At 68.9% G+C, this 53,842-nt stretch carries 63 protein-coding genes and 3 pseudogenes (2 of these 66 cut by a window edge); 27 read left to right on the top strand and 39 right to left on the bottom strand.

The window, feature by feature from the left end; genetic code table 11:
• On the top strand, positions 1 to 771 hold the 3' portion of the coding sequence (locus ACFQE0_RS14880) for a YdcF family protein (RefSeq protein WP_378970954.1). It extends 27 nt beyond the left edge of the window; the window shows 771 of its 798 coding nt (coding positions 28–798); its start codon lies beyond the left edge, outside the window; it ends in the stop codon at positions 769 to 771.
• A gap of 7 nt (positions 772 to 778) precedes the next feature.
• On the opposite strand, the gene ACFQE0_RS14875 is transcribed toward ACFQE0_RS14880, so the two are convergent.
• The 4 genes from ACFQE0_RS14875 to ACFQE0_RS14860 form a co-directional block, all read right to left on the bottom strand.
• Positions 779 to 1,105 (bottom strand): hypothetical protein, encoded by a 327-nt coding sequence (locus tag ACFQE0_RS14875; RefSeq protein WP_378970952.1) that lies wholly within the window; start codon positions 1,103 to 1,105, stop codon positions 779 to 781.
• Positions 1,106 to 1,110: 5 nt separating this feature from the next.
• Entirely contained in the window at positions 1,111 to 1,578 is a 468-nt protein-coding gene (gene ptsN / locus ACFQE0_RS14870) for a PTS IIA-like nitrogen regulatory protein PtsN (RefSeq protein ID WP_378970950.1), read from the bottom strand.
• 146 nt (positions 1,579 to 1,724) lie between these two features.
• The gene (gene hpf, locus ACFQE0_RS14865) at positions 1,725 to 2,321 is read right to left on the bottom strand and encodes a ribosome hibernation-promoting factor, HPF/YfiA family (protein WP_378970947.1); all 597 of its coding nucleotides are present in this window, start codon (positions 2,319 to 2,321) and stop codon (positions 1,725 to 1,727) included.
• A 144-nt stretch (positions 2,322 to 2,465) separates the two neighbouring features.
• Positions 2,466 to 3,149: a hypothetical protein gene (locus tag ACFQE0_RS14860; RefSeq protein WP_378970944.1), complete on the bottom strand. Its 684-nt coding sequence runs from the start codon at positions 3,147 to 3,149 to the stop codon at positions 2,466 to 2,468.
• 528 nt (positions 3,150 to 3,677) lie between these two features.
• Here ACFQE0_RS14860 and ACFQE0_RS14855 point away from each other — a divergent pair.
• Positions 3,678 to 4,409: a hypothetical protein gene (locus tag ACFQE0_RS14855; protein WP_378970941.1), complete on the top strand. Its 732-nt coding sequence runs from the start codon at positions 3,678 to 3,680 to the stop codon at positions 4,407 to 4,409.
• A gap of 101 nt (positions 4,410 to 4,510) precedes the next feature.
• Here ACFQE0_RS14855 and ACFQE0_RS14850 read toward each other — a convergent pair whose 3' ends face one another.
• Positions 4,511 to 4,840, bottom strand: coding sequence for a hypothetical protein (locus tag ACFQE0_RS14850; RefSeq protein ID WP_378970939.1), 330 nt, complete (start codon positions 4,838 to 4,840; stop codon positions 4,511 to 4,513).
• 2 nt (positions 4,841 to 4,842) lie between these two features.
• Positions 4,843 to 5,103 (bottom strand): hypothetical protein, encoded by a 261-nt coding sequence (locus ACFQE0_RS14845; protein ID WP_378970936.1) that lies wholly within the window; start codon positions 5,101 to 5,103, stop codon positions 4,843 to 4,845.
• A gap of 102 nt (positions 5,104 to 5,205) precedes the next feature.
• On the opposite strand from ACFQE0_RS14845, the gene ACFQE0_RS14840 reads away from it, so the two are divergent.
• Complete coding sequence (locus ACFQE0_RS14840; RefSeq protein WP_378970934.1) at positions 5,206 to 5,658, top strand: hypothetical protein; 453 nt, start codon at positions 5,206 to 5,208, stop codon at positions 5,656 to 5,658.
• Positions 5,659 to 5,794: 136 nt separating this feature from the next.
• On the opposite strand, the gene ACFQE0_RS14835 is transcribed toward ACFQE0_RS14840, so the two are convergent.
• Together ACFQE0_RS14835 and ACFQE0_RS14830 are read right to left on the bottom strand one after the other, a co-directional pair.
• Positions 5,795 to 6,187 carry a hypothetical protein gene (locus tag ACFQE0_RS14835; protein ID WP_378970932.1) on the bottom strand — a complete coding sequence of 131 codons (393 nt, stop codon included), beginning with the start codon at positions 6,185 to 6,187 and terminating at the stop codon, positions 5,795 to 5,797.
• A gap of 493 nt (positions 6,188 to 6,680) precedes the next feature.
• Positions 6,681 to 6,863, bottom strand: a complete 183-nt coding sequence (locus ACFQE0_RS14830; protein ID WP_378970930.1) for a hypothetical protein — start codon at positions 6,861 to 6,863, stop codon at positions 6,681 to 6,683.
• Between ACFQE0_RS14830 and ACFQE0_RS14825 the strand changes: the two genes are divergently transcribed.
• The 6 genes from ACFQE0_RS14825 to ACFQE0_RS14800 all read left to right on the top strand — a co-directional run bounded on the left by ACFQE0_RS14825 (position 6,846) and on the right by ACFQE0_RS14800 (position 9,896).
• Entirely contained in the window at positions 6,846 to 7,130 is a 285-nt protein-coding gene (locus ACFQE0_RS14825; protein WP_378970928.1) for a hypothetical protein, read from the top strand. The genes ACFQE0_RS14830 and ACFQE0_RS14825 overlap by 18 nt on opposite strands.
• Before the next feature lie 82 nt (positions 7,131 to 7,212).
• Positions 7,213 to 8,043 carry an AAA family ATPase gene (locus ACFQE0_RS14820; protein WP_378970925.1) on the top strand — a complete coding sequence of 277 codons (831 nt, stop codon included), beginning with the start codon at positions 7,213 to 7,215 and terminating at the stop codon, positions 8,041 to 8,043.
• Between the two features lie 10 nt (positions 8,044 to 8,053).
• A complete protein-coding gene (locus ACFQE0_RS14815; RefSeq protein WP_378970923.1) occupies positions 8,054 to 8,755 on the top strand; it encodes a hypothetical protein in 702 nt (233 codons plus the stop codon).
• On the top strand, positions 8,748 to 9,107 hold the full coding sequence (locus tag ACFQE0_RS14810) for a hypothetical protein (RefSeq protein WP_378970921.1): 360 nt from the start codon (positions 8,748 to 8,750) through the stop codon (positions 9,105 to 9,107). The genes ACFQE0_RS14815 and ACFQE0_RS14810 overlap by 8 nt, the downstream gene beginning before the upstream one ends.
• Positions 9,095 to 9,436, top strand: coding sequence for a hypothetical protein (locus ACFQE0_RS14805; RefSeq protein ID WP_378970919.1), 342 nt, complete (start codon positions 9,095 to 9,097; stop codon positions 9,434 to 9,436). The genes ACFQE0_RS14810 and ACFQE0_RS14805 overlap by 13 nt, the downstream gene beginning before the upstream one ends.
• A 52-nt stretch (positions 9,437 to 9,488) precedes the next feature.
• Positions 9,489 to 9,896 (top strand): hypothetical protein, encoded by a 408-nt coding sequence (locus ACFQE0_RS14800; protein ID WP_378970917.1) that lies wholly within the window; start codon positions 9,489 to 9,491, stop codon positions 9,894 to 9,896.
• A gap of 136 nt (positions 9,897 to 10,032) precedes the next feature.
• On the opposite strand, the gene ACFQE0_RS14795 is transcribed toward ACFQE0_RS14800, so the two are convergent.
• Together ACFQE0_RS14795 and ACFQE0_RS14790 are read right to left on the bottom strand one after the other, a co-directional pair.
• Entirely contained in the window at positions 10,033 to 10,932 is a 900-nt protein-coding gene (locus tag ACFQE0_RS14795) for a BRO family protein (RefSeq protein ID WP_378970915.1), read from the bottom strand.
• A 2-nt stretch (positions 10,933 to 10,934) separates the two neighbouring features.
• Complete coding sequence (locus ACFQE0_RS14790) at positions 10,935 to 11,600, bottom strand: hypothetical protein (protein WP_378970913.1); 666 nt, start codon at positions 11,598 to 11,600, stop codon at positions 10,935 to 10,937.
• A 15-nt stretch (positions 11,601 to 11,615) separates the two neighbouring features.
• Between ACFQE0_RS14790 and ACFQE0_RS14785 the strand changes: the two are divergent.
• Positions 11,616 to 11,897, top strand: a pseudogene (locus tag ACFQE0_RS14785) (helix-turn-helix transcriptional regulator); the annotation flags it as partial.
• 138 nt (positions 11,898 to 12,035) lie between these two features.
• Here the strand turns inward: ACFQE0_RS14785 and ACFQE0_RS14780 are convergent.
• From ACFQE0_RS14780 to ACFQE0_RS14710, 15 genes are all read right to left on the bottom strand, one after another.
• Positions 12,036 to 12,266 (bottom strand): hypothetical protein, encoded by a 231-nt coding sequence (locus tag ACFQE0_RS14780; RefSeq protein ID WP_378975749.1) that lies wholly within the window; start codon positions 12,264 to 12,266, stop codon positions 12,036 to 12,038.
• The gene (locus ACFQE0_RS14775) at positions 12,263 to 12,451 is read right to left on the bottom strand and encodes a hypothetical protein (protein WP_378970911.1); all 189 of its coding nucleotides are present in this window, start codon (positions 12,449 to 12,451) and stop codon (positions 12,263 to 12,265) included. The genes ACFQE0_RS14780 and ACFQE0_RS14775 overlap by 4 nt, the downstream gene beginning before the upstream one ends.
• Positions 12,452 to 12,626: 175 nt before the next feature.
• On the bottom strand, positions 12,627 to 12,773 hold the full coding sequence (locus tag ACFQE0_RS14770; protein ID WP_378970908.1) for a hypothetical protein: 147 nt from the start codon (positions 12,771 to 12,773) through the stop codon (positions 12,627 to 12,629).
• Between the two features lie 270 nt (positions 12,774 to 13,043).
• Positions 13,044 to 13,595 carry a hypothetical protein gene (locus ACFQE0_RS14765; RefSeq protein ID WP_378970906.1) on the bottom strand — a complete coding sequence of 184 codons (552 nt, stop codon included), beginning with the start codon at positions 13,593 to 13,595 and terminating at the stop codon, positions 13,044 to 13,046.
• Between the two features lie 2 nt (positions 13,596 to 13,597).
• Entirely contained in the window at positions 13,598 to 13,918 is a 321-nt protein-coding gene (locus ACFQE0_RS14760; protein ID WP_378970904.1) for a hypothetical protein, read from the bottom strand.
• A 5-nt stretch (positions 13,919 to 13,923) separates the two neighbouring features.
• A complete protein-coding gene (locus tag ACFQE0_RS14755) occupies positions 13,924 to 14,211 on the bottom strand; it encodes a hypothetical protein (protein ID WP_378970902.1) in 288 nt (95 codons plus the stop codon).
• Positions 14,212 to 14,213: 2 nt separating this feature from the next.
• Positions 14,214 to 14,423, bottom strand: coding sequence for a hypothetical protein (locus tag ACFQE0_RS14750; protein ID WP_378970900.1), 210 nt, complete (start codon positions 14,421 to 14,423; stop codon positions 14,214 to 14,216).
• A complete protein-coding gene (locus ACFQE0_RS14745) occupies positions 14,420 to 14,641 on the bottom strand; it encodes a hypothetical protein (RefSeq protein WP_378970897.1) in 222 nt (73 codons plus the stop codon). Before ACFQE0_RS14745 ends, ACFQE0_RS14750 begins: the two co-directional genes overlap by 4 nt.
• A gap of 1 nt (position 14,642) precedes the next feature.
• Positions 14,643 to 14,822, bottom strand: a complete 180-nt coding sequence (locus tag ACFQE0_RS14740; RefSeq protein ID WP_378970895.1) for a hypothetical protein — start codon at positions 14,820 to 14,822, stop codon at positions 14,643 to 14,645.
• Positions 14,822 to 15,931, bottom strand: coding sequence for a glycoside hydrolase family 108 protein (locus tag ACFQE0_RS14735; protein WP_378970893.1), 1,110 nt, complete (start codon positions 15,929 to 15,931; stop codon positions 14,822 to 14,824). The genes ACFQE0_RS14740 and ACFQE0_RS14735 overlap by 1 nt, the downstream gene beginning before the upstream one ends.
• The gene (locus tag ACFQE0_RS14730) at positions 15,891 to 16,238 is read right to left on the bottom strand and encodes a hypothetical protein (protein ID WP_378970890.1); all 348 of its coding nucleotides are present in this window, start codon (positions 16,236 to 16,238) and stop codon (positions 15,891 to 15,893) included. The genes ACFQE0_RS14735 and ACFQE0_RS14730 overlap by 41 nt, the downstream gene beginning before the upstream one ends.
• Positions 16,231 to 16,686 (bottom strand): hypothetical protein, encoded by a 456-nt coding sequence (locus ACFQE0_RS14725; RefSeq protein WP_378970888.1) that lies wholly within the window; start codon positions 16,684 to 16,686, stop codon positions 16,231 to 16,233. The genes ACFQE0_RS14730 and ACFQE0_RS14725 overlap by 8 nt, the downstream gene beginning before the upstream one ends.
• On the bottom strand, positions 16,683 to 16,934 hold the full coding sequence (locus ACFQE0_RS14720) for a hypothetical protein (RefSeq protein ID WP_378970886.1): 252 nt from the start codon (positions 16,932 to 16,934) through the stop codon (positions 16,683 to 16,685). The genes ACFQE0_RS14725 and ACFQE0_RS14720 overlap by 4 nt, the downstream gene beginning before the upstream one ends.
• Positions 16,931 to 18,376: a hypothetical protein gene (locus tag ACFQE0_RS14715; protein WP_378970884.1), complete on the bottom strand. Its 1,446-nt coding sequence runs from the start codon at positions 18,374 to 18,376 to the stop codon at positions 16,931 to 16,933. Before ACFQE0_RS14715 ends, ACFQE0_RS14720 begins: the two co-directional genes overlap by 4 nt.
• 148 nt (positions 18,377 to 18,524) lie before the next feature.
• Complete coding sequence (locus tag ACFQE0_RS14710; RefSeq protein ID WP_378970881.1) at positions 18,525 to 20,582, bottom strand: hypothetical protein; 2,058 nt, start codon at positions 20,580 to 20,582, stop codon at positions 18,525 to 18,527.
• Between the two features lie 591 nt (positions 20,583 to 21,173).
• Between ACFQE0_RS14710 and ACFQE0_RS14705 the strand changes: the two genes are divergently transcribed.
• The gene (locus ACFQE0_RS14705) at positions 21,174 to 21,512 is read left to right on the top strand and encodes a hypothetical protein (RefSeq protein WP_378970879.1); all 339 of its coding nucleotides are present in this window, start codon (positions 21,174 to 21,176) and stop codon (positions 21,510 to 21,512) included.
• A 111-nt stretch (positions 21,513 to 21,623) separates the two neighbouring features.
• Entirely contained in the window at positions 21,624 to 21,926 is a 303-nt protein-coding gene (locus ACFQE0_RS14700; protein ID WP_378970877.1) for a hypothetical protein, read from the top strand.
• Between the two features lie 132 nt (positions 21,927 to 22,058).
• Here the strand turns inward: ACFQE0_RS14700 and istB are convergent, their stop codons facing one another.
• The 12 genes and pseudogenes from istB to ACFQE0_RS27660 form a co-directional block, all read right to left on the bottom strand.
• A complete protein-coding gene (istB, locus tag ACFQE0_RS14695) occupies positions 22,059 to 22,790 on the bottom strand; it encodes an IS21-like element helper ATPase IstB (protein WP_465264089.1) in 732 nt (243 codons plus the stop codon).
• Between the two features lie 5 nt (positions 22,791 to 22,795).
• Positions 22,796 to 24,289 (bottom strand): annotated as a pseudogene (gene istA / locus ACFQE0_RS14690) (IS21 family transposase); the annotation flags it as partial.
• 92 nt (positions 24,290 to 24,381) lie between these two features.
• The gene (locus ACFQE0_RS14685; RefSeq protein ID WP_378970873.1) at positions 24,382 to 24,843 is read right to left on the bottom strand and encodes a hypothetical protein; all 462 of its coding nucleotides are present in this window, start codon (positions 24,841 to 24,843) and stop codon (positions 24,382 to 24,384) included.
• Between the two features lie 307 nt (positions 24,844 to 25,150).
• Positions 25,151 to 25,669, bottom strand: a complete 519-nt coding sequence (locus tag ACFQE0_RS14680; RefSeq protein ID WP_378970871.1) for a very short patch repair endonuclease — start codon at positions 25,667 to 25,669, stop codon at positions 25,151 to 25,153.
• A gap of 27 nt (positions 25,670 to 25,696) precedes the next feature.
• On the bottom strand, positions 25,697 to 27,649 hold the full coding sequence (locus tag ACFQE0_RS14675; protein ID WP_378970869.1) for a hypothetical protein: 1,953 nt from the start codon (positions 27,647 to 27,649) through the stop codon (positions 25,697 to 25,699).
• On the bottom strand, positions 27,628 to 31,566 hold the full coding sequence (locus tag ACFQE0_RS14670; protein WP_378970867.1) for a DEAD/DEAH box helicase: 3,939 nt from the start codon (positions 31,564 to 31,566) through the stop codon (positions 27,628 to 27,630). The genes ACFQE0_RS14675 and ACFQE0_RS14670 overlap by 22 nt, the downstream gene beginning before the upstream one ends.
• Positions 31,563 to 33,230 (bottom strand): hypothetical protein, encoded by a 1,668-nt coding sequence (locus ACFQE0_RS14665; protein WP_378970864.1) that lies wholly within the window; start codon positions 33,228 to 33,230, stop codon positions 31,563 to 31,565. Before ACFQE0_RS14665 ends, ACFQE0_RS14670 begins: the two co-directional genes overlap by 4 nt.
• A gap of 386 nt (positions 33,231 to 33,616) precedes the next feature.
• Complete coding sequence (locus ACFQE0_RS14660) at positions 33,617 to 34,990, bottom strand: hypothetical protein (protein WP_378970861.1); 1,374 nt, start codon at positions 34,988 to 34,990, stop codon at positions 33,617 to 33,619.
• A gap of 328 nt (positions 34,991 to 35,318) precedes the next feature.
• The gene (locus ACFQE0_RS14655) at positions 35,319 to 36,194 is read right to left on the bottom strand and encodes a hypothetical protein (protein ID WP_378970859.1); all 876 of its coding nucleotides are present in this window, start codon (positions 36,192 to 36,194) and stop codon (positions 35,319 to 35,321) included.
• Between the two features lie 32 nt (positions 36,195 to 36,226).
• Positions 36,227 to 36,499 (bottom strand): DNA cytosine methyltransferase, encoded by a 273-nt coding sequence (locus tag ACFQE0_RS14650; protein ID WP_378970857.1) that lies wholly within the window; start codon positions 36,497 to 36,499, stop codon positions 36,227 to 36,229.
• Entirely contained in the window at positions 36,496 to 37,407 is a 912-nt protein-coding gene (locus tag ACFQE0_RS14645; protein ID WP_378970855.1) for a DNA cytosine methyltransferase, read from the bottom strand. Before ACFQE0_RS14645 ends, ACFQE0_RS14650 begins: the two co-directional genes overlap by 4 nt.
• A 283-nt stretch (positions 37,408 to 37,690) precedes the next feature.
• Positions 37,691 to 38,305: a recombinase family protein gene (locus ACFQE0_RS27660; RefSeq protein WP_465264075.1), complete on the bottom strand. Its 615-nt coding sequence runs from the start codon at positions 38,303 to 38,305 to the stop codon at positions 37,691 to 37,693.
• Positions 38,306 to 38,832: 527 nt separating this feature from the next.
• Between ACFQE0_RS27660 and ACFQE0_RS14630 the strand changes: the two genes are divergently transcribed.
• The 5 genes from ACFQE0_RS14630 to ACFQE0_RS14610 all read left to right on the top strand — a co-directional run bounded on the left by ACFQE0_RS14630 (position 38,833) and on the right by ACFQE0_RS14610 (position 42,962).
• Positions 38,833 to 39,681 (top strand): metal-dependent phosphohydrolase, encoded by an 849-nt coding sequence (locus tag ACFQE0_RS14630; protein ID WP_378970853.1) that lies wholly within the window; start codon positions 38,833 to 38,835, stop codon positions 39,679 to 39,681.
• 451 nt (positions 39,682 to 40,132) lie between these two features.
• Entirely contained in the window at positions 40,133 to 41,134 is a 1,002-nt protein-coding gene (locus tag ACFQE0_RS14625; RefSeq protein ID WP_378970850.1) for an HWE histidine kinase domain-containing protein, read from the top strand.
• Positions 41,135 to 41,384: 250 nt separating this feature from the next.
• Positions 41,385 to 42,197 (top strand): HWE histidine kinase domain-containing protein, encoded by an 813-nt coding sequence (locus ACFQE0_RS14620; protein WP_378970848.1) that lies wholly within the window; start codon positions 41,385 to 41,387, stop codon positions 42,195 to 42,197.
• Entirely contained in the window at positions 42,194 to 42,541 is a 348-nt protein-coding gene (locus ACFQE0_RS14615) for a hypothetical protein (protein WP_378970845.1), read from the top strand. The genes ACFQE0_RS14620 and ACFQE0_RS14615 overlap by 4 nt, the downstream gene beginning before the upstream one ends.
• On the top strand, positions 42,528 to 42,962 hold the full coding sequence (locus ACFQE0_RS14610) for a response regulator (protein WP_378970843.1): 435 nt from the start codon (positions 42,528 to 42,530) through the stop codon (positions 42,960 to 42,962). Before ACFQE0_RS14615 ends, ACFQE0_RS14610 begins: the two co-directional genes overlap by 14 nt.
• Positions 42,963 to 43,071: 109 nt before the next feature.
• Here the strand turns inward: ACFQE0_RS14610 and ACFQE0_RS14605 are convergent, their stop codons facing one another.
• Complete coding sequence (locus ACFQE0_RS14605) at positions 43,072 to 43,281, bottom strand: hypothetical protein (protein WP_378970840.1); 210 nt, start codon at positions 43,279 to 43,281, stop codon at positions 43,072 to 43,074.
• Between the two features lie 456 nt (positions 43,282 to 43,737).
• Between ACFQE0_RS14605 and dps the strand changes: the two are divergent.
• The 10 genes and pseudogenes from dps to ACFQE0_RS14555 all read left to right on the top strand — a co-directional run bounded on the left by dps (position 43,738) and on the right by ACFQE0_RS14555 (position 51,042).
• Positions 43,738 to 44,275: pseudogene (gene dps / locus ACFQE0_RS14600) on the top strand (DNA starvation/stationary phase protection protein Dps).
• A gap of 136 nt (positions 44,276 to 44,411) precedes the next feature.
• Positions 44,412 to 44,684 carry a hypothetical protein gene (locus tag ACFQE0_RS14595; protein WP_378970838.1) on the top strand — a complete coding sequence of 91 codons (273 nt, stop codon included), beginning with the start codon at positions 44,412 to 44,414 and terminating at the stop codon, positions 44,682 to 44,684.
• 186 nt (positions 44,685 to 44,870) lie between these two features.
• Complete coding sequence (locus tag ACFQE0_RS14590; RefSeq protein WP_378970836.1) at positions 44,871 to 45,995, top strand: sensor histidine kinase; 1,125 nt, start codon at positions 44,871 to 44,873, stop codon at positions 45,993 to 45,995.
• Positions 45,979 to 46,404, top strand: a complete 426-nt coding sequence (locus ACFQE0_RS14585; protein ID WP_378970834.1) for a response regulator — start codon at positions 45,979 to 45,981, stop codon at positions 46,402 to 46,404. Before ACFQE0_RS14590 ends, ACFQE0_RS14585 begins: the two co-directional genes overlap by 17 nt.
• Positions 46,405 to 46,412: 8 nt before the next feature.
• Positions 46,413 to 47,588: a hybrid sensor histidine kinase/response regulator gene (locus tag ACFQE0_RS14580; protein WP_378970831.1), complete on the top strand. Its 1,176-nt coding sequence runs from the start codon at positions 46,413 to 46,415 to the stop codon at positions 47,586 to 47,588.
• A 42-nt stretch (positions 47,589 to 47,630) separates the two neighbouring features.
• Positions 47,631 to 49,124, top strand: coding sequence for a PAS domain-containing protein (locus ACFQE0_RS14575; protein WP_378970828.1), 1,494 nt, complete (start codon positions 47,631 to 47,633; stop codon positions 49,122 to 49,124).
• Positions 49,115 to 49,435 (top strand): hypothetical protein, encoded by a 321-nt coding sequence (locus tag ACFQE0_RS14570; protein WP_378970826.1) that lies wholly within the window; start codon positions 49,115 to 49,117, stop codon positions 49,433 to 49,435. Before ACFQE0_RS14575 ends, ACFQE0_RS14570 begins: the two co-directional genes overlap by 10 nt.
• 2 nt (positions 49,436 to 49,437) lie before the next feature.
• Positions 49,438 to 49,818 (top strand): response regulator, encoded by a 381-nt coding sequence (locus ACFQE0_RS14565; protein ID WP_378970824.1) that lies wholly within the window; start codon positions 49,438 to 49,440, stop codon positions 49,816 to 49,818.
• A 96-nt stretch (positions 49,819 to 49,914) separates the two neighbouring features.
• On the top strand, positions 49,915 to 50,319 hold the full coding sequence (locus ACFQE0_RS14560; protein WP_378970821.1) for a response regulator: 405 nt from the start codon (positions 49,915 to 49,917) through the stop codon (positions 50,317 to 50,319).
• Positions 50,320 to 50,730: 411 nt separating this feature from the next.
• Positions 50,731 to 51,042, top strand: coding sequence for a hypothetical protein (locus ACFQE0_RS14555; protein ID WP_378970818.1), 312 nt, complete (start codon positions 50,731 to 50,733; stop codon positions 51,040 to 51,042).
• Between the two features lie 114 nt (positions 51,043 to 51,156).
• Here ACFQE0_RS14555 and ACFQE0_RS14550 read toward each other — a convergent pair whose 3' ends face one another.
• Positions 51,157 to 53,842 carry the 3' portion of an ATP-binding protein gene (locus ACFQE0_RS14550; protein WP_378970816.1) on the bottom strand. 1,244 nt of this gene lie beyond the right edge of the window, so only the last 2,686 of its 3,930 coding nucleotides appear in the window; its start codon lies beyond the right edge, outside the window; it ends in the stop codon at positions 51,157 to 51,159.

The following is a 53,842-nucleotide window of genomic DNA, read 5'->3' as shown; positions in this document are numbered from 1 at the left end:
ACCGACGCCATTGGCTGGGTCTGGAACGAGCAGGTGCCCGCCTCCCCGGCCAAGGGGACGGGCCATGGGTCTGGTGGAAAGCCGGGCCGGACGAGCCGGGGGTTGGTCTACTACTGCGGCGCTGCCGTCGCAGGCTTGTCCATCTTCGCCTTCATCGCCGGGTTTCTGGCTTTCGCCGGTCATCTCGCCCGGCAGGAGCGCACACCCGAAGGCCGCACGGACGGCATTGTGGCTCTCACCGGCGGAGCTCAGCGCATCGGCGACGCCATCGACCTTCTGGCTGCAGGCTATGGCCGCCGCCTGCTCATTACCGGAGTGAACGAGCGGACGAGCCGGGAGGAAATCGCTCGCCTGAACCCGACCCAGCGCCAGCTCATCGATTGCTGTGTCGATCTCGACTACCGGGCCCGAAACACGATCGGCAACGCCATCGAAACGCGTCGCTGGATGCGGGCGCACCATTTTAGCACCGTCGCGGTGGTCACTTCGAACTACCACATGCCGCGCACGCTGATCGAACTCGATCACGCGTTGCAGGATAGCGAGCGCATCGTCCCGCATCCGGTGGTGACCGGGGGTTTCAATGTCGATACGTGGTGGCACAACCCCTGCGCGGCGAAGCTCATCGCCTCGGAATATGTGAAATTCCTGGTGAGCTGGGTTCGCACCCGTTTTGAGGATGATCCCGAACGTTCGCGGGCCGCGATCCTGATCGGTCGCCGCAAGCCCATCAAGATGGTCGCAGAGCCGATGCTGCGCCGGCTCGATTGAGCGGGGGCTATAGCCCCTTGCAGCGCGTGCGGATCGCCTCGGCGAATTCCTTCTCGGAGCCCTGTACCTGGGCGAGGCCCGCATTCCGCTCGCCGCCGGAGAGGCAGCGGCCGTAGACGGCTGCAACCCGGCGCATGGTGTCGACATGACGGCGCCAAACGCGACAGCTCTTGGCGATGTCGCTCAGCTCGGCCTGCTCCAACTGGTCGAGGGCCTGCCTCTGCATCGATTGCGCCACCACCACATCGCGGGGGCAGGTCGCATCGCCACCCTGCGCAAAGGCGGGCGCCGTCGCGAGGCTAAAGGCCAACACGGTGAAGGTCGAACGTCTCATCGGCATCAGGCCGCCCGGGGCGCAGCGTTGCGGGTCAGCAGCGCGTAAAGGGCCGCCTCGTCGCGGGCCGCGCGGATGCTGCCGAGCATGCCCGGCTCGCGCAGAACGCGTGCCACCTGCGCCAAGGCCTTGAGATGGTCCGCCCCCGCCCCTTCCGGCGCGAGCAGCAGGAACGCGATATCGACGGGCTCACCATCGAGCGCCTCGAAATCCACGGGACGGTCGAACCGGGCGAACAGGCCGAACAACCGGTCCAGTCCCGCGAGCTTGCCATGGGGAATGGCCACGCCCTCCCCGATTCCGGTCGAGCCCAGGCGCTCGCGCTGGAGAAGCGTTTCGAACACCGCCCGATCCGACAGCATCGGAAGGCGCTTCACGGACTGGCTCGCCAGATCCTGCAGCACCTGCTTCTTCGAGCGGGCGCGCATCGGGGAGACCACCGCATCGGGGGCCAGAAACTCGAGAAGTGGCATGGAACGATCGTTGCCCCGCCGCCTAGCTCCCCCGGGGAGCCGGCCCCCTCAAGATCGCCGTAGCCGCCCCAGAGACGGAAACGCTCCTGTCCAAGTGTCGGACGTGGAGAGCGGTTCCGGCCCCATTCCTGGCAACCCGATCGAGATCAGGCGCCGCTTGTCGGAGGATCGACCCAGCCGATCGCCCCATCACTGCGCCGGTATACGACGTTGATGCGGCCGGTGCCAGCGTGGACGAAGACAACGACGGGCGATCCTGTCATGTCCAGGGCGGTAACTGCCTCACCCACCGTATGGCGCTGAAGGGACTTCGTGCTCTCGGCGACGATCGGCGGATGGGCGTCGCCCTCGTCCTCCGGCTCGGCATCCTCGTCGTCCGGTGCCGCGAGGACCGCATAGGCCGCCTCCATTGCCGCGTCGTCGCGGGAGGCCGTCGCATGCTCCTTGAGGCGGTGCTTGTAGCGACGCAGGCGGGTTTCCAGCCGGTCCGCCGTTTGTTCGAAGCTCGCCCTCGGGTCATGCGCCGCGCTCACCGCCTCGATCGTCAGGCCGGAGACGAGGTGGAGCACGCAATCTGTTCGATAGGCGCTCCCGTCTCGGCGCAGCGTGACGTGGCCGGTGCAACCGTCCTGCATGTGGGTGTCGAGGTATTTCGACAGCGTCGCAGCCATCCGTTCCTCGACCCTGGTGCGCAGGCTTTCACCGAGATCCACCCCGTGGCCGGTGACGCGCAGAGACCTCATGCTCCCTCCCGTGCTTGTCGAAGCGGCGAAATTAGAGACCGCTTTTCGCGATAGTCAACGGACGAGCGACGGTTTCGTGAGCCGCCTCATTCGGGGCCGGATGGTAAAAGTTGCAAACCGTTAACCATTCCGTCTCTACGGTCGTCACGCCCCGGTTGGGAATTCGCGATGACCCTGCTGTTCATCTTCGCCGTCGTTCCCCTCACCGTCGCCATCGTTCTGGCGCGCGGTGAGCCCATTAGGACCATCAGCTGCCTCGGCGCCATGAGCGTCGGCTGCCTGATCGCCTTCTACAGCTTCTTCGGCTTCGTCCGCACTCGCCTCTTCGGCGCTCTGCGCTGACGGCGAGACCTCGCTACACGCGATGTCGAGGCCCATCGTGAGTGCGACGCAGCCTCGCATGGCCGACAGCGTCGAGCGCAGGGCCTCTTCCAGTTCGGCGACCCGTCCCGTCAGCACGGCTGCGGCGGCCTCGGCCGCATCGGCCGCCTGACCCTGCTCTCTCAAAGAGGCGAGAATTTCCTGGGTCGCGGCCCGCGCCTCCCTGCGCTCTCGCTTCAGCCGTTCGACCTCGCCCTCGGCCTCCTCGGCCCGGCGTTGCCAGCCGCTGGCCGCGACGGCGGCTTCCAGGGAGGCGACACGTCTGCGGGCATCATCGAGTTGCGAGCGCAGGCGCGCGGCGTCCGTTTCGGCCGAGGCGGCGCGAAACTCCGCAGCATGCACTTCGGCCAGCGCGGCACGGATGTTCTGGGCATCGAGCAGGATGCCGTCATCTGCAAAGCATTCGGCCAGCGCCACGAGCGACTGACGCTGCGCCTCGGTCAGCACCGACCCATCCCAACGGAAGACAGCATGGATACGGAGTAGTCGCCCCGCCCCGCTGATGTCGAGCTTTATAGCGACAAAAGCGCGACGATGCTGTGGGCCGATGGCTGAGTATCGACGACTAAGCAGAGAAAAAGCGGGAAATTTGGTCGGAGTGGCAGGATTTGAACCTGCGACCCCCACGTCCCGAACGGGGGGACGAACGGGTGCCGCTCGCTCTCGTATGTCCATTTCCCCTGCGGAGCAAGCTGGTCCGCCGTGGTCGCCCATCGTCCGTCATCGTCCGCAATCCGTGGCCCAGGGGGTCGAATCTGTGGCCGACCTGTGGCCGGGGAACGACTCCGGAACGCCGTCACGCGACTCAGGCCACAGGCCCAGCGCCGCCGCGCAGCAGGGCATGGCCCGCCGCTTGATGACGCTGCTCGATCGTGTGGATGGAGGCCTGCCCCGTTAACCACGGACCTCCTTCGTCGTGGACTCTCGATGCGCGGCGGCGAACCTCGTGCGCAACGCAACAGGGGGATCTCACCCATGCCTACTCCACCCCACGACATCGGCGGTGCCGTATATGCGGCGCTCACGGATGACGAGCGGGCCATGCTCGCCCGTTCCATCCGGACGGCCAGGGCCTCGTACTACGGCGATCAGTCCGACGACTGGCTGTGCTGCATCCTGCAGAACCGGATCGATCTGCCCGGCCTCGGCGAGCGGGACGATGAGGTCACGGACGACGACTTGCGCGAGACGTGCGTGGCCCTCGTCCCCCTGCTGAATCACCGCGACTTTGGGCGGGCGCTCCGGGCGTTCGGATCCATCCATCGCGAACGCGTGTCGGGCCTCTACCTCGACGCCATCGACGATCTGTTCGGGCCGGCCGACTACGAGGCCATCGGCCGTCGGGTCTTCGGGCACCTGACGAGCGAGGACCGCAAGCGAATGAAGGAAGCCCTGGAGGGCGTGAGGGCCCAGCGCGACGATCCAATCGACCCCATGCGCCCCACATGGCGCCGAGAGCTCGCGAGATTTGGCCATGGCGAGCCGATCGAGCAGGGCGTGCGCATCACGAACCGGCACGTGCTGGCGATATGCCAGTTGCTGGCCAAGCTTCATGACACCGCCAGGCGGTCCCCTGGCCATCCCTACGTGATCCTGTGGCCCGAGCTCGTCAGCGGCGCGTTCGGCTACGAGCACGCCGAGCGCATCGAGTGTCTGTTCGCCGAGGCGAGGAAGCCCCTGATCAAGACACGCACGAAGGGGAAGTAGCGCCGCGCCCATGCGGCATGATACCTACCTTGAGCTCCGCGCCGCCTACGGCGCGGCGGAGCGCTTCAGGGCGCTTGTCTAAGGCAACTTCTGGAATTGCCTTAAACAGGCTCCACCCATCCGGTGACCGCCGCCGCGCAGGCCTCCAGGGTCGAGAGCCTGGACGGCACCAGGATCCGGGCATCCGGATCCCCGGCGAGGGCCAAGCCGCGCATCAGGCCGTCGGGCCCGTGCACGACAGCCGGCTCGCACTCCGACACCCAGGCCGACAGCATCCGGACTGTCTCCCCCGCGAAAGCGGCGACGAGACGTGCACGGAGGGCCGCGACGTCATCGGGCCGGGGCGCCGCCGGCGGGCGGTCCCAGTCCGGCGAGATGACCACGCCGCGGGGCGGCACCAGGCGGAGGGGTGTCTCGGTGAAAATCCGCATGGTCAGGCCTCCACCTTCGTGCCTAGCTTGGCGCGGCGCCGGGTGCCCATCCGGTACATCGCGGCCGTGACACGCCTCTCGACGTCCTCGGCATCGCTGGCGAGCTTCAGCAGTGCCCGCTCCTCGCGAGGGCTGGCAGCTTGAAGAACGCCGACCTCCAGGTCCCGGCGCGCGCGCTTCAAGCCCATCGCCGCCCCATGGACGCAGAACAGCGTCAGATCCATGCTGCCAGCTATGCGCTGGCGATCCTTCCAATCGCTCATCGTCCCCTCCCCTCAGCTGTAGGCCGACCACACGGCAGGCAGAGCCGCCCCCGTCCGGATTCGAGCGTCCCGTACGGCCAGGCGCTCCAGCGCCAGCTCAGTGTGCCCGCCCCGCGGGGCCGGGGATCCCGCCTCGCCGGCTACGTGCTCTGGCACGTGCCGGGCTTGCTTCTCCGTGGGGGCGGGCCGAGAATCCGTGGCATGCCCGACGACCAGTACGACCCCGCGAGCATCCGGCTCCTCGTCGGCATGGAGCCCCCGCGGCGACCGGCCGGCTTCGTCGAGTTCGATGACCGCTACCCCGTCGAGGACGGCCCCGGCAGCGGCCAGCGCGTCGAGCTCAGCGTGCGCGTGCTCGTGGGCCTGGAGCGGTCCACCGTGATCGTCGCCGACCCCAGCACGGGGCGCACCCTCACCCGCGAGGTCCTCCCGCACGGCCGGGAGGCCGACGTCGCCGCGGCCGCCGTCGAGGCGGCGATCCGGGCACGTCTGCCGAGCGCGCCAGGCGGCGTGGCCGGGGGATCCCGCGAACCGCCGGGCGAGCCGCGCGAGTAGGTCGGCTGAAGGTGCGGAGCGGCTCATGGGTGGGCCTCCCCAGAGCTGTCCAGCGCCGAGAGGATCCCCGTCGCGAGGACGCCCAGCAGCAGGACGGCCGACCCGGCCGAGCAGACGAAGAAGGTGAGCTCGCCCATCAGGCCGGGTCCCTCTGCACAAACCCGTGGCTCTCCAGGACAACCAGGATCCCGCCCGCGAGTTGGGTGTCGTCGAGGCCGCTGGCGCGCCCGCGGGCGATGACCTCGCGGATCAACGCGGCGGGCCCGGACTGGATGGGTTGCCCGAGCAGAGCGATCTCGGCCGCGGCGCGATCCTCCTCTTCAAGGGCCGCGATCCCCGCCGCGACGAGGTCAAATAGGTCGAGCGTATGGAGGACCACGTCCGTGACGCCGACCGCCGCAAAGGCGGCAACGGCTTCCTCACGCCCCGAGCGCGCCTCGAACACGGTTCGCCTGAAGGTGGACTGGACCTTAAACGGCAGCGCATGCAGCGCCATGCCGTGCCGCCGCACCTCGATCGTATCCGCCATCGGCCGCTCCTCGCCGTCCAACCTCGCGCGGATACCACTCTGAGCGATTCGGAACGGGACGGCCCGGCCTCCCAACGTCAAGGGAAAACCTAACCTTCTCTGGGACTTCCGATTGCCTCACGGGACCGCCCCGGGCATGGTGGAGGCTCACCGGAAGGACGACCCCCGTGACCCTCGCTCGCTGCTTAAAACGGATAGCCCGCACCGCCTGAGCCATGCTCGGCGCCCGCCTGCGCGTGCCCACCCGTTTCCAGCGAGCCTCCCCCGTGACGACATCCGACGACTATCAGCGCCTCGTCCGGCGCGCTGCCCGACAGGCCGCATTCAAGGAGAGCGAGGAGCACTACCGGCGCGACATCGTCTACGCGTCGAATGGCTTCCCTACGCTGGGACAAGCTGTTCGCCGGCGCGATGCCCGCAGGCGGGACGGTGACGGAAGACGCCCGACGCTGGACGTCGGACCTCCTGAACTCGGCCATCGGCAAGCAGCTCGTCAGATGCGCTCAAGGACGGCCTGGAGCTGCTCGGGAGCGAGCCGTGCCCCCGTTATGCCGAGGAAGTCGAGGCCCTCGCGCTGCAGGAAGGAAAGTTCAATCCGAACATCGCGCTGGAGGACCTGTGCGGCGAGATCGCCGACCGAGCAACGCTCTACGGCGCAATGCTGGCTGACCCTCAAGCGGCCGCCCGGGCCGTCGCGCTGCTGAGCGACACACTGCAGAGCTACGCCCATGTGGCGCAGAGCGATCCCGTCGCGGTGCGCGAGATCGCCGTCACGATGCTCCAGTGCGTGGCGCTCTGCCAGCGCGACATCGTCCCGCCGATCGACCTTGAGCTGATCCCGTCCTGGCAGCTGACGCGATCGACCGCCCGTCGCGTCATGGAGATGATCGCCAGCGTGGCCGCCCCGCCGGAGGAGCCTGCTCCGTGCGGCCGATCCCCCTGAGGATAAGTATACGGATGCTCGTGTCATCCCAGACGACAGCCCTGTCCCAGGGTTCGTGGACGCGCGGCATCCCACGCGTGTCGTGCTGCCCACAGCTCTCGAATCGAAGAAGCCGGCCGGCGCCGCGCGGGCACTCGTCGGCCAGGCCCTTCCGCTGCATCGCATGCCAGACATCACCGTACTGGGCGAGCACCTCGTGGCGCGGCGGCCATGGCTCGCGACGCAGATCGCCCGCATTCTCGGTACGCTCGCTGGGCGGGACACCGTAGCCGTCCCGAACCTGCTCCTCGTCGGAGCGCCCGGAACGGGAAAGACCGAGCTTGCGCGGGACATCGCCGAAGGCCTGGGCGTGCCAACGGTGGTCTATGGATGCGCCGGGATCGCGGACTCCTCGATCTCGGGAACGTCGAAGCAATGGTCTACGGCTCGGCTCAGCCTGTTCACGCAGCTCCTCGTCGATAACCAGTCCGGCGATGGCATCGTCATCCTCGACGAACTGGACAAGAGTGGAGCGACGGGTGGGCACAATGGATCCCTTAGGGAGGCGATCGTCGCCGTGGGCGAACTATCGGCCCGCCGCCGCTTCTTCGATCTTGGGGTCGATGGGGTCGTCGACATCAGCGGTGTGTCGCTCGTTGCCACTGCCAACGACGTTGCAGGCCTTCGGGGCCCCCTGCTCGACCGTTTCGCGGTCGTCGAGATCCCCGGCCCCCGGCGGCAGGACCTCCCGATCATCGCCAGAGGCATCATCGAAAAGATGAGGTCCGAGATGGGGGACGGCAGGTGGCTCGGCGACCTAGACGCGGCTGAGCTCGACAGCCTCTCGTCCTGGCGCGGCGGCTCGATCCGTCCCCTCCGCCGCGCCATCGAGCATCTCGTCGCGCTTCGTTCAGACCGTCGCTTCGCGCACTGAGGAGGCCGACATGGATCACCGTGCCCGCCGGGCCGCGCGCGAGCTACGCGGCTACCTCGAACTCCGATACGGCAGCCAACCCGCGCTGCGCATCGTCCGGCACCCCACGCCGGAGGGCCAAACTTTCGTTCGGCTCGCCTGCACAGGACTGACGCCGCCCATGCCCGGCGACACCGGGGACGACGGCAAGACATACTCGGACGGGCCGCCTCATGCCTACACGAAGAGGCATATGGACGTCGTCGCGGAGATCGCCGAGCGGTACGTGGCCATCCGTTCCGATAGGTATCTCCCCGGGGGCGGCCTCGTCCATGAGGACCATGGCGACATGTGCGTGCACATGTGGGCGGAATACGGCGAGCTATTCCCATCCGGAACGGTAGAAGTCGGCGTGCCATGGCAAGAGCTTGCCTGCGCCGGCGCATCTACCATGCGGTTTCACGGTGTCCTGAACGGCATCGTGACAACGCAGCTCAAGAGCAAGTTTGCGTCATTGCGTTGGTACATGAGCGGCAAGAACAACGTCGATATCGAAATGCTGGAGTTGATCCGCTCCGCGCTGGAGACGCTGTCCGTCGTAGTCTGCGAGCACTGCGGCGCCCCGGGCACGCACAGGCCAGGGGGCTGGCACATCATCCTCTGCGATGCCTGCCATGAAGTGCGCGAGGCCGAGCGCACGGCGGCCAAGGCCAAGAACAAGAAGGGTGGCTGATGTTTATCGCAACCTTCATCGCCGGTGCTGGTCCGTCCGCGAGGGCGGCCGAGTCGTCGACCACGTCGCGGAAATCGCCCTCTCGGGCGTGACGCTCCGGGCCTCGGAGGCGGCCCGCCTGCGCTGCCTGCGGACCGGGTCCCGGGACGTCCACGCCTGGGCCCGGGGCCTCCCCCTCGTCGGCGTGCCCCGGCCGGGCGGGGCCGTCCGGTTCCCATACAGCCTGGACCGCCCGGGTTTCCGCCTCTCGGACGGCAGCATCCTCACCGCCGCGGCCGGCGCCTGGTTCGAGCAGGACGGCAGCGCCTGGTGCCTCGACCCTCATGTGGAGTGTACCTCATGCGTTCCGTAGCCCTCGCCCTCGCCCTGGCCGTACTCGCTGCACCTGCCGCTGCAGACGAGACGTGGCTGCTGCCCGAGGATGGCGTCTACTGTCCGGCTGAGGGCCAGGACGTCTACGCCATCGTGGTCGGGCCCGGCGGCGGTCTCGGCATCGATGGGCTCGATTGCGAGAACGTCAGGCTGTCCCGCGGGCGCGTGCGATCGAGCGCATGCGTATCGAATGGCGGCCACCCCGTCGACCTGGATACCGACCTGCTGATCCTGCCGTCCGGCTCGATGTTCCACGACGGCGTGCTGTTCCGCAGGTGGCGAGGCCCGCTCCCGTGCCCGGTCAGCTGAGGCCTGGTGCCTCTCACGCCAGAAGCCGACCATGCCTGCAGGGAGATCCACCATGCGCCGCACGAGACGACTGTCCCTCGCCGAGATCGCCAAGCGCCGGGCTGACAGGGCCCGCGATGCGGACCTTCTGCAGAGCGGTTGGCAGCCTGATGCGAGGACGCTGAACGAGGCCCCGACGATCGATGCGTGGATCGAGAGCGTGTATCCCGGGACGTCGCTGCCGTGCCTCGTCGGCCACGTCGCGGGGCACCCGATCGTGCCGGACGGCCCGGCGACGACGTCACCGATCGTCGCGCGCGGCGAAGGATGGATCCGCACTGAGGGGCGATTTTACAGGACCCTGGAGCCGCTGCGGATCCCGGCCGCCCCGCGGGCTGCCGAGCCTCGGGGCGAGGCGCCCACAACGCCCAGAAAGCTCGAAGAGGGCGAAACCACGCCCGAGGGATTCGAGGGCTTCTAGGGCGAAAGGAAGCAAATATCGGTTCAGTATCATTTCGCTACATCGGTCGGCGGGGGCGGCGCGGGGCCGCCCCCGCACATGGCTCAGCCCTTTTTCGGCCGGCGGAGATCGAGGCGGCCCTGCGCGAGCTCGTCTTCTAGGACGCGCTGGCCAGCCGGCGTGATGACCAGCTGCCGGGTCTCGACGACGCTGCCCGCGACGTCGACGGCACCCATGGCGTGCTCGACGAAACCCCGCTCCTGCCCCCAGACCGTGGCCATCCACGGCCCCTTGCGGCCGGCTCACGGCTGTTACGCCGGCAGATCCAGCCCCGCCGGTCCAGCAGCTCGAACACGCGCTTCGGCTTGAGCCGGGTGTCGCGGGCGAAGTCCGTGACGGTCTTCGACCCCCGGGCGCCGGCGATGCGCTCGTAGGCGACCGCCTTGGGCTGCAGGACCTCCACGCGGGCCGCCGAGGCCTCCGCACGGTGCGTCACGACCGTCAGGGCCCTGCCCATGTCCAGCATCTCCTGATCTGAGAGGCTGGCCACGTCCTCGGCCTCGATCCGGGCCTGGCGCTCCGCCGCGGCGATGGCGCGGAGGTTGTCGACCTCCTCCAGTTTGCCGAGGAGGAGGCGACGCAAGGTCTGGTTGTCGTCGAGGTCGGGCGCCCCGTAAGACCCGTGGTGCCTGACTTGGGGCAGGACCTCGGACGTCACGAAGCGCCGGAACCGGTGCGGGACGGTGCCCGGGGTCGTGGCGCCCCGGCAGCGGAGGATCAGCGTGTAGAGGCCGCTCTCGCTGATGATCGACACTTCCTGGGGGCCGCCAGGGGTGTCGGTTAAGGCGACCCCCTTCTCGTCGGCGTCGAGCTTCAGGATGGCATCGCGGTGGTTGGCGATGTCGAGGGCCGCGCAGGCCTCCTTGGCGACGAACCAGGGCGCGCCGTCGCGGACGATGACCGTGAGCGGGCGGAGGTTGAACCGGAACGACAGGGCCTGGACGGACGTGGCGGTCTGGACGGGGGCGCCCATCAGAGCGGGGGTCAGCGCGTTCATGATCAGGCGACCTTCGGACCGGGGGTGACGGGGGCGGCGGTGTCGACGGCGAGGCAGACGAACGTGAGCTCGTCGGGGAGCAGGAATCCGGGGCGAACGTGCGTTCCGACGACGAGGGCGCGGTCGACGCCGGGCGTGCCCTCGACGTATCGGCTGGCCTTGGCGATGGCGGACTGCCCGACGCCGCCGGGCGCGTAGAGCCACGGCAGGACGCGGCCGTCGGCGAGTTCGATCCAGCCGTCGAGGTCGTGGGTGCGGGAGTAGAACGCCACGTGCTTGGCGGGGCGGGCCCCGGGGACGAACAGGGTGGGGTTCGCGCGGAACGCCTCGCACAGCATCACCATCATGCTGGCGTCGGCCCGCTCCTGCTCGATCTCGCAGAGCAGCTCGCGGGTGTCCTCGATCGGCATGGCGCGGTAGGCCCGCTCCATGACCATGGAGTGCAGCTCGTGGTGGTAGGTGGCCGGGCGTTCGCGCAGGGCGGCGTGGGTCTCGGCCGGCGTCGAGCTCGGCCAGCAGGGCCTGCCCCTCCAGCCAGGTAGCCTCGGCGGCACGCTCGGCGGCGCGCAGCGCGAGGGCCTGGGCTGCTCGACGTTGGTCACGCCGAGCACGTCGAGGGGGCGCGACAGCATGGTGTCCATGGTATTGCTGGGGATGGGCTCGGGCATTCGGGTGATCTCCGGATGGTCGACCAGGTCCCCGGGATGGCAGTCCCGGGGGCCGCCTTCGGTAAGGGTTCGTTCACCGAATCGGCTGCATGCCTAGGATACATGGGCTGCCGTAACCGAAGCAAATTCAGCCTAGGTGAAAGACGGCCCTTCCGCCGAATCCTCGGCCGTGGCACGATCCGGACATGTACCCGACCCCCGCACAGGCTCCGCGCCGCGCGCGCCCTCCTGAACCTCACACAGGACGATGTCGCCCGTCGGGCCGGCCTATCGTCGCGTACGGTGATCTCGGCTGAGCAGGGCAAGACCGGGAAGGCGACGCTCGGGTCGCTGATGGCCGCCTACATGGGCTCGGGCTGCGCTTCGACGGGACCCCCGACGGGAACAAGCTCACCGTCACCTACGATGCTGCGTCGGTCTACAGCGCTGAACCGGTCAAGCCATAAGGGTACTCACACGGTGAGCCCCCTTTGCGGGCGAATCGGTCAGCCGGATCCGGGCGTAGAGGGCCCGGCCGGAGACGCGCTCCAGCACGGCGGCGATCCGGTCCCGGGCATCGGCCTGCTCGTCGGCCGAGTAGCCCCGGACGGGCGCTGAGCCCCCCATGCTGCGCAACAGGTCGACCTGACGCGCGAGGGCATGCCGATCGGGGCCGGGCAGCGTCACGAGCAATCCCCGGCCGGGGCGGCATCCTGCCCGGCAGCGGCCGCGCGGAGGTCCTGGACAGCCCGCTCCAAGGCGGCCTCCCAGACCCCGGGCAGAACCCGGTCGGCGGGCAGTTCCATGAACCGCCGGCGCCCATCGACGAGGGCAGCTGCGGCAGCTAGGACGGCGGCGACCTCCGGGCTCACCGGTGGCCCCTACGCCGGCGGAGCGGGGTGACGGCCTGGATCGCCGCGGCGACGTCGGCCTTCGCGGGACCGGCCGCCGTCGGCTCGCCCAGCAGTGCGCGATACACCTCGGGCCGGACCAGCGGAGCCGGCTCGGCCGCGTAGCACGCCGGGGCGACGAGGGCGGCCGCGGGGGTCATTTGCTGCTGCGCCTCGCGTCGGCCTCGGCCTTGGTCAGCAGGGAGTCGATCGAGCCGAGGTTAGCCTTGCAGGCCTGCGCGACGTACCGGGTGTCCAGGGTCCAAACGGTCTGCTCGTCCTGCGTCGCAGTGTCGGCCAGCACCGGTGGGACGTCGGGGCACTTCCTCCACGCCAGAGGAACCTGCGGCACGACCAGGACCTGCTGCCTGACCACCGTCGGCGGCGGGGGCGCGACGGGCGCGGCCGCGGCGCCAAGGGTGGCTCGACGTGCGGGGCAACGGAGGCGGTGGTGTCGACCTTGGTCGCGCAGGCGCCGAGGCAGAGGGCGGCCACCAGAGCCGCGAGGGTGAGGATCCGGGTCATGGGTTCACTCCCTTCCGCAGCACGCCCAGGGCGTCGCGCATGCTCCGCGTCATGGGGGCCGACCCGGGCGGGCCCTCCCCCTGCCCGCGGGCAGGCACGCGACCCGGGACGCCTTTGCGGATTCGGTCGCCCGGCGCGCAGCATCAAGGGCCTCGGCGTAGCGGGCGTCCGACGCGAGGTTGTCCCGGCCGTGCTTGTCGACCTCGGCGGCGAGGCGGACCTCGGCGCGGTGGAGGCGGCCGGCCGCGTCGGCGTTCCCGTTCGCCAGGGCCTCCGCGGCAACAGCCTTGGCCTGCCACGCGGCGGTGACGCCGGCCTGGGCGGCTTCGCCCTTCCGGTAGGCGTGCCAGGACGACCCGAGCACCAGTCCGAGCAGCAGGAGAGCCCCGCCGATGGCGAGCGCCGCGTCGAGGGCGAACCGCGGGCGTCGGGTTTGGGCCCTCACAGCGGTCCCTGCCGCAGCCGAGATGCCCTCGACGGCGCCGCCGGCAACAGCCTCGACGGCGTCCACGATCGGGGCGAGCCGGGGCCGCGGCAGGGCGATCGCCGGCAGCTTGGGGCGCCAGGCCAGGACGGCGCTCAGGATGGTGCGCAGGTTCATGGTCAGGACTTCCTCTTCCGAGGCTTCGGCGCCGGATCCCAGACGGGCAGCGCCGTCTTGGCCTCGATCGACCACGAGGGCGGCGGCAGGTCGTCCGATGCCAGGTAGACGGGCAGGTCATGTCCGACCGTGGTCAGAACCGGATCACCCTGCGCGACCTGGGTGAACTCGGCGACCTGCCGGACCTCGACCGGACTGGTCACCTTGATCGGCTCCGGCCGCGTGCCCCAGACCTCGGCGGCCAGCTCCGTGGCCAGCATCGGGATCCCGAGGGCCATCCCTGTCCAGAAGGCGGAGATCTTGTAGGGGTTGAAGGCGTCCATCGGGCTCAGTCCTCGCACTCGTCGTCGAGATCGCGAGCGGAGCGGTCGAGCGGGCTCGTCACCTTCCGACGGCTCCAACGGCTGTCAGGGCGGCGCTGGTAGTCGACCGTCAGGGTCTCGCGCGTGCCGTCGGGGTGGACGACGGTGCGGACGCGGAAGCGGCCGCCGGTGAGCATCGGCTCGCCGAGGACCTCGGGGCCGCCGGGCCCGGCCGGCTGGAGGATGAGGCAGGTCGTCTCGGTGTAGACCTGCTCCTCGATCGTGGCTGGCGTGGTTGTCACTGTGGCGACCATGGTCAGTGCACCTTCCTGGCGGCGGCTTCGGGCGAGGCGGGGGTGAAGAGGCGGGCCTCGCCGTCATGGTCGACGGCGAAGGCGGGGAAGCCCTGGCAGGGGCAGGCCGGCGGCTTGGCACGGGCCCGCAGCACGGAGCAGACCTCCGTGACGAGGGTGTAGAACGCCAGGTAGGTGAACAGCGCGACGAGGCAGATGGCGATGGAGGTCACGAGGCGGCTCCTGTCGGCTCGGCGGGGGGCGGGCTGAGGGGCTCCCACGGGCCGCCCGGTACGGCCTGGGCGTCGATCGCCTGAACGACTTGCCCGCCCGGGGCGTAGGTCACGCGGATCGTCCGCCCGGTCCGCATCCAGTGACCCGGGTCCGTGGGGTGGGGCAGCTGCTCGTCGAAGGTGACGACGTAGGAGGCGGGAGCGGGCGCGTCGGCCATGTCAGGATCCCTTCCTGCGCGGGGCGGCCGGAGCCGGCATGGTCGGCAGCACCGGGGCGGGACCCGGCGCCTCGGACGGGCACGCGAATCCCGGCCGGACGCCCCCCGACGGCGTCGGCCACGCCAGGCTCAGGCAGAGCCGGACCGCCAGCGGCAGCGCGAGGGGCAGAGGGCTCGCCATCAGGCCGGCACCGCCTCGGCCGCGACCGCGTGCTCGACGTGCGTCGGCTCGGGGATCGGAGGCAGCTTCGGGCCGGTGCCCTCCGGGTCGGCCGGATCCTCGGCGATCGGCCCGAGCCGGCCTCGGCCGCGTCGACGCTTGCGAAGAACTCGCCGTCCGCGGAAGGGGTCTCGACGGCGGCGGCGAACGGGCGCGGCAGGGGCCTCAATCGGGGCCCCTGCGGGATCCGGGGCCCGGGCGGCGCGCGGGATCCGCGGGATGTCGCCGTTGCCCTGCGCGAGCTGGATGGCCTTGGCCATGGCCGCCAGGACGCCGAGGACGGTGAAGGCGACGAACGCCCACTTGAACACCGGGGCGATGTCCTGGAGAGCGCTGAACGTCGAGGCGTACTCGGAGGCCTGCTCGCCGACGGCCGAGGCGACCGAAAGGATCGCCGCCTTGCCCGGCAGCGTCCGGGACACGGCGACCTTCGCGGCGCGGGAGGACGGCGCCGGCTCCGGGAGCGTCGAGACCACCGGCGCAGGCGCCGAGGGCAAGGACATCCGGGTGGCGACGACCTGGACCTCGCCCACACGCCGGGTCCAGCCATTGCCGAAGTGAGGCCAGTCGTCGAGGGTCTTGAGGTACCTCAGCCGCATGGCGGAGAGGTCGGCAACCAGGCGGGCGACGTCGGTGACCTTCGCGAGGGCCTCAAGGGTCTTGGCCCCGATGCCGCCGTCGATGTCGCCGGCGTACAGCTTGCGGGCCTTGAGCAGGGCCTGGAGGAACCGCGCGGCGCGCCCGGCGCCGCTGTTCACCGCGAAGTCGAACAGGGCGTAGTCGAGGCCCCGGGGCAGCAGGTCGGCGCGGATCCGGTCCCAGAACTCGGACCGGTAGATCGCCGTCGCCTCGGGCCGGCCGAGGGCCTGCACGTCGGCCGCGGTGACCCGCACGCCCCGCCATGCCGACAGCGTCGTCTGGGTGATGCCGAGGTTCGTTGGGCCGCCGTTGTCCCCTGGTCGTTCACGTAGCCCGCCTCGTGGGCGAGGACGTAGGCGATCGCGGGGCTGAAGGATTCGCGCGCCATGGTCAGGTCCTCGACCGGTTGCGGCGGCCGGGCTGGCCGGCATGGTGCGGGGCGGCCGGCGGGGTGGATCCACCACCACCGCTGCCGAGGCCGCGCAGGATCTCGCCGTGGTCGTGCAGCGCCCGGGTCAGGTCGGTGCCGGTCCGGATGAGCGTGAAGCCGAGGTCACGGTCCGCCGGGTCGAGCGAGATGCGCGGGAAGGCGGGCGTTTGCTCGGCCGGACGACGGGCTTCCTTGATGCGCGACGCGACGTAGGTCGCGAGCGCGAGGATGCCCCCGACGAGGATCGTGCCGATCGCCTTCAGGGCCTCGGCAGGCAGCCCGAGGATCTCGATGAGCCACTCAGCCACGCGTGGCTCTCCTGACGATGCGGGCGCGTGCATCGTTGGCGCCCTGGTCCCAGATCGCGCGCAGGGCGCAGTAGGCGTCGACGGCGGCGAGGACGCCGTAGGCCCCCACGCCGGTGTTCCAGCCGGGGTAGCCGTCGTGGGCGAGGAGCCAGGCCAGCCAGGTCCAGACGCACGCCCCGGTCGTCGCGGTGATGAAGCGGATCGCCGGGCTGTGGTGCTTCGAGCCGTTCACCCAGAGGGCGATCATCCGGATGACGGACACGCCGAGCAGGGTGGCCCCCCACGTCCCCTCGGGGGCGATGGCGCCGAACGCGTAGAAAGTCGGGCGCGAGAACGTCGCGCCGGGCAGCAGCAGGGCGACCGCGACGCCGAACAGGACGAGCGCGCCGACCCACTCGGCCTCGCGCCGCTTGTGCTGGGTCTGGAAGGGCAGGCCGTCGAGGGTCACGGTTTGGCCTCCGGCTCGACGGCAGGGGCCGCGGCCGGGGCCTCGGGCTCGGCCGGGGCGGGCTTGGCCTTCGAGGTGGCGGCGGGCTTGGCCGAGTCGAGGTCGGCGTGGCGGACGATGCCGCGCTTGCCGCAGCGGCCGCAGTGGACCTCGGACCAGTCCATGCCGGTGCCGAGGAGCGGGCGGATCCCCTCGCGGCAGGCGGCCGGGCTCTCGCAGCCCTCGAAGGTGAAGGGGGCGTCGGTCATGAGCGGTAGTCCGCGTGGAGCACGCACGTCGCGCGAGCCGGTTCGGCCGAAGGTTCGCGCACCTGGTTCTTGGCCAGCACGGTGACGACGCAGCGGTCCCGGATGACGAGCTTCAACCCGTTGACGATGACGGCCTGCGCCCTGTTGGCGACGCCGAGGCCGCCGTACTCGCCGAGCGTCTTCCGGACCCGGCGCACGTTCACGCCGCGATGGGCGAGCTCGGCGATGGCGGCGGTGTCGTCCAAGGCCTCGTCGACCACCACGCCGATCGCCCGCTCGGCGAAGCGCCTGACGGCGTGGTCGGTGGCCTTGGCCCGGATCCCGCGGGGATTGCCGCGCTGGGGGGCTTGGGCGTGGATGGTGGACGGCACGGGTGCCGGCGTCGGGGCTGGCTGCACGGGGATCGCTCCTGTGCCCCGAGCGTCCCCCGGCGCCCCGAATTCGGATAGGCCCGGTTCCCCATGTCGTGGGCCTCCCGGTCCCGGCCGGGCGGCCTGGTAGAGGTGGCGGGCGTTCTTGAGCTGGTGCCCGAGGTTCTCGTCGAGCTGGGCTGCCATGATCTCGGGCACGCGCGAGGCGGCGTCCTCGCAGGCCTCGGTCCACGGCTTCTGCAGGATCGGCCGGTAGCGTGCCTTGTCGACGGCGAGGAACAGCACCCGCGGGTGGTCGACGTCCTTCAGACGTCGCCCGATGCGCTTGAGGTCCCCGCCCCGGGTCTGGATGACCTGGTCCAAGGCCGAGTGCCCCCGATGCAGGACGTCCTGCTCCGTCACGGGCACCCGTGGCGGCCGGGCGATGTAGCCCTCGTGCGGCTGCCCGTGGATGGTGATGTTGCCGTAGTAGACCCCCCAGCGGCTCTGGGTGCCGGACCGCTTCGGCGCCCTGTCGGCCGAGACCTCGCGTGCCAGCCGGGACAGGAATGCCCGGGGTACGCCGCCGTCCTTCGTCGGCCGGACGCCCTGGGTCTTGGTGATGTTGTCCCACCAGGGGATGAGGATCCGGTTCTGCGCGAGCCCGACGTCGCCCGGCAGGCGGACGTTCGTCTCCATGCCGAAGCTGTACTTCAGGTACGCCGACTGCTTGGCCTTCACGAAGACCTGGGCGTAGACGTCCTCTGAGCTGCGCTCGCCCCTCTCCAGGGCGTTCAGCTCCGCCTTGCTCAGCCGCTTGTAGGCGACCGCGGATTCGGTCCACCGCGACCTTCTCTTCAGCGTCTGGTGGAAGCGCCACCTGATGTTCTGGGTGGCCTGCTTGGCGACCTCGTCGACCGCCCAGCCCGCGGCGCGCCTGTACTTCGCCATCCCCCGGGAATGGTCACCCATGCCGACGGTGGCGACGAACTGGTCGCGCCACCGCTCAATGTCGGCCGCGAGGTCTACGGCGAGGTCGACGCCGTCGAAGTCGCCGAGGTTGAAGCCGGAGGAGGATTGCCTGCGTGCCATGCCGGGGAGGCTGCCACAGGGCCCGTGTCCCGGTCAGCGCCACGCGGGGGCCCGAAAGAGATGAAGGCCCCCCCGCACGCGGCGGAGGGGCCTCCGAGATGTGCTGCATCTCGCCCGTACCCCAGGCGACCCGACAATACCGCGTCGCCTAGGCAGCCACAAGCGCGGGGGGACGGCGCGGCGTCGACCAGCCACCCGAGGCGTCCAAGTAAGCCTCGGCCTCGCGAGCCAGGTCGAGAGGCGGCAGAGGAGCCCTGCGGACGGCCGCCTGACGGGTCCGAGACCTGTCCCGGCCAGGTCGGCGCCTAGCACTCCGGGAGGCGATGGATGACCGGGTTTCGATGTCCTGACGGGCCTGCTCGGCAAGCGCAGCGTCCTCCGGGCTGACGGCGGCGCGGTCGGTCTCCAGGCGCCACTCGCTCGTCCAGCCCCGGCACAGGACGCCCTCGTACCGCGTCCACGACCACCGTCCCGTGCCGGTCTCGACGACGACGTGGAAGGGCGTGAAGCGGGTGATCCGGATCGGGCCGGATACGATCTGGGAGGCGGGGCGGGCCTCACGCGAGGCAGAGCCCACAATATAGCGTGACGCGAACCCGACAGGCTCGCCAGCCTCATCGCTCCCGGTGGCGTCAGCCATGACCTCGTTCTGCGTCTCGGCCATGACGGAGGACCGCCGCAGAGCCTCGGCATCACGGGCGGCCGTCAAGGTCTCTACATCGATCGCGCCGCCGAGCCCGTACTCGTCGGAGGCGAGGCGCATGGCAGATAGGACAGCCTCCTTGCCATGCTCGTGGAAGGCACAGATTTCGGCGAGGCTCCATCCCTCTGTGCGCTGCCCCAACGCCCACATGCCGATCCAGAGCCGACGCTCGGCCGAATCCGAGGCGCTCTCGATCCCGAGGCGACGGCGGCGTGCCTGCTGCCTCTCGGCCGGGGTCATGGCCTTGCCGCCGCCGGGGAACAGGGGTCGCAGGCCGAACCTCTCAGCCTGCTCGACCTGGATGTCGAGCAGGTCCACCATCGTCGCGGCCGCGTGGTTGTAGAGGACGGTCTGCTCGACGCCCTTGAACTCGTCGGTCTCGCCAGCCTCGTGGCGGCGCTGGCGACGGTCGAGTGTCCCGAGGGCGCTGATCGCCTCCTTCAGGGTCAGGCCTGCGAGAGGAGCGAGCTCAGCGGCCCAATCCTCTCGGCGTCCACCCCGGACGTGCGCGGTCGCGTTCGCGGTGAGGAACAGCCAAATCTCGCGCTTGCCCTTGGGCGGGCCGCCCATGCCGTTTCGCCACGCGTGGAGGTCGCGCAGGATGCCGACCCATCGTCCGGCCGGCCCGGCATGGCGACGGGGACGCGCAGGGGCCGAATTGTCGTTGGCGGCCGCAGCGGTTTGGGCCTCAGCACGGGCCCTTCTGCGCTCCTCGATCTCGCGCCGGGACACGGGCAGGATGGCGTCGGCCAAGGCGTGGAACGTGTGGCGCGTCGCGTCCGAGAACGACGCAGGAGCGATGAGCCGCGCCATGCTGCCGGACTTCACGTTCATGCTTCCGACGAGCCGCACGACGCGGGCGCTGTCGCGGCAGACGCGGTCGACGCCGGCGTCGCGGAACACGCGCCACATGGGCAGGCGCTTGGCCTCGATCGCGTCGAGCTCGCGGTCGGCGTGCCTGCGCTTGACCTTCGGCATGCCGTTCGTGGCGAGGTCGGGCCCATGCAGGGCATCGTAGACCGCGCGCACGCGCGCCCACGCGGCAGCCTTCACGCCGTCGCATGCCCACGTCCCCTGTAGTCCACATCCCGAGGCGACCCAGATCGAGGGCAGCGGGATTCCGGCGGCGACCATCGCCTCGATCAGGACGTCGCGCACGGCCTCGGGCGCCCATCCATAGAAGGGCAGGCTCTCGTCTCGCTGGTAGTCCCAGTCGAGGACGAGCGAGCCGACCGACTTCAGGCACTCACCCGTGCGCCGGCGACCCCAGAACCTGTTCAGGCTGCTGTACCGATCATCGGCGGCATGCTGCCTCAGGACGGCATCGGCCGGGTCGAGCGTCTCGCCCTCGAAGCGCTCGCCGTCGTCGTCGATGACCTTCGTCCCGACCCAGGCGCGCCCGACGGAGCCCTTGGGGTGCAGCCATGCGACATGGGCTGCCCGGAGGTGGGCGCGGGTGGCATCGCAGGGGGTGGTGGATGTCTGCGCGTTCGCCGTCATCATCTGGGGTCGGATCGAGCTGACGATGGGGCAGCACACCCATCGACATCGAGGAGGCTAGCCGCGTCGCTGGCAATCTCCAAACCGGGGATCCTGCGGCCGACTACTGAGCCTGCCTGCACCTAGGAGGCGCCCCATGGATGGGGGCTGCCCAACCCCGCCATGGGCCATCCCGCGCGCGAATCGGATGGCCCGTCGACCCGGCGCGCCGTGACCTGGATCGGGACACGCACGCGCCGGCACGGTCGGCCCCGTGGTCAGGGAAGCCGGGATCGAGGGCATGCGCGCGTGGAGTGGACGGCCGCCGTCGGCGGAGGGTGAACCTGCCGCCGCGCGGGGGCACTGCCCCCTCCCCTCCGGGCAATGGAAACCCCACGCTGCTCGCCGAGATGATAGCAATCTCCTTTCGGTTTTTGTCGGGTTCAGAGTGACCAACCCGGGGCGACCCAGGGTACGTGGGTGATCCTAGGGGCTAGACGGGCGTCGGGAGGGGAAACAGGGCCTATCTCGGGGCCTTTCCAACAAGTCATTGGCAAGACCAACGTTGTCGATGGCGCCCTGGACGAGGGTGCGCTGAAGGCCGCGCTGGGCCTTTTGGCGGAGCACGGTATCCACCTGTACGAGCGCGATGCATCCGGCAATCGGGAGCTATTCCTGGCGGCGCCGGCCGAGACGCTCGTTCCCGCCTGCGCGGTGCCCGGGTTGCTCATTTTGGCCAGGCCCCGGCTCCGTTGGCCGAAGCGCCTTTCCGGCAACCCGAAGATCGGACGGCTGAAGCGAGTGCGGCCCCCGGAGTTACAGGCCGCTCGGGACGACCGGCCGGCCAACCTTTCACACAGGGTGAGGTTCGAGCGCCGCATCCCGGTTGGCGACGCCATCGAGGATTACTACCCCCAGGTCATCCCGGACGGGCTCTGGAAGGGCGCCCGGTAGGCTTCGGATAAGGTGGCGCGGCCGGGCAAGGGAAACACCGGCGGCCGGCGAGGGACTGTCCTCTCGAATCTTTTCGGGAGCCTGCCTGTTTGCGACGCCTGCGACAGCCCGATGAACTACCGGGACAGGGGCCCCCGGAGCACGCCCTGCCTGCGGTGCGCGGGCAACCGCAACGGGACCTGCGGCAAGGAGAGCCGGCCCCGTTACCACTCTCTGAAGCGGGCGGTCCTGTCATGGGCGATCCTCGCGGACGCCCCGCCGCCGGAAGCCGGCGCACCCGCGAACGAGGCCCTCGCGATTGCCGAGCGGCTCCGCGACCAGGCGGCCGCGATCGTCGACCGGCTGATCGCGGCAATCAAGCAGGGCGCAGCGCTCGATTCGAGGCTGAGCCTGTCAAACAGCGTTGAACTTTGACCCTGGATCGGCGTCGAACTTTGACCCCTCTGGCGTGTGTGCCTCGACGCCCCTGATCAGACCGGCGTAGCGGGTCGGGGTAGCGCAGCCGGGCTGATCAGGGGTCCAGCAGGCGTGCCGAGTGTGCGGGCTTCAGGCGCGGTTCTTGAAGCGCCAGCTCTCGTTGCCGGTCTCGACGATCTCGCAATGGTGAGTGTGGCGGTCGAGCAGTGCCGTGGTCATCTTGGCGTCGCCGGCGAACACGCTTGGCCATTCTCCGAAGGCGAGGTTCGTGGTGACCACGATCGAGGTGGTTTCGTAGAGACGGCTGATCAGGTGGAACAGCAACTGCCCACCCGACTGTGCGAACGGCAGGTATCCGAGTTCGTCCAACACCACGAGGTCGAGCCGGGCGAGATGGTCCGCGATGCGGCCTTGCCGGCCGGCACGCGCCTCGGCTTCGAGCCGATTGACGAGGTCGACCACGTTGTAGAACCGGGCCCGTGCCCCGTCCCGGATGCAGGCCCGGGCGATCGCGATGGCGAGGTGGGTCTTGCCCGTGCCGGTGCCGCCGACCAGCACGACGTTGCGCTGATGGGCGAGGAACTCGCCGCCAGCGAGGTCGCGCACCAGGATCTCGTTGATCGGCGTACCATCGAAAGCGAACTCGGCGATGTCCTTGGCCAGGGGCAGCTTGGCGATCGTCATCTGGTAGCGGATCGAGCGCGCCTGCTTCTCGCTGATCTCGGCCTGGAGCAGGTCGCCGACGATCTGCTGGGGCTCGTGCGTGCGCTTCACGGCGACCTTGATGATCTCGTCGTAGGCAGCCTTCATCCCGAACAACTTCAACTCGCCCATGGTGGCGAGGATCTGCTGACGTTCCATCATGGGGCTCTCCTCAGGCTGTCGTAGCGGGCGCAGTCGGCGACGGGCTCGTGGCGCAGGCGCAGACCCTCGGGCGTCAGGAGGGTGACGGGCGCGATCGGCTCGCGCTGGCGAGCCAGGATGTTGAGGATGACGTCGGCCGAGTGCACGCCCTCGCGCAGCGCCTCGGCGCAGGCGGCCTCCACCGCGGGCAGGCCATCGCCGAGCACGGCGGTCAGGATCTCGACCATCTGCCGGTCACCGTCGGCAGAGCCGGCGAGCTTGCGCCGGACCCGGTCGAGGGCGGCAGGCAGAACCCAGTCCTTGAACGGTGCGCCGTTGCGCAGCGCGCCGGGCTTGCGGGCCAGCACGGGGACGTAGTGCCAGGGATCGAACACCGTCTGGTTGCGGCCGAAGACGCGGGCATGCTCGGCGACGATGCGACCGTCCTGGCGGATCTCGATGCGCTCGGCATAGGCCCGCACCTCGACCGGACGGTCGATGGCTGAGGCGGCCACCGAGTAGCGGTTGTTGTCGAAGCGTACGAGGCAGGTCGAGGAGACGCTGGCCGGCACGGCGTGGAAGCCGTCGAAGCGGCCGGCATAGGGCACCAGCGCCGCCCGCTCGGCCTCGAACCGCTCCCAGACGGTGCGCTCCCGCTCCTCGGGATGAGGATGACCTTTGGCGAAGGCGATCACCCCGTCGAGCAGCAGGGCGTTCAGTTCGTCGTAGCTCTTCACCCGGATGCGCGGCGTGAACAGGCGCTCGCGCACCAGCCCGACCTGGTTCTCGACCTGGCCCTTCTCCCACCCTGATGAGGGCGTGCAGGCCACCGGCTCGACGAGATAGTGCGAGCACATCTGCAGGAAGCGGCGGTTGTAGGCGCGCTCGCGCCCGACGAAGATCGTCTCCACCGCGGTCTTCATGTTGTCGTAGATCCCGCGCTGGCAGGTACCGCGGAAGAAAGCGAACGCCCGGTCGTGGGCGTCGAAGACCATCTCCTGGCTCTCGCGCGGATAGGCCCGCACGAACAACATGCGCGAGTGGCAGAGCCGGACGTGGGCGACCTTGACCGTCGTGGTCGTACCGCCGATCAGCACGATCTCGTGGCTCCAGTCGAACTGGTAGGCCTCGCCGGGGGCGAACACGAGCGGCACGAAGGCGGGGGCGATGACGGCCGTGCGCGTGCGCTTCCAGCCCTTGGCGTAGCGGCGCACCGCGTCGTAGCCGCCCTCATACCCGAGCCCGCGCAGGGCCTCGAAGATCCGGATCAGGGTGAGCCGTTCGCGAGGCGGCTTGCCGGCGTTCGCCGTCAGCATTCGATCGAGATGGTCCCGCCAGGGTCCGAGCTTGGGCAAGGGCTGTACCTCGCGCTCGTAGGCGAAGGCAGTCGCACCCGAGCGGATGACCTTGCGGACCGTATTGCGAGAGACGTGCAGGTCGCGGACGATGTCCTTGATCGCGCGGCCGCGGGTGAAGAACTCGCGCCGAATGCGCGCAATCGTGTCCACGCCCTTCATCCCCCACCACCCGTCCGGTCGTCCCGGAGGGCAGTCTGCGAGAGCAAGCTTCAGGGGGTCAGAATTGGGCGCCGATCCCCCACCTCAGGGGGTCAAAGTTGCACGCCGAAACACAACCCGTCGGCCACAGCGCGGGGATCCTCGATCCGCCGGTCCCCGCGGTCGACGACCTCGCTGACCATTTTTGCGCCGAACCGCTCCATGAACGCCTCTCGATCCTCCTCGGTCCGGAGCGGCAGCCGCACGAGTTCGGCGACAGTCACGTCGGGTGGCCGCTCCACCTCGGCGCGAGACAAGGCGACGGTCCGCCTGTTCCGCGATGCCTGCGCCCGAAGCATGTCACCCAGGATCGGCCCGGCATCGTCGAGGTGCCGCATGACGTCCGATCCGGGGGCATAGGCGAACACGTTCGGTCGGGCCGCGGCGGCGACGGCGGCCGGTTCGGACGTCCCGACCTTCAGTGCCGCCGCGATCTCCGCGCCGAGCACGTCGACCACGCTGCCGAACCCGGCCTCCAGGCCATGCCGGGCACGGACGTAGGCGATCAGCGGCATGGCCCGTATGAAGGTTAGGCGGTTCGTCCGTACGTCGGGGTCTGCGTGTCCATGGATCTCGGCGATGTGCTCGAAGCCAAATGCGCAGACCCACCCGGCCCGATCGAGGGCGTCCCCGAAGGCCGAGGCACGTCGCCGGTCGTCGGCACGACGGGAACAAGCATCCCGAACCCACTGCCCGAAGTGCGAAGTGTCCAGAACCAGGAGCTTGGCCTCTTGCAACACCGAGCACCCCATCACGCGTGGCCGGGTGTATGGTCGAGGGCATCCCTCCCGAGTTTGTGGATGCAAACGTTCCGTATCGTTTTCAACGAGAGGATCCGCTCTCAATGGATAACGTTCGGGTGGCGACAGGATGAGTTTTCGCACGCGGCGGCTTTGCGACCGGAGGCGGGAAGTCGCCGGTCGGCTCGTCGCCCGCCAGCCATCGGGCCACGAACTCCGCGCATTCCGAGGGATCGGCCTTACCGGTCAAGCCGCACTCCCATATCGTTGCGACGCGCCACCCGGCCGCGAGCAACGTGTCGACCGCCCTTCGGTCCCGAGCTTGGTTCGCCTGGAACTTCTCGTTCCAGAAATCCGCGTTGGACTTGGGGGTGGTCGTTTTCCAGCACCCGTGCCGGTGCCAGAAGCAGCCGTGCACGAAGACGCAGGCCCGGCGCTTCCTGAAGACGATGTCCGGCCGTCCGGGAAGCTCCTTCGCATGCAGGCGGTACCGGAGCCCGAGGGCATGGAGGCCCTGTCGCAGCGCCATCTCGGGTCCGGTGTTCTTCTGCCGGACGCTACGCATGATGGCGGAGCGCTTGATCGGGTCGACGCTGTCCATTCCCCGGTCCAGCCCTCCGCCGCATCGCTACTCGGTGTCGCGGGCCCGCGACGTGTCCAGGGCGGACACGGGCCGTCGGCTCGCGTCGAAGGTGTCGACGTAGTGTAGCTCCCCGCCACCGACATCCCCACGAACGCTCGCCAAGGCACCGTCGGGTCCGGCGGCGTCGTCCACGCGCCAGAACGGATGCACCATGACGTAGAACCTCTCGCCTCCGTTCGCTCGTTCCAGAATGCCAGGCAGCCTGTCCCGTCCGAGCGACACCGGTTGGCGGGCGGAGGCGTTGAGGTTGCAGACATCGTCACGAACGTTCGTCGCCAGGCGCTGCCAGTCGGCGAGTTCGATCGCCGGGCCCCATCGCCCGTCGAGGCCGGAACGGTATTCCGGATCGACGAGGGCGCGCAGGAAGCCGAGGCCGAGCCGCCAGTCCAGCAAGCCGTGGAACTGACGGTTCCCATAGCGTTGCATGCATCGATAGCACGCCTGTGCGCAGTTGCGGCGATGCTCAAGTTCGCGAAAGGCCCCCACGATCGGGTCGTCCTCGTCGTCGAGCATGGACCGGAGGAGGCGGACGATGGTCGGCGTGCCGCCCCGCTCCACCTCGGCCAACCGACGACAGAAGCCCGCGCCGTTCACCAGATTGTCGGCGATCTGGATCATGGGCAGGCCGCCGCGAACGCGTGGCTCCAAAGCCTCGAACTCGTCCGGATCGATGTCTAGCTCCAAAGATGCCCGTTGCAGCAGCAGCTGCGTCGCGCTTATGGCGGCGGACCGGATCGCAGCCCGGTTGGGCGTCCTGCCGATGGCGCCCAACCGTAGGCCGCGGGGGATCGCCCTCAATTCGAGATAAAGGGCTTCGGTCGGCTTGACGGACAGCAAGCGGATGCCCGTCTGAGGTGGCTCAGCGGCCTCGGTCCAGCGTTCGCGCTTCGACGAAACCTCTTGCGTGACGAACTGGTTCTCCAACGGGGGACCCTTCGCGATGATGCCCCGCGGCATGAACAGGCTGTTCTGCGTCGCCCGCCTGACTGTGTACCCTCCGGTCACGTTGGATGGGTCCGGTGGTGGGCCGTCGTTCATCCTGAGCACAGAAGCGCCCGAACCGGCGTGAATCGACAGGTTCGTGCCGTCGACGGAGCTGACGGCCACGTCGCGGATCTCGGCGGCGACCACGCGTCGGGGAGGCGGTGCGGCCTCGTCGTCGTCCCTGGGATCCTCCGGCCGGAACGTCGTCCTGAAACCCGACGGCACATAGTAGGTGGTCGCATTCTCGCGGCCGACTTCCACCCCGCAGTCGGCGCACGCGAACGTATCGATCCGGACGGTGTCGTGCAGCGTCCGCCCGCGGCAGCCGGGGCATTCGGCGATCGCGGGATCGGCGTCGTGCCAGAATGCGGACACGGGGATCTTCGGGACGAACCTGCCCTGCACGGACGGAGGCAGCAAGCCGCCCGTGAAGCCGACGGCCCGGTGGACCTGCTTGTCGCGGGTGAGCGTTTGCCCCGGCGAAAACTCGTAGATGGCCACGTCGAGGTCGCGATCCACGCTGTCCCAAGCGAGCCGGCTGCGCCCGGCCTTCTTCAAGCCGAGATAAAGGTTCCTGACACGGGTAGGCATTCCGTACATCGGGAACAGGCCCTTCTCAGCCAGGAACTGCGCCAAGCCTGCGTCGAAGGCCGCCCCGGCGGCGGCCTGGGCCATCACGTCGGCCATGACGGTTGCGGTCGCGCAAGCGTCGACGAGCTCGGCCGCACGTCCTGGAATGCCTTGGCCGATCACGGACGCGAACTCGTCGCGGGTCCCGGTCGTGCCGTCGAGGGCCTCCCGCAGAGCGTCGGGCCACGGCGCCCCGACGGCGTAGAAAACCGCCGCCGGCATGAACTCGCCGTGCGGGTCGGACTTGGCGTCGTCTCCCGGCCAGTTGGCTCCCGCCGCGTCCCTCATCCTGTCGAACGCCTTCAGAAGCCACACCTTGCGCACCAGACGCGAGGGGATGTCGACGTGGTCGACGGCCAGGAAGGGAGGGGAGGCTGGTCGCCCGTGATCGCCTCGGGAGAACGGAAGTAGTGCAGGTCGTGGCTTCGGCTCCGGCAGAGGGTGACTACGACCGAGTAGGCTTGCCCTCGACGCCCGGCCCGGCCGACGCGCTGCTGGTAATTGAATCGCTGAGGCGGCATGTTGGCCTGGTAGACGGCCTGCAACGCACCGATGTCGATTCCGACTTCCATCGTCGTCGTCACCGACAACAGGTCGATCTCGGCAGCGGCGCGGTTCAGGTCCCGGTCGACCTGCGCGCCGTCGGCGACGAAGATCCCCTTGAACCGGCGCAAGCGATCGGCTGGGCTGCCGGTCTGACCGGTGAGCTCCTCGCAGCGGAGGCGAAAACCAGACACTCCCTCCGCCTTCCCCCTCACGATGCGTCCGGCGAGGAAGTTGTCCTTCCGAAGCGCCGCGACCTTTCCCGTCGCGAGCGCGTCCAGTGGATCGCGGCAGCGCGTGCAAAAGCCCACGCCGCGATGCAGGTGGACACGGGAGCACTTGCCACACCGCCAGTAGTCGTTCTCGGGCTTGATCATGCGCACGCCCAGGCGACCGGCATCGATCCTACCCTCGGCGTGCTTGAGGTCCCGGAGGCGCCCCAACACGTCGGCGACTTCGCGATCGGGATCGGTCGGACGCACGGCCTTGGCCAACGCGTAGACCCGGTTCCTCTTCGGTACCGCGTCGATCCAAGGGTCGTACTCGTCTGACATGTACCGGTTCGACGAGACCCGGTAGGCGTCGCCGAAGACCCGGAGCCAGGCATCGAGCCTGTCGGCGTCGTCGGGCACCTCGTCCGTGAACAGCGTGGGGTAGCCCAGGCCGGTTTCCTCCAGGGCGAAGTAGCTCCGCGAGAACAGCACCTCGTCGATGTGCGGATCCTGCTTGTCGACGATCTCGACGCGGGCGGCCTGGATGTCGGCGTCCACGGTCCCGCCGCTCCGCCAGACCAGTCGACCGTCCTCGCGCTCGAACAGCTGCGGCCAGTCGAACCTGCCGTACCGCTTCACGCCGACTTCGTCCGTCGGGTGGACACCGAGGCGCAGCATCTCCTGCAGCATCGGGCTCGTGGAATGACCGGCGTTCGCGATCCTCTGTTCGACGATGGTGCGCAGCGGGATGCGATCCTTGCCCGACGAGGCCTTCAAGGCGCGGATCTGCTTCCGCGTCGTGTCCGCCAGGTCGTCCTCTTCCTCGTCGTCGTACTTGCGCACCAGCTTGCGAAGGCGGGCGATCTCTTCGGCGTTGTCGGCCGCGTTCGCGACGCGGTCCGCCAGCTCCATGATCATGAGCCGTCGGAGGTCCTGGTAGTGGGATCTCTCGATTTCCATGGCGGCCTTGGCCGCGTCCTGACGGCTGTCGGAGAAGGCCACGGCCTTAGGCAAGGACCCGCTCGCGTGCAGCACCTCGAACATCTCGGTCGCGAGCAACTGCGAGGTCTTGTTGAAGCCGGACCGGAAGCTCCGGATCGGCGAGAAACGGGGCTTCTTGCGGGGCGCGTAGTTGATGCCGCAGGCCGGGCAGCAGTCCGGGCCCGCGGTTCCCGGGGACGTCAACGCACGCTTGTGCGACCTCTGCGGCCTGGCGCAGTGGAAGAGGCGGCCGGGAACGAGGGTGGCGTCCGCCGTGGCGGGAAAGCCAGGTCTCACGACGCCGGTGCCGGTGTCGAGCGTGCCGTCGATCCAAGCCTCGTTGTCGCCGGTGTCCGCCGGCAGCTTCGTCGAGGGCCAGAAGACTGCGAACTCGGCGTAGCTCAGCTGTTCGTAGTGGCCGACGCCCCCGGCCTCGGGAAGCGCACCGAGGTCCGGAACCGAAGGAAGCAGCTCGATTTCCGAAGCCCCGCTCGCCTGTACGCCTCTCATGCCGCCCGCGAAGGTCTCGCCGCAGGCCTCGCAGTAGACCAACTCGAACTTCCGCCTGTGCCGCTCCCCGACGGTCGTGTAGGTCAATCCCCGGTCGACGGAGACGCCACGATAAGCCACCGCGCCATCGGACGTATTGAACTCCGGCGTCGCGAAGAGCCCCTCGATGCTCCGGACGAACTGGTGCATGCGGAAGCTCGGGGTCCGTTCGTCGGGCTTGACCCCGAAGAGCTTCTCCATCACGTCACCGACGCCGCGCATGAGGGCCAGGCCCCGCATCGCGAGGCGTTCGTCGGGCCCCGAAGCCCCGAACAGCCTGTCCGCCATGGTCGCGACCGAGGTGGCCCGCACCGCGATCGGTTCGCCGTCCTTCGACGTGCGGCAGGCCCAGACCATCGCCCCGGCCGCCGCCTCGACCCCACGCGCGAGCGTGTCCTCGAACGCAGCCGGCTCCGTGCCCCCAGCGATCGCGAGGAGGCAGTCGGCGAACGCTCGGCGGAAGGCAGGCGTGTCCGCAACCGTCCTCACCAGGTCGCCTTCGCCGGGAAGCGCCGCGAGGAGGGCGGCGAACGGAGCGGTGGCCAACGAACCCATCGCGGGCTCGGGCGGCAACACCTGCATTCCCGGAACGATGCATTCGGCCCAACGCGTCCGGTCCTGGAAGCCCTCGGCGCCCTCGCGGTCGTAGGTGCCGAACGGACCGAAGAAGGCGTCGAGGTACTTCAGGCTCCTGTCCCCCTGCTCGCCTGTCGTGGGCAGAGAGGCACTCGAAGCGAGGATCCTGAGCTTGTGCCGCGTCTCGGGCGAATGAAGGCCGAGCCGATGGATCAGGCTCCGGATGAGACCCGCGGTCTCGGTGCCCGCGGACCCGCGCATGAGATGCAACTCGTCGAGCACGAGGTAGAAGTAGGCGTCGGGGTCGCGTTCCAACCAATGCCGCGTCTGGTCGAAGATCCGCGCCTCTACCTCGCGAGCCAGCATGGTTCCCAGCATCGACGAGTTGGTCACGAGGATGTCCGGCGGGTCGGCCTGCATGTCCCAGCGGGACAGCATCTCGGACCCATCCGTTGATGGGAACAGGTATCGCGTGGGCTCGGGCTTGTCGTCGTTCTCGCGGTCGTGCCGGCATGCCTGGACATGCCCGTCCTCGAACTCCTTCATCGCTTCCGCGAGCTCGGAAATCTTGCGCGCCCGGCGCTTCTCCTGCTCCTTCGTGCCCGCGCGGCGGGGGTGGTCGAGGAAGCCGGTGACCGGCGTCGCGCCCGTGTATCGTCCGAAGAAGATCCTGTTCCCCCCGAGGTGGCGGTCCATCGAGGCGCGGGCTTCCGGGGAATCGAGCGTGCGCCGCAAACGCGTCATCTGGTCCTCGACCAGCGCGTTCATCGGATAGAGCACGAGGGCTCGCATGGCCCTCGGACGTCCCTTTGGTTCGCCGGCGCGTTTGAGCGCGAAACGCTCCTCGTGGTCGCGCCACCAACGACCGCGCAGGTAGCCTGACGGCGCATCCGGCCAATCGACCGCCTCCCGCGTCAACGCAGCGATCACGGGGAGCATGAACGACTCGGTCTTCCCGGATCCCGTTCCCGAGGTCACGATGCCTGGTTGCCCCGGCTGCGTGCCACGAGCCAGCATGTGCATCTGGTGTTCGTAGGGCTTGAGCTTGAACAGGCTCTCGCGAGCGATAGGGCCGCCCGCCACGTCACGACCGGGGAACAGTCCTGAGAGGACGAGCTCGACGAAGGCGGCGCGCGCCTTGCCGCTCATGTGGCCGATCGGATTGCCGTCCCAGTCGTCCATCAGCCGTTCGATGCGGTAGTCGCATGCGCGGTAGCGAGGCACGGGTTCGAGCAACGGCTCGGTGGCGAGGGCGCCCGGCGAGGACATCAGCGCGCGGCGCGCGTCCGAAAGGCCGCGCTGCCTGATGCGGTAAGCGGTATCGAGATAGGTCAGGAAGAAGTCGCGGAGCCGTTCGAATGAGCCGATCGGATCGATCATGTCGACTGTCCCTTCCTCTCGCCCGCCGCGTTCAAGGTGATGACGCGGCCTTCGGCGTCGGACCGTTGCGCCGCGCGGTCCACGGGAACGAGCGTCCCCGCGGCGAAGTCGCAAGCCGCCGCGTGGTCGAGCCAAACCCGCGAGGCCAGGTAGACGTCCATCAGGCGTCGTCCGAGATCGCCGCCCCCGCCCGTGCCGGACAGCCTTTCGAGCAGCGTCTCGCGCTCGTCGGCTGACAGCGTGGGTCGCCCTGGCGGGACCAGTCTCGACGCGTCGGACGTCTCCCTACCGCGCAAGGCGGCGAGGTAGGCCCTGCGACCGGCGTGGCAGGGAACCTGCGTCTTGAGGCCGTCGCCCCGGGCCTTCTCCCCCTCGTCGTCGCCGGATACGGTCGCGACCACCAGAAGGTTCGCCGGTCGACCGCCGCGATACAGCGCCTGGAACCGAGGAAACCAATCCGACAATGAGGCGCGATCCAGGTCGTCGAGGCAGAGCAGGACGAAACGATCCGGCGCATACAGAGCGGACCGCCACGCATGGGCGAACACCGTAGGCTCGCCCGAGGCCGGGCGCCGCCAGACGTCGTCCGGGCCCAGGACGGTCGGGTCTAGCGGCATCCGCGCCACCTCGCCGCCCGCGACCAAGCCGGCGTAGCATCCAAGCGCGACGTCGACCGAGTCCCCGTACAGGATCGGTATCTCGCCGGCACGGCAGAGCACGTCTACCATCCGCGGGATCTCCACGGGCAGACCGAGCCCCTTCGACCGCTCCACGGCCGCGCCGGCGAACTCGCCAAGCGCCAAGACCCGGTCGTGGCGGGCCGACGCCGAGGCCCACGGCGCTCCATCCAAGGGTGCGGATTCGCCGCCGAAGGGAGGACGCGAGCCGGTCAACTCCGCCATGAGGCCGAGCGCCGATCCCGCCTCGCGGATCCGATCCAGGTAGGAGCCCAACCCTTCCCGCAACGTCGTCAAGCCGGAGCCGGCCAAGGCTTCGACTTGGCGCAGCGCCTCGGTCTGGGCCGCGAGGCGGCTCGCCGTGTCGGCGACTTCCGCGAGCACCCTATCGCGCTCGGCATAGCGCTCGGCCAACTCTCCCTCGATCTGGCCCGTCAGCACGGGCCTGAGGCGGGCCAACTCCCGGTCGCGCAGCGCGTCGAGATCCGCCTCGGACAATCGCGCCAGAGACGATCGGACCTCGGGATGCGCGTAAAGTGCGTCCGCGATGTCGGCCAAGGCGACGCTGCCCGCGGACAGCCTGCCCAAGAACTCGCCGAGCCGGTCGCGCAGCGCTTCGTTCACCCCGGCTCGTTCGCCGATGACGTTGGCGTCCCGGTAGAAGGCGTGCAACCTGACGAGCATCCGGTCCGTGACTTTGAAGTCGTCGGATGCGGACGTGAACGTGCCGGTCTTCCGCAACTTTCTGACGAGGTACTGTAGGAATTCGCCGTCGGACTGCCAGTTGACGCAGCCGACCGATCGCGTCGGCACGCGGCCGGGCAGCGCGAAGGTGCGTCCCTCCACCGGGAATTCGGCAAACCCACCCGCCGGCGTCGCGTACACCTCGATCCTGTCCGCTTCTTCCTGGAGGGAGAGCGTCCATCGGGCTCCCGGACCCGGCCGCTGCAGCCGTGGGAAGGCAACCTCGCCGTCGCCGATCGGCACCAGGACGCGGGGCTCTTCTTGGAGATGCCTGTCGACGCCGGTCTCCATCATTGCCGTTCGCCGCGCACCGGAGGTCGCTTCCGCCAACTCGCTCACGAGCTCGAACGGCTCGTCGACCTCCGTTGATATGAATCGATCCCGTCCGCCGGGTCGATCGTTACGACCCATCGTAAAAAGCACGACGTAGCCTTTGGGTCGACGTACCACCTTCGGATCGACGCTGAAGACGTGGCCCTCGTCCGGGAAACGGCTCGGCTCGACGCGTCGCCAACCGTCTGGGCGGGCAAGCGCGAGCGGGACGAGCCTTGCCACCCTGGGGTCCTGGAATAGCGTCGTTCCGATGTAGATGTCCCTGCCGAGCAGGTCGGTCTCGCGCGGCAACATGGCTACGACCTCGCCGCGATGCCGGCCATCAGACGCGGACCGTCAGGCCCGCGAGATCGTCCAAGGGCGAGCGCACGGAGCATACGGTCTCGAACCGCCGGACCGTCATCGACACCCTCCAACGCAGACCCCATCCAAGCCTTCAGCATCCTCGCGTCCGAGGCTTGGCACCTCGCGACGTATCCCCTTCCATGGGTGCCGAAATCGAGGCCCGGTCCACACCCGTTCCGCAAGCGTAGGTAGCGGGCGACGACGGATGGAAGCGCCCCTTCGCCCGCAACCCTCCGCAAAATGCTTCCGCGTCCGTCGAATGTGAACAATGGTACCGCAGCCGTTCGATGCGCCAACGCTATCGCTGCGTTTCTACCATCTAGAAGTTGTACTGTACCGCCGTCGACGGAGATTCGGTAGATGTCGGCCGCGCTCGGGCGAGCGGTCGCCAGCCTTTCGAGGACGACCGCGGACCGTTTTCCGCCCGCGTGGCCGGTGAAGCGGCTCCTAGCCCAATCCCATGTCGATCCCACGTTCCGCCGTTGGTCGCCGTAAAGCGTATCGTCGTACTTCAACGTATGTTCGGTAGGCGGAAGGTTGGCGGTCGCTTCCATCAGAGGGAGGCCGACCGCCGCCGCGAACGCCACGGGATCGGACGTACGAGCACTCAGCGTCGGTATCGACCAATCCGCGGCGACCGCGCGAGTTTGGATGGTCGATGCCATCGCCGCGCCGACTTCGATGAACGTTTTCCTGAGCCTGGCGGTCGCCGCTCCTTCGAGCACGACCGTTCCCGAGGAAGGAAAGGCCGTCAAATGCGGTGGGACCAAATACCACCGCCGCGCGCGCCACCGCTTCGAGACCCGCGCCACCAGCCATCCGCTGTCGGCGAGGAGGCGGAGCGCGTCCCAACCCGCGAAGCGCTCGGGAAGGCAGGTTCCCACGATCCCGGCGACGACGCCCTCTGCCCACCCGCCGGCGCCGCTCGCGTACAGCGCTTCGAGCAGGTCCAGAAGCGCGGCGTCCGTCCGCACCTGGTCACCGTCCGAGTCTATGCGTGCAACCGCCTGCGGCGAGCAGCCGAGGGGATCTGGCTCCTCCGGACGCCAGTCGGTGGCGAGATCGTCCACGGACCTCCGGGCGGCTAGGCGTGCATCGGGCTCGAACGCCAACGACGGGCGGGCCCTCACTGTCCCTCTCTCCATCACGTCGAGGCGCCAGACCCCGTCCAGTGGAGCCGGGCAACTCAGTTCCACTACTGCGCCCGCCGCCTCGACCCCGATCGTGCCGACTGTCGTGCCGAACGGTGCGATCGCGACCGAGCACCCGGGACCCGTCCCGACGTGCGGCAGGAAGCGTGGTCGACCCAGATAGGCGTCATCCATACGGATGCCGCCGCCGATGCGAACGCCGACGAGCCCGGATCTGTCCGGGGGTTGTCCGCGAAGCGTTGCGAGGAACGTGTCGGCTGCCTCGCTCGATACCGGCGGACCGAGTACCCAGGCGGCAGCAGGGTCTATCGCGACGGCGGCAGGTCGCGCCACGTCGGCACGGAGAAGCAGGCGAACGTTGGCGCCTTCCGGTGTCCGCTGGCCGCTCCAGACGCCCCAGGAAGCCTCCGAAAAGGGTATAGCCCCTTCGGCATGGCATCGCCGGATCGGCGGGGAACCCAAAGCATGCCCCCTTCGAGTAGGGAGAGCATGTCCGAGAGGTTCAGGTCGATCGACGGCGGTTCGCATCCCGGGTTCGTTTCGACGGACAGGGCCCGCAGCGCTTCGGGATCGTCGGTTTTGACGAAATAGGAGGCCGATCCATCGAAGTTGGCATGGAATCCGAGCCGAAGACCCGCTGCGCTCCACGTGCGGTCGGTGGCTTGCTCAGGCCTCGGATGGCAATCCAGAAGGGGTGGTCCTCCAACAGCCTGTCGCCGGCGCGGAACCGAGTGGAGAAGTCGTCGAACGCTCTCAGGAACCCCTGCGACCACGTGCGGTCGGCGATCTCGCTCCTCACCAGCGCGACGACCCGATCGGGCGCCGGGGGGCGCCCTATCGCAAGGCTGCCGAAGAGGCGCTCCATACGTCGGAGGTCCGAGCGCGCGGGAAACGAGATCCTCAGGGAGTGGCCGATCTGCGTTGCCGTGCCTGGGTCCGGAAGGGCGATCTGCCGGATCTGCTGTCCGCTTTGGTGCCGGAACTCGCACCAATCCCGAGCGCGCTTCCAAAGCTCCGCTATACCACTCAACTCCGAAATGCCTCGGTCGAGCCCGAGTCTCACCTGGAGGCGGTCCCGAAAACGGTCGGATGCGGCAACGTTCGGAGAGACGGAAGCCACGTGGCACGTGAGAACGAGGTACGAGAACCAGCCCATGACAGGAAGGCCCGCCGGCGCCGGTGCGACGTGGCCGTCCCTGAGCGCATAGACGAGCCTGGTCGGCGTGAAGATTCGAATGAACGCTTCCAACGCGGCGTCTGCCTGCTCGTCCGGGCGCCCGAGCGCCCGTGCGATCTGTCGACCGGAGGCGTCGAGGAAGGCGAGCGGCAGGGATCCCTCCGGTCCCTCCGTCCCGAGATAGTGCCGCGTCAGCGCCATCTCATGGGCCCAGAAGGGGCTCGCCGCAGCCGTCATGCGACGGCGTGCTCTCGTACGTGCGCCAGGACGCTCCGTCCTATCGCCTCCCCCAGCTTTACGGGAACGGCATTTCCGATCAGCCTCCCTATCACCGAGGTCTCGACAGGCTTACCCTCCTCGACGAAGCGGTAATCGGGCGGGAAGCTCTGCAGGATGGCCCCTTCGCGCAGCGATATGGCACGGTCCTGCTGGGGATGCCCGAACCGACCGCTTCCGAAACCGAAGTATTGTGTCGTGATCGTAGGGGAAGGGTCGGCCCAGGTCATACGGCCGTAGACCCCGGGATAGGTCTTACCGGTCTTCCTCGCGTGGCAATCGGCGACGAGCCCGAGGGCCAATCCCGCCACGTTCCCCCGGGGACCGATGCCCGTATCCGTGCCAGGTTGATCGGCGACAGCAGGGCCGATGCGTGGAGACGATCCACGCCGTCCCGTCCTCCCGCGTCGAGCCGGGGCATGTGGCCGATCGCTTCGAGCACCGACATGCCGCTCACGTCGTCCGGTGGTACCAGGTCGATCTCACCTAGCTTCGACGCGAGCAGCACGAGGCGACGGCGCGTCTGAGGCACGCCGTACCGCACGCAGTCGACGATCTGATGCTTCACGCGGAACCCGTTGGCGACGAGCAGGGCGACGAAGTCGTCGAAGACCTTCTCCTTGACGAGTTTCGGCACGTTTTCCATCGTGACGACGTTGGCGCCGGACTGAACCACAAGCCGCCCGAACTCGGCCAACAGATTCCATCGCTCATCTTCGGACGGCTTGCGTCCCTGGCTGTAGGACGAGAACGGTTGGCAAGGGGCGCATCCCGCCAGGAGGCGGTAAGGTGCATCCCCGAACGCCTCCTTGATCTCGGCGCCAGTCAGGGCGGACACGGACGCCGGCAAGAAAGTCGCGCTGTTGTTTTCGGTGTAGGGAAACGCGCAGCGGGGATCGAGGTCGACACCCAACGTGACATCTATGCCGACCCGCTCCAGTCCGTGGGTCAGGCCCCCGGCCCCGCAGAAAAGATCCACAGCCACGACACGTTCGAATGCGTCGGGGGAGAGCCCACCCGGATCGGTTTGCTCGACCGGCACGGACGAAACCTTGCCGCGCACGCGAGCCTGTGGCTGCCAAGCGCCACGACGGACACGCCGTTCGGCTTTGCGCGAGTTCTTCCACCCGCCCGCCATGAAACGAATCCTTCGCATCTCACAGGTCGCGAAGGATGCCACGATACGCTGAAAGGTGAAGCTTGGGCACAGCGCCGTGCGTGCCGTCGAGGCGTTTCGCACGCCCCTCGTACGCGATAGCGCCTGTCGCCGCGCTCAGCACCAGAATCGATGCCGCCTCGGGACCGCCAGACATCTTCTCCCTCCCGATCGCAATCTGTACAACCTGGAATAGACAAGCCGGTACGCCGGGGGAAGTGACGGGCAGCCACTATCCACGGCACGCCGCGAGAGCCCCCCAGTTTCACGAGGCGAACGGTCGAGCCGCCAATTCCTCAGCATGCGTCCCGGATCCGGCTCGCCAGGGTTCGATAGACAGTCGGACGGGACACCGAGAAAAGCTCCGCCAGGTCGGAGATCGCGTATTCGCCGGTGCCATGCATGCGAAGCAGCTCCCGGCGCTGGGCGGCGGACAGTTTCGGCTGCTTGCCGCGGAGCCTTCCGCGGGACCGAGCGATCGCCATGCCTTCGCGGGTACGCGCGCAATCAGGTCACTCTCGAACTCCGCGAAAGTGGCCAACACGTTGAAGAACATCTTCCCCATTGAATCGGCCGGGTCGTAGACACTCGCGCCGAGGGCGAGCCGAACCCCGCGGGCGACGAGGGCGTCAGCGATGCCGCGGGCGTCCGGCACCGAACGCGCGAGGCGGTCGAGTTTCGGCACCACGAGCGTGTCACCGGCCCGGGCTGCAGCCAACGCCTGGTCGAGCCCGGGGCGCGACCGGTTCGTGCCGGTCAGTCCATGATCGGTATAGATCCTCTCGGACTGGACTCCCAGCGCTTCGAGGGCAGCGCGCTGGGCTGCGAGGTCCTGCCGGTCGGTCGAGCAGCGTGCGTAGCCGATCAGGATCGTCGTCATGGCAGGGAGTGTACGATTGCCCCCCGCCATTGAAAGGATCAGCGTACGGGTCTTGAGAGACGGTCTTGCCCTCGGGCATGGCGGATCCCGCAGGCGGATCCCGAACGTCCGTAGGACGATCGCCTTACGGACGGGCTTTATGACCGGTTGTGGCCGAAAGCAGAATGTCCGCTTCGGAGCAGGTTTGCTAGACAAGCAGACATTTTCCAAACAACCCGATGCAATCATTCACGACCGAAGCAGCTGTGCCTACAAACTTTTGCAGTAAAGCCGCGAAGACGACATGTTCATCGTCCTTGGCGGACTGCACGGATCAGATGAAATGACTTCGGGAATGGCCATCGCGGTCACGCGTTCCGCCACCTCTGGAGGCTGAGCGAGCGGCGACCTTCAACCGCCGCGATAGGTACGGATGAATAGGGATCCTTGGGAGGGTGTCCGTCAGTCGATGCAGACATAGGTCATCCAGGGTCGGCGGGCGCGAGGCCAGCCTCGCTGGCGTTCCGCCCGGACGCGAGGAGTCGACCATGTTCGACACGACGAAAGTGGTCGCCAACGCCCTGGGAGAGCACCTCGCGCTGACGTACCAGCGCACGTTCGGGAGCCGCGAGCCGCGATACGCCGAGATCATCGAGACTTCCGCGCGGCTCACGATCGAGCGCATCGCCGGCAGCGACGCGCTCTACCACGACGGCGACCATACGATCCTCGTCACCCTCGTCGCCCAGGACATCCTGCGCGGCCGCTTCCTGCAGCGGGGCGTCACGCCCGAGGACTGGCTGCACATGATCCTGGCCGCCCTCTATCACGACATCGGCTACGTGCGCGGCGTCTGCGCGGTGGACCGGGCCGATGCCTTCGTCATTGATGCCCAAGGTACAATGGTCGGCTTGCCGCGCGGCGCCTCCGACGCCGCCCTGACACCTTACCACATCGAGCGCTCCAAGCTCGCGGTGCAGGAGCGCTTCGGCACGCACGACATCGTCGACGCGGACCGTGTGATACGGGCCATCGAGCTGACCCGATTCCCGGTGCCCGAGGACGACGAGCACCGCGAGACCGGCACGGAGGCGGGCCTGCTACGGGCAGCCGACCTTATCGGGCAGATGGGCGACCCCCTCTACCCGCGCAAGCTCAACGCCCTGTTCCACGAGTTCGTAGAGGCCGGACTCGACGGCCAGCTCGGCTACGACAGCCCGGCCGACCTCGCGGAGCGCTACCCGGCGTTCTTCTGGAGCAAGGTCGAGCCGGTGATCGGCGATGCGGCCCGTTTCCTGGACCTGACAGTGGAAGGGCGTGCCTGGATGGCCAATCTCTACGCCCACGTCTTCGCGGTCGAGCACGACCGCCGCCGGATGGGTCCCCATCCCGGCTAAGCGCGGAGAGACGCCAACTCGCGAGAAGCATGCGCGCCCGACAGCGGTCAGGAGCCTTGCCCTGGACGAGCAACAGACGGTGGGCAAGGCCGGACATCACCTGCCGCCCTGCGGGTCTGCCTCCTGCGATTGGGACCTGTCTGGAACTGTTTCGAGGATGGTCACCGAGTTCGATGCCGGGGCACTTCGGTCTGGCGCAGACAGGGCTCATCGACGGCGAAGCCTTTTCCGAACGCATTCGGCTTGGACGACCTCGAAGATGCGGGCGGGGGCTGCCGAGCTCCTATGTCGTCGTGTCCTCGCGACACGGCCGACGAACGACGCCGGCTTGCGACACCTCATTCACCGGCGAAACCGTTCCGGACGACGCCAGTTGATCACGTCACGGAATCCCCCCGCACGCTCGGGCCAGGGCATTCATCGTAGCGGTCGGGAGCGTTGGGGGACGCTGGTGGGTAACGAGGAACACGGGCCGGTCACGGCAGACCTGCGGCTGCTCCAGGCGGCAGTGGAGGCATCCGGCGAGGCCATCCTGATCACCACGGCCGAACTCGAAGAGCCGGGCCCCGGCATCGTGTACGCCAATCCGGCCTTCACCCGCATGACGGGATACGAGATGGCGGCGGTCCTGGGACGCTCCCCGCGGCTTCTCCAGGGGCCGGCGACGGACAGGGGCGCGCTCGACCGGCTCCGCGCCTCCCTCCAGGCCGGCGAACCCGCGCGGGGTGAGGCCGTCAACTACCGTAAGGACGGCTCGACCTACGTCGTCGAATGGCTCATCACGCCGGTGCGCGGGTCCGAAGGACGGATCACCCATTGGGTCTCAGCCCAGCGGGACGTCACCGAGCGCCGCGCCTTCGAGGACCGCCAGGCCCTGATGGTGCGCGAGCTCCACCACCGGGTGAAGAACACGCTCGCGACCGTCCAGGCCGTGCTGAACGCGACCATGCGCTCCTCGGTCACGATGGGGGAGTTCTCCCGGGCCTTCGGCGGCCGCATCCTGTCCTTGGCAAGGACACATGCCCTGATCACCGAGGACCAGGCGCAGGTCGCCTCGTTCGAGGGGCTCCTCCGGGCCGAACTCGACCCCTACGCGGAGGGCGGGCGGATCACACTCCGGGGACCGGCCCTGATGTTGCCGTCTGATCTCGCCGTGCCCGTAAGCATGGCGCTGCATGAACTCACGACCAACGCCCTCAGGCACGGGGCCCTTGCGCACCCAGGCGGCAGGATCGTGGTGGAGTGGGCGGTCGAGGACTCCGACGCGGGCCCTTGGCTCGCATGGACTTGGAACGAGCATGACGGGCCGCCGCCGACCCTACCGACCCGCGAGGGGTTCGGCACCAGGCTCCTCAACAAGATCCTGGCGGCTCAAATCGCGGCCAAGGTCGAAATTGTCGGCGATGCCGACGGGCTGCGCATCTACGTCCGGATCCCTCTCGGGCGCGGCTGACGAACCTCGGGCGGCCCGGGGAAACGGTCTCTGCCGCGAGCACGGGAGCAGTCCTCGACCTTCGGACGAAACCTTCGGGGCCGACCGCGCCGAGAGCCCGGCCCTGCTCGCCCAGGGGTGGAACTCCCGGGTGATAAAAGGCATTGGACCCGCCGTGTCCGGCACACGAGGCGGATGCCCGCTGGCGCGCCCAGCCCCCGACTTCCTCAGGCTTGCACGCAGGGTGCCGGCTCAACTCGCGCGAAAGGTCGTGCCCGTGCCGAACTCCCGGCAGCCGCTGCAGTCGAATGCCGCCGCCATTATGCCCCTGGCAAGCCTGCGGGAGGGGAGTGGCCAGCTGTTCGAAACCGAGCGTCGTCTCAACGCGGTCCTGAACAACGCCTCCGTCTCCATCTTCCTGATGGATGACCGCCAGCACTGCATCTACATGAACCGGGCCGCCGAGGCGCTCACCGGCTGGACCCTCGCCGAGGTGCTCGCCCGCGACTGCCCGCTGCACGACATCGTGCACCACACCTACCCGGACGGCCGACCGTTCCCCCTGGAGGAGTGCGCCATCGACCGCGCCTTTCCCGAAAACAACCAAGAGCGCGGCGAGGAAGTGTTCGTCCACCGAGACGGGCATTTCTTCCCGGTCGGGTTCACCGCCAGCCCGATCCGCGACGACGCCACGAACATCATCGGTACGATCATCGAGGTGCGGGACATCAGCGAAGAGAAGGCGGCGGTCGAGCGCCAGCGCCTGCTGATCAACGAGCTCAACCATCGGGTCAAGAATACCCTAGCCACGGTGCAGTCCATTGCCGCCCAGACCTTTCGCGGGCAAACGGACCAGGCCGTGCGCGCCGTGTTCGACGCCCGCATGGCCGCCCTGTCGACTGCCCACAACGTGCTTGTCGAGGACAACTGGAAGGGCGCCAGCCTGAGCCAGGTGATCGAGCGGGCGCTGGCCCCCCACCTTTTGGCGGAGGTTGACATTAACCGTTTCCGGGTACGGGGACCGGACGCCCGGTTGCATCCCAAGGTGGCGGTCACGTTGGCGATGGCGTTGCACGAGCCATGACCAACGCCGCCAAGTACGGCGCCCTTTCGGTACCGGAAGGTCAGGTCGCCGTGACGTGGTCCCTGCATGAGGGGGAGGAGGGGCACCAACGGCTCGACCTGTCATGGGTCGAGCGCGGCGGACCTCCGGTCGCGCCGCCGACCCGCAAGGGGTTCGGCTCCCGGCTGATCGAGCGGCAGCTGCCCATGGAGTTCGACGGCAGCGCCGTGATCGCCTACGCGCCGACCGGCGTCACCTGCCGGCTGGAGATCCCGCTGACCACCCTCGGGTGGGTCGGCCAAGAAGCCGTCGAGGGCGGCGCGCGCCATGACGTCGCTAGTCGGACGCCGCGTGCTGCTGGTTGAGGACGAGAGCCTCGTCGCAATGCTCGCGGAGGACATGCTGCTTGACCTCGGCTGCGAGGTTGCCGTCGCCATGCGGCTGAATAAGGCTTTGGACTTCGCGCGCTCGGGTGACTTCGACCTCGCCGTACTGGACGTGAACCTCGGGGACGCGCGCAGCTACCCGATCGCCGACCTGCTCCTTGAGCGCCGCACACCGTTCCTTTTCGCGACAGGCTACGGCCAAAAGGGGCTCGAAGGCGCCTACCGATGCGTCCCGGTCCTGCAAAAACCCTATCAGGTCGAGCCGCTGGAGCACCTGTTGCTCCGCCTGCTGACCGGTGGAATGACCTTACCCGACGGTGGCCGGGAGCTGCTGCCGCCGTGTCGGTGCCAGGACACGCAGGCCGGCGGCAACCGGTTTCGCGCCGATCAGATTCGCTGAACCCGAAGCATCGAGCAGCAGCCGCGGGGTTCACCCATACGGTCCGAAGGGAGATGACCGGGGCGCCGCCGGCCGAACAAGCCCGTAGGGCGTCCGGCCGCGCATCGACTTAGCGAAGCGTCGGGGACTCGCCCGGCTTCAGGTGTCGGTCACCGCCATCGGGGCCGCCGGGCGAAACGTGGTCGTTCAGGCGGCTCAAATGCTCGAAGACGTGCTCGAAGGCGGCCGTGACGGCCGTCTCGAAGCTGCCGTCGCCCTTCCCCTGCGCGTCCCTCAGCGCGCCCAGCAACTCGCGGTGCTTCTCGGTATCCTTGGACATGGCGTTCCTTTCCGTCCGGGCCTGCCCCGGGGCCGAGGGAAGCTCATGCCGAGGCCGGCGATTCCTGGCATTGCGGTCACCCGGCCAGCAAGATCGGCGCGAAGCCAACAAGTCCCTTGGACGGCGGCCCGTTCAGCGTCGCGCAGCCGGATGGGACTGCCGGCTATCTGAGGTTCCTATGCCCCATGTTCATGACGGAGCCTCCGTCGACCCGCAGTGACCCTTCGGCAGTGAAGCTGGGATGTTCCGGGGCCGAGGCCCTTTCCTGGGTCGTTACGGGCTCGACGTTCCCGGTCCTCCTCGTCGGGCCGGCCATCCGGGCCCGTCGCGACACCCCCACGACGGGCCGGTTCGACCCTGGACGGTGCAGGCCCCCTAAGTCCGCCGGTCAGGCTCCCAACGAGGGAACCTCCTCCATGCTCCACTATTGCCGCCTCGACACATTGGAGCATAGGCATGGCTACGAGCAGCACCCCGCGCACTCACCAGACCCGCAACAATACCAATTCCAACGCCAAGAGGGTGTCCATCGAGGCGCTTAACGCACGGCTGGCCGACGGCATCGATCTCGCCCTCGCGATCAAGCAGGCCCACTGGAACCTGAAGGGACCGCAATTCATCGGCATCCACCTGATGCTGGACGGCTTCCGTGCTGAGATCAGCGACCTCAACGACAAGGTGGCGGAGCGGGCGGTTCGAGCTCGGCGGTACGGCCCTGGGAACGGCGCAGGTCGTGGCGGGATCGTCTAGGCTGCCAGCCTACCCAACCGGGATCTATGCCATCGCCGACCACATCGCCGCGCTGATCGACAGCTATGCCGCGTACGCCAACGCCGTACGCGAGAACATCGACGAGACCGACGAGGCGGGAGACCCCGACACCGCCGACCTGTTCACGGAAGTGTCCCGCGCCGTCGACAAGCAGCTGTGGTTCCTCGAAGCACATGTTCAGGAGCCGACAGGCCAGATGCGGGACGGAGACGCCCGCAGCTGAGTTGCGTGCCGCTCCTCCGTGACTGACCGAACGGGGGGCGGCCATGGTGCTCAGGACGAGCGATGCGCTCGCCAGGTCGGTTATCTCCAACGCCCAAGCCGCGACCTGTCGAGGCTGCGCGGGAGCTGACCCAGCGTTGCCTGCCCCTAAGCGCGACGGGCGTCCCTTAGCCCTGACCGGGATTTCCGCCGACGCATCGCGGTCGAAGAAGGGCGGCCGCATTACCGCGCAACTCCATGGCACGGATGCGCTGGCTGCGAGCCAGTACTCGCAAGGTTCGAACGTGAACGTCCCCAGGCCTGCATACCGCCAAGTCTACCAGGGCGTCCGCATGGACCTCACGCCCGACGGCCTCGTCCAGCAAGCGGCGCATCGAACCGTATTCCCCGTCGTGCATCCCGATCCATGAGGCTTCGCGGTCTAAGGGAGCCTTGCCCGCTGCCCTGGAACTGTCGACGCGACCACGGCCAGTCAATTCAATGACACTACGATAGGCCTTGCCGCCGCCGCTTTGTCACGACATGGGGCGCCACGCCTATACCGAAGTGGGCAGGCGTCATCGTCCCCACCGATCCATCGACGAAGGAGAGCTTGCGTGGAGCGAGCCGCGAACCTGACGGCGGACGACTTCCGCGCCCTCGCCGACGCGCTGCCGCAAATGGCCTGGGTCGCCGAGCCGAGCGGCGATATCATTTGGTACAACCATCGGTGGTACGACTACACTGGCACCACCATCGAGCAGATGCGCGGCTGGGGCTGGCGCGACGTCCACCACCCCGACCATGTCGAGCGCGTGGTGGAACGCATCAGCGAGGCGTTCCGGACCGGCGAGCCGTGGAAGGACACCTTTCCGCTCCGCGGCGCCGACGGCGAGTACCGCTGGTTTCTCTCTCTGGCTACACCCTACCGCGGGCCCGACGGCGCCATCCTTCGCTGGTTCGGGACCAACACCGACATCACCGAACGCAAGGGCCTTGAGCGGCGGCTCGCCCGGCACGCCATCGACCTGCGCCGCTCGAACGAGGAGTTGGAGCAGTTCGCCTACGTCGCCTCCCACGACCTGAAGGCGCCGCTGCGTGGCATCGAGAACCTCGTCGGGTGGATCGAAGAGGACCTGGAAGGCTCGCTGACCGGCGACGTCCGGACCAACATGGAGTTGCTCAAGAGCCGGGTGCGGCGGCTCGACAGCCTTCTCGACGACCTCCTGGCCTACTCGCGGGCGGGGCGGGCTGACGCGACGATGGACACGGTGGACACGAAGGCCCTCGTCGAGGAACTCGCCGTGCTGGTGAGCCCCCCGAAAGGCTTCACCATCACGGCGGACGCCTCCCTGCCGACGTTACAGGCGGCGCGGGCCCCGCTGACCCAGGCCTTGCAGAACCTGATCGGCAACGCCATCAAGCATCACGACCGGCCGGCCGAGGCGCGCATCCGGGTCGAGGCGAGACCGGCGGGGGACGCGGTCGAGTTCGTCGTGACCGATGACGGCCCCGGCATCCCCGAGCAGTTCCGCGAGCGCGTGTTCGGCATGTTCCAGACGCTGAGGCCCCGCGACGAGGTCGAGGGCAGCGGCATGGGGCTCGCCATCGTGCGCAAGCTGGTCGACCGGCAAGGCGGCAAGGTCCGGCTCGCGGACGGGCCGGACGGGCGCGGGCTGGCGGTGCATTTCACGTGGCCGCGCGACGGCCGGAAGGGACAGGCGGATGGGCTCGACGGTTAACATCCTGCTGGTCGACGACGACGAGGTCGACGTCCAGGGGCTCAAGCGCGCCTTCAAGAAAAGCCGGATCGGCAACCCGATCACGGTCGCCCGCGACGGCATCGAGGCGCTTGAGATCCTGCGTGGCGAGAACGGGCGCGAGCGCCTGCCCAAGCCGCACCTGATCCTGCTCGACCTGAACATGCCTCGCATGAACGGCATCGAGTTCCTGGAGGCGGTGCGCGCCGACGAGGACCTGCGCGCGGCGGTGGTGTTCATGATCACCACGTCGAAGGCCGACGAGGACCGGATGCGCGCCTACGGGCACAACGTCGCCGGCTACATCGTCAAGCGCGACCCGGCCAACACCTTCATGGAGGCGGTGGCGTTGCTGGAGCACTACTGGAAGGTGGTCGAGTTTCCTGCATAATCGTCACCGTGACGAACCCGACCCGCATCCTGTTGATCGACGACGACGCGGTCGACCGGGCGGCCGTCCGGCGGGCGCTCGCCAAGTCCGGCCTCGCCCATACCCTGACGGAGGCCGCGGGCGGCGAGGAAGGGCGTCGCCTCGCCGCCGAGGCGATCTTCGACTGCGTGCTGCTCGACTACCGGCTGCCGGGCATCGACACCTTCGCGCTGCTCAAGACCCTGCTCTCGGTCGAGGGCGAGGCGCGGGCGGTGCTGATGCTGACCGGCGAGGCCGATCCGGACCTCGCGACGCGGCTGATGCGGGCCGGCGCGCTGGACTACCTCGACAAGGCCGAGGTGACCCCATCCGGGCTGGCGCGAGCGATCCGCTTCGCCGAGGCCCGGCAGGCCTTCCAGGCGGAGCTCGCCGCCGCACGGCGGGAGGCCGAGGCGAAGTCGCTCGAACTCGACACCCTGAACCGGCAGAAGTCGCTGCTGTTCTCGATAATCGCTCACGACCTGCGCAACCCGTTCCAGGCGCTGCTTGGCCTGTCCGAGGTGCTGGGGAAAGCCGTCGCGGCGCGCGACCCCGCCTCCATCGAGCGCCGGGCCAAGGGCATCCAAGAAGCGGCGACGCAGGCCTATGCCCTGCTGGAAAGCCTGTTCTCCTGGGCGAGCCTGCAGATGGACACGATGGCGGTCACCCTGACCGACGTCGACCTGGGCACCCTGGCTGACGAGGTGATGCAAGGCGCCGCCGAGTCCGCCACCGACAAGGGGCTTATCCTGCAGGTATCCTGCGACCGCATCGTGGTTCGGGCGCAGCGGGACATGCTCGCCACGGTGCTTCGCAACCTCGTCAGCAACGCCGTCAAGTTCACGCTCCCCGGTGGTACGATCAAAATCGCCGGCCGCCGCGTCGCGGGCGAGGTCGAGATCTCGGTGACCGATACCGGGGTCGGCATGCCGCCGGGCAAGGTCGACGACCTGTTCAGGCTGGATCGGCGGACGACGACGAACGGCACGGCTGGCGAACGGGGCAGCGGGCTCGGCCTGCTGCTGTGCCGGGACCTGGTCGAGCGGCAAGGCAGCGTGCTGACAGTGAGAAGCGCCGTCGACAGCGGGACGACCTTCCGGTTTCGTCTGCCCCCGTCATCCGGGATCGACCACGCGCGAACAGTGAAGGTACCTCACGTCGGCTGACCTGCCAGCCTTGGCCCGGTCACAATCATTTCGGTTAGGAGATTGGCCCGACGCCGTTCGTCGTGCCCCTGCGGGAACACGACCATCTCGGCCCTCGTCCTTTCCCACCTCCGCGCCGGCGTCGTCGCCCGCCCGCCGCCCTTTTTCTGGAGGTACGGCATCGCCGCGCTGGCGGTCCTCGCCGTCGCCCTGCTGCGCTTCGCGTTGTTCGCCGAGTTCGCCCCGTGGTTCCTGTTCACCCCCGCCGTCGTGGCGGTGACCCTGCTGCTGGGGGGCGGGGCCGGGATGTGGGCCACGGTGCTCTCCACGCTCTGCGCCGGCTTCGTGCTCCTCGACGTCCCTCCCATCGGCATCCTTTCCCCGACGCAGTGGGCGGCATCCGGGATCTACGCCGCGACCACATCCGGCCTCGTCGGGGTCGTCGTCGCCCTACGACAGGCGCTGCGCTACTCCGACGCGGCGCGGGAGGACCTGGTGCGGGCGGCTTCCGATGCGGCGGAGCGCGAGGGCTTCCTGGCCGGCGTGCTGTCGAGCTCGACCGACTGCATCAAGGTGCTCGACCTCGACGGCAGGCTGACCTTCATGTCCGAGGGCGGCCAGCGCTTGATGGAGGTCAGCGACTTCAACGCCATCTCCGGCTGCCCCTGGCCGGACTTCTGGGCCGGCAGCGGCCATGCCGAGGCGGTCGCGGCGGTCAATGGAGCACGCGAGGGGCACTCGGCCAGCTTCGTCGGCCGCGCCAGCACCATGCAGGGTACGCCCAGGTGGTGGCACGTCGCGGTCAGCCCGATCCCGGGCGCGGACGGCAAGCCACACCGTATCCTGTCGGTCTCCCGCGACATCACGGCCCTGCGCGAGAGCGAGGAGGAGCGGGACCGCTTCGTCAGGCTGGCCGAGAACAGCACCGACTTCATCGGCATGGCCCACGTCGACGGCCGCGTGTTCTACATGAACGACGCCGCACGGCGGCTGGTCGGGTTGGAAGAGGCGGACATCACCACGCTCGCCATCGCGGACTTCTTCCCGCCCGAGGATGCCGTTACGGTGGCGGGAGATGTCCTGCCGGCGGTGAAGCGAGACGGCCACTGGGCCGGCGACCTGCATTTCCGTCACTTCGTCACGGGCGAGCTGATCCCCGTGCTCTACTCTGTGTTCCCCGTCACGGATCCGGACGGCAACACCCTCGGCTACGGCACCGTGACCCGCGATTTCCGGGCCCGCAGGCGGACCGAGGACGACATGCGGATGATGAACGGCGAGCCCGCCCACCGGCTGAAGAACGTCCTGGCCGTCGTGCAGTCGGTCGCGCACCAGACCTTGCGCAACAGCGTCGACCTGCCTTCCGCCAGCGAGAACCTGTCCGCACGGCTCGTCGCGCTGGGGGCGGCCACCGACGTGCTCACCGGCGGCTCATGGCGCTCCGCCGACCTGGGGGCGCTCGCGGAACATGCCCTGGCGCCGCACGGCGAGCCGGGACGCGCATCGTCCTCGACGGTCCCGCGGTCGCCCTGCAGCCCCAGGTGGCGGTGGCCCTGACCCTCGCCCTCCACGAACTCGCCACCAACGCGGCCAAGTACGGCGCCCTCTCCAACGAGACCGGCTGCGTCCACCTGACATGGCAGGTTGACGGGACGGGACCGGAGGCCAAATTCAGGCTGGCGTGGCGGGAGCAGGGTGGGCCGTCTGTCTCGGTTCCGACCCGGCGCGGGTTCGGCTCGACCCTGATCGAGCGCTCCCTGCGTTCGTACTTCGGGGGGACGGCGGCAAGCGAATTCCTCCCGGAGGGCTTGAGGTTCACGTTGGAGGCACGCGTGGGTGACGCGGCCGTCGTCGGGGAGAATCCGTAGCGGTGGGTCAGAGTACGCCTATCGGATCGAGGACGGTCCTGGTGGTCGAGGATGAGGCGCTCCTGCGCTTCGACATCGTCGACTTCTTCGAGGAGCGGGGTTGGCGCGTGTTCGAGGCTGGCAATGCCGACGAGGCAATTGCCCTCCTGGACCGGCACGGCGAGATCCGTGTTGTGCTGACCGACGTCCAGATGCCCGGTGACATGGACGGCCTGAAGCTGGCCCACTACGTCCGCGAGCGGTTCCCGCCGACGCTCCTGTTCGTCGTCTCGGGACATGCGCCGGTCACCCGCGAGGCACTGCCGGCCAGTGCGACATTCCTGCCCAAGCCGTTCGACCTGCACCGCGTGATGCGCCAGATCGACCGCAGCGGGGTGCCCTGAACGCTGTCGCCCATGAGGCCAGGTCATGCCTGCGACCGTGCCGTGCGCGGTCGGCAGCAGGGACCTTTCCGGTACGGTCCCACTTATATTCCGGCCATGGCCACCCACCTCTCGCCCTCCTTCGCCCTCGTCGTCGACGACGACGCCTTCATCCGCATGGACGCCTTGGCGATCCTGGAGGATGCCGGGTTCGAGACGTTGGAGGCAGCCCATGCAGACGCAGCGGTCGGCCTGTTGCACGAGCGTCATCCGCACCTCTGCCTGCTGTTCACCGACGTCCAGATGCCGGGGACGATGGACGGCTTCGCCCTGGCCCGTTACGCCGCCGAGCACTGGCCGCACATCTCCATCGTCGTCGCGTCCGGCCACGCCAAGCCCGGGCCGGGCGACTTGCCCGAGGGCGCGCACTTCATCGGTAAGCCCTTCAGCGCGCAGATCGTGCACGACCACCTGAAGAGCATGCTCCCCGACGAGCGCAAGCCGGAACCGCTCCGGGGCTGATTTATCCGGCCTCGCGAAGGTACGGAGCTCGGCGTCCATCCTTGTTGCGCATCATTCGGGCAACCCCCGACCGGGTTACCGACATCAGCCTGGCCTTTCGCATGGCCCCACGGGAGCGACTGGTGCTGGCGATGGTCTGGAGGGGATACCCGGATTGGAAAGCGTCGGTCGCGGCTGCATCCGCCGGGAACCGCGTGCGTTATCGTTTGACACCCGCCGGGCGCGCCAAGAGGCTTCCACCATGCAATCGGACACGCCACACCCGGGGGACGACCCGCTTCCGCCCATCGGCGACCCGCCCCTCGACCCTGCGCCGCCCGAGGGAGACCCGCCGACGGAGCCACCGGCACCGCAGCCGCCCGGTCCTATCAACGCGTTCTGAACCCAGCAGGAACCGGAGGCATCGAGCACATGACAGCCGCGCGCAAGCTGATCCACGCCGCGTCGAACGACGACCGCTGGTTCCTTTGCCTTGGCGACGGGCCGACGGACGTGTTCGTTCTGCATGAGCCCAACGGTCCCTCGGGTGGGAGGCCCTCCCGCATCGAGCTTTCGGCCTTTCTGGGCTCCGGGACCGGCAGCCCCGAGAGGCTCGCGCTCCTCGGGATGATCGGCTCGCTCGTCACGGTCCCCCTCGTCGCCGTGCCCGCGTCCTCGGGCGGGCCGGAACCCGGCGCCGCCGGCGCCGAACCGTCACCGGGCGAGCAAGCCTCAACCGCGTGAACCCTCCTACCATACTCCGTTGATGGTCTCGGCCAGCCTTCCAAAAGCGGTGCGATGGCTTATTCCGCTCCAGCCTCCGGGCCGAGGCAGGCATGGTGAGGGGCGCGCCGTCACCTACCGGCTCGGGGCGGCTCTCCGGCGTCTCCCGCGAATGACCTTGTTCAGGACCCGGGAGATCTGGTCGGCGGAATAGGGCTTGTGGAGGAGCTCGAAGCCGTACGTCCCCTCCTCGGCGAGCACGTGGCTGTAGCCCGAGGCCAGCACCACGGGCAGGTCGGGCAGGCGCCGACGCAGTTCCTTGGCGAGGGCGACGCCGCCCATGCCCGGCATGACCACGTCCGAGAAGACTGCGTCGAAGCCGGCACCGCCGCCGCCGAGCCGGTCCAACGCCTCCTCCGCGTTCGCGGCGAGCGCCGTCTCATAGCCCAGGTCCTCCAGGATCTGCGTCGCGAAGCGGCCGACCTCGACGTTGTCCTCGACCACCAGCACGCGCCGCCCCTCGCCCCAGGCGAACTCGCCAACGTCCTCGGGGACCGTCTCGTCGACGGGATCAACCTGCGGCAGGTACAGGGTGAAGGTCGTGCCCTCTCCCACGACGCTCGCCACGTCGACGTCACCGCCCGACTGCTTGGCGAAGCCGATCACCTGGGAGAGGCCAAGGCCCGTGCCCTTGCCGACCTCCTTCGTGGTGAAGAACGGCTCGAAGATGCGACCCAGGGTATCCTGGTCGATACCGGTTCCGGTGTCGGCGACGCTGACGGCCGCGAACGGGTTGCGTGAAGCGCCATGTCCGCGGATGGCCGGCATCGCCTGGTCACAGGCGAGACGAAGGGTAAGGGTGCCCTCGCCCTCCATCGCGTCGCGGGCGTTGATGGCCATGTTGACCAGCGCCGTCTCGAACTGGCTGGCGTCGGCACAGATGAAGCAGGGGTTTTCCGGCACCTCGGCCACGACCCGGATGCGGGCGCCGGTGACGGTGTCGACCATCTCCGCCACGGCCTGGAGCCGCGCGCCGACATCGAAGGTCTCAGGCTTCAGGGCCTGCCGCCGGGCGAAGGCGAGGAGCTGGCCGGTGAGCTTGGCGGCACGGTCCACCGTATCGGACACCGCGTCCATGTATCGGGTGCGCCGCTCTTCCGGCAGGTCCGGCCGGCGCAGGAAGTCCACCGACGAACGGATGATGGTCAGGAGGTTGTTGAAGTCGTGTGCCACCCCGCCGGTCAATTGCCCGACCGCCTCCATCTTCTGCGACTGCCGCAGAGCCTCCTCGGCCTGGGAGAGACTGATCGCCTGGGCTCGTTTTTCCGTAACGTCGCGGGCGACGCAGTAGAGGCGCCCGTCCGCAGGGACCGCCGTCCACGACAGGGTCCTATAGCTGTCGTCCCGGGTTCGGAAGCGGTTCTCGAAGGCCATGGTGGTCGCGCCCCCGGCGAGCCGCCCCACCTCGGCGCGGGTCTTCTCGCGGTCGTCGGGATGTTCCAGCCACTCCGAGGTACGCCCGACGATGTCGCGTGCCTCCCACCCCAGCGTCAGGGTCCAGGCCGGGTTGACCGCGAGCCAGACGCCGTCGCTGTCGGCGACGCCGAGCATGTCGAGGCTGACCTGCCAGATCCGGTCGCGCTCGGCCGTGCGGGCGGCGACCGCCCGTTCCAGGTCCTCGTTCACCCGGCGGAGGGCGTCCGCCGCCTCGCGTCGTACCCGGGCGAGCTGAAGGTTCGCACCCACCCGCGCAATCAGCTCGCGGGCCGAGAACGGCTTGGTCAGGTAATCGTCGGCCCCGGCATCGAGTCCATCCACCTTGGCCTCGTCGCCGGCCCTCGCCGAGAGCATGATGACGGGCAGGTCGCCCAGCGCCGGGTCGGCCCGCACGGCGGCGAGCAGGCCGAAGCCGTCGAGACGGGGCATCATCACGTCGGTGAGCAGCAGGTCGGGTCGCCGCTGGCGGGCGACCGCCAGCGCCGCCTCGCCGTCCGGTACCGCCTGGACGTCATAGCCCTGGGCGGCGAGCAAGCGGGCGACGTGGTCGCGCATATCGGCGTTGTCGTCGGCGAGCAGCACGCGCCCCGTCGAAGGAGGGGCATGGGGGACCGGCTCGGCGTCGAGGATCAGGTCCTCCGCGCCCGCGCCGCCGTCGATCCAGCGGCGGGCCTCGGCGACGAAGGCCTCGACCCGCGCGGCGGTCAGGCTCGGCGTTGCGCCTTCCCCCGCCATGCCGACCGCTTCCTGTGCGAGAGGCAGCGAGACGCGGAAGGTGCTGCCGGCACCAGGTTCACTTTCGACCCGAATGAACCCGCGGTGCAGCCGGACCATCTCCTGCACCAGCGCGAGGCCGATCCCCGTACCCTCGAATGTGCGCCCCTGGGCCCCCTCGACCCGGTGAAACCGGTCGAATAGGCGCGGAAGCTCCTCGGAGGGGATGCCCGTGCCGGTATCCGCGACTGTGAGCACGGCACATTCGCCCGCCCGCTCGACCCGCACGGTGATCCCGCCCTTCAGCGTGAACTTGAAGGCGTTGGAGAGGAGGTTCAGGACCACCTTCTCCCACATCTCCGGATCGAGCGGCACGAGGGTGTCGAGGGGCGGGCAGTCGACGGTCAGCGTCAGGCCCGCCTGCTCGCACAGCGACCGGAAGTTGCCGGCGAGGTCGGCGGTGAACCGCGGTAGGTCGGTCAGCCGGTACACGGCCCGGGCACGGCCTGCCTCGACCCGGGAGAAGTCGAGCAGTCCGTTGACGAGGCGCAGCAGCCTGAGGCCATTGCGGTGGGCGACGGTAGCCAGCGCCCGGTTGTCAGGCAGCACG

It is taken from the genome of Methylobacterium komagatae (genome assembly GCF_042661665.1).
GTDB classification, from domain to species: domain Bacteria; phylum Pseudomonadota; class Alphaproteobacteria; order Rhizobiales; family Beijerinckiaceae; genus Methylobacterium; species Methylobacterium komagatae.
This window is presented reverse-complemented; position numbering and strand designations above follow the sequence as displayed.

Excerpts from the sequence above, each read along its gene's own strand:
- ACFQE0_RS14875 (WP_378970952.1), bottom strand. The coding sequence starts at position 1,105 with ATGAGACGTTCGACCTTCACCGTGTTGGCCTTTAGCCTCGCGACGGCG.
- ptsN (WP_378970950.1), bottom strand. The coding sequence starts at position 1,578 with ATGCCACTTCTCGAGTTTCTGGCCCCCGATGCGGTGGTCTCCCCGATG.
- hpf (WP_378970947.1), bottom strand. The coding sequence starts at position 2,321 with ATGAGGTCTCTGCGCGTCACCGGCCACGGGGTGGATCTCGGTGAAAGC.
- ACFQE0_RS14855 (WP_378970941.1), top strand. The coding sequence starts at position 3,678 with ATGCCTACTCCACCCCACGACATCGGCGGTGCCGTATATGCGGCGCTC.
- ACFQE0_RS14850 (WP_378970939.1), bottom strand. The coding sequence starts at position 4,840 with ATGCGGATTTTCACCGAGACACCCCTCCGCCTGGTGCCGCCCCGCGGC.
- ACFQE0_RS14845 (WP_378970936.1), bottom strand. The coding sequence starts at position 5,103 with ATGAGCGATTGGAAGGATCGCCAGCGCATAGCTGGCAGCATGGATCTG.
- ACFQE0_RS14835 (WP_378970932.1), bottom strand. The coding sequence starts at position 6,187 with ATGGCGGATACGATCGAGGTGCGGCGGCACGGCATGGCGCTGCATGCG.
- ACFQE0_RS14825 (WP_378970928.1), top strand. The coding sequence starts at position 6,846 with ATGCTGGCTGACCCTCAAGCGGCCGCCCGGGCCGTCGCGCTGCTGAGC.
- ACFQE0_RS14815 (WP_378970923.1), top strand. The coding sequence starts at position 8,054 with ATGGATCACCGTGCCCGCCGGGCCGCGCGCGAGCTACGCGGCTACCTC.
- ACFQE0_RS14805 (WP_378970919.1), top strand. The coding sequence starts at position 9,095 with ATGCGTTCCGTAGCCCTCGCCCTCGCCCTGGCCGTACTCGCTGCACCT.
- ACFQE0_RS14800 (WP_378970917.1), top strand. The coding sequence starts at position 9,489 with ATGCGCCGCACGAGACGACTGTCCCTCGCCGAGATCGCCAAGCGCCGG.
- ACFQE0_RS14795 (WP_378970915.1), bottom strand. The coding sequence starts at position 10,932 with ATGAACGCGCTGACCCCCGCTCTGATGGGCGCCCCCGTCCAGACCGCC.
- ACFQE0_RS14790 (WP_378970913.1), bottom strand. The coding sequence starts at position 11,600 with ATGCCCGAGCCCATCCCCAGCAATACCATGGACACCATGCTGTCGCGC.
- ACFQE0_RS14765 (WP_378970906.1), bottom strand. The coding sequence starts at position 13,595 with ATGAACCTGCGCACCATCCTGAGCGCCGTCCTGGCCTGGCGCCCCAAG.
- ACFQE0_RS14760 (WP_378970904.1), bottom strand. The coding sequence starts at position 13,918 with ATGGACGCCTTCAACCCCTACAAGATCTCCGCCTTCTGGACAGGGATG.
- ACFQE0_RS14755 (WP_378970902.1), bottom strand. The coding sequence starts at position 14,211 with ATGGTCGCCACAGTGACAACCACGCCAGCCACGATCGAGGAGCAGGTC.
- ACFQE0_RS14745 (WP_378970897.1), bottom strand. The coding sequence starts at position 14,641 with ATGGCCGACGCGCCCGCTCCCGCCTCCTACGTCGTCACCTTCGACGAG.
- ACFQE0_RS14740 (WP_378970895.1), bottom strand. The coding sequence starts at position 14,822 with ATGGCGAGCCCTCTGCCCCTCGCGCTGCCGCTGGCGGTCCGGCTCTGC.
- ACFQE0_RS14735 (WP_378970893.1), bottom strand. The coding sequence starts at position 15,931 with ATGCCGGCCAGCCCGGCCGCCGCAACCGGTCGAGGACCTGACCATGGC.
- ACFQE0_RS14720 (WP_378970886.1), bottom strand. The coding sequence starts at position 16,934 with ATGACCGACGCCCCCTTCACCTTCGAGGGCTGCGAGAGCCCGGCCGCC.
- ACFQE0_RS14715 (WP_378970884.1), bottom strand. The coding sequence starts at position 18,376 with ATGGCACGCAGGCAATCCTCCTCCGGCTTCAACCTCGGCGACTTCGAC.
- ACFQE0_RS14710 (WP_378970881.1), bottom strand. The coding sequence starts at position 20,582 with ATGATGACGGCGAACGCGCAGACATCCACCACCCCCTGCGATGCCACC.
- ACFQE0_RS14700 (WP_378970877.1), top strand. The coding sequence starts at position 21,624 with ATGAACTACCGGGACAGGGGCCCCCGGAGCACGCCCTGCCTGCGGTGC.
- istB (WP_465264089.1), bottom strand. The coding sequence starts at position 22,790 with ATGGAACGTCAGCAGATCCTCGCCACCATGGGCGAGTTGAAGTTGTTC.
- ACFQE0_RS14685 (WP_378970873.1), bottom strand. The coding sequence starts at position 24,843 with ATGCCGCTGATCGCCTACGTCCGTGCCCGGCATGGCCTGGAGGCCGGG.
- ACFQE0_RS14680 (WP_378970871.1), bottom strand. The coding sequence starts at position 25,669 with ATGGACAGCGTCGACCCGATCAAGCGCTCCGCCATCATGCGTAGCGTC.
- ACFQE0_RS14670 (WP_378970867.1), bottom strand. The coding sequence starts at position 31,566 with ATGATCGATCCGATCGGCTCATTCGAACGGCTCCGCGACTTCTTCCTG.
- ACFQE0_RS14660 (WP_378970861.1), bottom strand. The coding sequence starts at position 34,990 with ATGGATGACGCCTATCTGGGTCGACCACGCTTCCTGCCGCACGTCGGG.
- ACFQE0_RS14655 (WP_378970859.1), bottom strand. The coding sequence starts at position 36,194 with ATGGCGCTGACGCGGCACTATCTCGGGACGGAGGGACCGGAGGGATCC.
- ACFQE0_RS14650 (WP_378970857.1), bottom strand. The coding sequence starts at position 36,499 with ATGACCTGGGCCGACCCTTCCCCTACGATCACGACACAATACTTCGGT.
- ACFQE0_RS14645 (WP_378970855.1), bottom strand. The coding sequence starts at position 37,407 with ATGGCGGGCGGGTGGAAGAACTCGCGCAAAGCCGAACGGCGTGTCCGT.
- ACFQE0_RS27660 (WP_465264075.1), bottom strand. The coding sequence starts at position 38,305 with ATGACGACGATCCTGATCGGCTACGCACGCTGCTCGACCGACCGGCAG.
- ACFQE0_RS14630 (WP_378970853.1), top strand. The coding sequence starts at position 38,833 with ATGTTCGACACGACGAAAGTGGTCGCCAACGCCCTGGGAGAGCACCTC.
- ACFQE0_RS14615 (WP_378970845.1), top strand. The coding sequence starts at position 42,194 with ATGACCAACGCCGCCAAGTACGGCGCCCTTTCGGTACCGGAAGGTCAG.
- ACFQE0_RS14605 (WP_378970840.1), bottom strand. The coding sequence starts at position 43,281 with ATGTCCAAGGATACCGAGAAGCACCGCGAGTTGCTGGGCGCGCTGAGG.
- ACFQE0_RS14585 (WP_378970834.1), top strand. The coding sequence starts at position 45,979 with ATGGGCTCGACGGTTAACATCCTGCTGGTCGACGACGACGAGGTCGAC.
- ACFQE0_RS14560 (WP_378970821.1), top strand. The coding sequence starts at position 49,915 with ATGGCCACCCACCTCTCGCCCTCCTTCGCCCTCGTCGTCGACGACGAC.
- ACFQE0_RS14555 (WP_378970818.1), top strand. The coding sequence starts at position 50,731 with ATGACAGCCGCGCGCAAGCTGATCCACGCCGCGTCGAACGACGACCGC.